The sequence below is a fragment of the Polynucleobacter sinensis genome, from assembly GCF_001595985.1.
GTDB lineage: Bacteria > Pseudomonadota > Gammaproteobacteria > Burkholderiales > Burkholderiaceae > Polynucleobacter > Polynucleobacter sinensis.
In genome coordinates, this window is the sequence record NZ_LOJJ01000003.1 from 515,695 (window position 1) to 571,156 (window position 55,462).

Consider the following 55,462-nt stretch of genomic DNA (forward strand, 5'->3'; position numbering starts at 1 on the left):
ATTTACAGACCTTGGTTTATCGGAATCCATTCTTCGCGCTATTAATGAAGAGGGGTACACCAGCCCCACCCCCATTCAAGCAAAATCCATTCCCGCAATACTCAAAGGCGGCGACCTACTCGCCGCAGCCCAAACCGGCACCGGCAAAACTGCTGGATTTACTTTACCCATTCTTCAAAGACTCTCCAGTTCGGCCAAGAGCGACAACAAGAAACGTCAACTACGCGTTTTGATTTTGACTCCTACCCGTGAATTAGCCGCTCAAGTTCAAGAGTCTGTCACCACTTATGGAAAATATACTGGCTTAAAGTCTGCCGTGATTTTTGGAGGAGTTGGCGCAAACCCTCAGATCAAAGCCATTGCCGCAGGACTTGACATCTTGGTAGCAACACCGGGTCGCTTACTTGATTTGATGTCACAAAATTGCGTTTCGCTTAACAATATTGAAGTACTCGTACTAGATGAGGCGGATCGCATGCTCGATATGGGCTTCTTACGGGATATCAAAAAGATTCTCGCTGCGCTTCCCAAGCAACGCCAAAATTTACTTTTTTCCGCCACCTTTTCTTCCGAAATTAAGGCTCTTGCTGACAGCTTATTGAACTCTCCTGCACTGATTGAGGTTGCACGTAGCAACAGTGCTAATGAAGCGATTGCTCAGCTCATTCACCCAGTAGACAGAACCAAAAAGCACCCTTTGCTGTCGCACCTCATTAAAACCAATGACTGGAAGCAAGTTCTTGTTTTTACTAGAACCAAGCATGGCGCGAATAAATTGGTCACTCAACTTGAAAAAGATGGCATCAGCAGCATGGCCATCCATGGCAATAAGAGTCAAAGCGCACGCACCAAGGCGTTGGCTGAATTTAAGGATGGAAAAATTACCGTCTTAGTGGCAACGGATATTGCTGCACGAGGCATTGATATTGATCAACTCCCTCATGTAGTGAACTATGATCTACCAAACGTATCTGAAGACTACGTCCATCGCATTGGTCGAACCGGCAGGGCTGGATCAAATGGCGTCGCAGTATCCCTTGTCTGTGTTGATGAACACCAAATGCTCCGAGATATTGAAAAACTGATTAAGCAAAAGCTTCCTCAAGAAGTCATTGCTGGATTTGAGCCCGATCCAAATGCCGTTGCGCAACCTATTCAATTACGTAGTCAGCAACACCAGCAATCTAGGAAGCCTCGGCCCGCCGGTGGCGGCGGATCAGGCAAGCCGGCAGCAAAGCGCACAAGCCCTCCAAAGAGAAGTTTTAATCGTTAATTTTCGACTAAGATTGCATTGACCACTCACACTAAACAGCAACCGTTCAGATGAATACAAGCGCCAACTCAGAACCCCGTCTCACTTCCCTATCACACGGCGGAGGCTGTGGTTGCAAAATCGCTCCTAGCGTTCTCTCCGAGATTTTGAAGAATGTTCCACAACTTCCTTTCCCAAAAGAGTTGCTCGTGGGCATTGAGACATCAGACGATGCTGCTGTTTATCAGATTAATGAATCTCAAGCGATTGTGGCGACAACTGACTTCTTTATGCCTATCGTTGACGATCCTTTTGACTTTGGAAAAATTGCCGCTACAAATGCGATCAGCGACATTTATGCCATGGGCGGTACGCCATTATTTGCATTGGCTTTAGTAGGCATGCCAGTCAAGGTGCTGTCCAATCAGACGATTGCCCGCATTCTAGAAGGCGGCTCTGAGGCCTGCCGTGCCGCTGGCATTCCGATTGCGGGAGGTCATACGATTGATTCGGTCGAACCCATTTATGGTTTAGTGGCTATTGGGATAGTCGATCCCAAGCGCGTAAAGAGCAATGCCGCAGCTCAAGTGGGTGACATCCTCATTCTTGGAAAACCTCTTGGAGTGGGAATTATGTCAGCTGCACTCAAGAAAGATTTACTAGAGCCCGCTAGCTATCAAGAGATGATTGCTAACACCACCAAGTTGAACTCGGCAGGGCCAGATTTAGCCAAATTGGCTGGTGTGCATGCGCTGACTGATGTCACTGGATTTGGGTTGGCTGGACATACCCTAGAGTTAGCCCGCGGCTCAAATCTCACTGCACAGATCAACTGGAGCAATGTCCCCCTGCTTTCCAAAGTTGCAGATTTAGCACAGCAAGGTGTTATCACGGGGGCATCGGGTCGCAATTGGGAAAGCTACGGTAAGAATGTTTTACTTCCAAAGCAATATAGCGCCGCACAGCAAGCATTGCTTACAGACCCTCAGACCAGTGGCGGCCTTCTAGTTTCTTGTAGTGCCGACGCCGCAAATGATGTCTTGGAAATATTTAAACAACATCAATTTTTAGATGCAGCGGTGATTGGGGAGATGCTGCCCAAGCAGGATCAGCCCCTAGTAATCTCGCCTTAATCCATCTTTAAATGAAATACGCTCGAGAAATCGAGCTGTCCGTTACCCGCCTGGCTATGCATTTCGTATAACTGACGAGATAATTCTCCTAGTGGAACCTTCGCATTAAGGTCATCAGCGTTTTCGATTGCTAACCCCATATCTTTGAGCATCAGATCTACTCCAAAGCCGCCTGCATAAGCCTTTGAAGACGGAACATTCTCCATCACTCCCGGGCAAGGGTTATACAGCTCCAGCACCCAGTTGCGACCAGAGCTCTTGGACATAATGTCAGAAAGAATTTTTGGATCCATGCCGTTGGCAATACCCAACCTCAGGGCCTCACTGGTTCCCAGCATCTGGATACCCAACAGCATATTGTTGCAGACCTTAACAGTTTGACCGCTGCCACTGGGCCCCGCATGAAAAATATTTTTCCCCATTCTCTCTAGCAGCGGTTTTGCTTTTTCAAGGTGGGACGCCTCTCCCCCCACCATAAAAGTCAGCGTTCCTGCTTGAGCGCCCGCAGTTCCTCCGGATACAGGGGCATCAATCATGGCAAACCCTTTTTCTTTTGCAATCGCTGCAACCTGTTGAGCAACCTTCGGTGAAATCGTCGAACAATCGACTAATAATGCACTTGGCTTGGCAAGCGCAAGTAATCCAGAATCGCCAAGATATAGACCCTCAACATGACGCGATGCCGGTAGCATGGTAATGATGACTTCCGCATCCGCTATAGCATTTCCAACACTCTTAGCAGCGGTACCGCCTGCTGCATGAAAAGCATCTAACTGACTCTGCACCAAATCAAATCCAGCAACCTGATGTCCCGCTTTTAATAAATTCACGGCCATTGGCAGACCCATATTTCCTAGACCTAAAAACGCGACTTTCATATACGCCTCATATGTAGTAATGGTGAAATGTATTAAAAATTAGAATATCTGACTATAGCTTGCTTATAAACTAGGAGCTCAAAAAATGAGGGGAAGTGATGACTTATAAAGTAATCGGCCTAATCCAATTACAGGATGAATCTGCATTTGAAGATTACCGCAGTCAAGTGGGTCGCACAGTCGAGCTCTATGGCGGCACTATTGCAACGCGCGGATCCCTTCATCAAATACTCTGGAATGAATTGGGGTGTGGCGTATTTGAGGCCTTTGTCGAACTGAATTTTCCCAATCCAGAATCCGTCATGGCCTGGGCGAATAGCGCGGAATACGAAAAGCTATTACCGATACGCAACAAGGCCATGAAGTTAACTCTGTTCTCCGTATCTAGCTAAGATTATTGCAGTTATAAAAAAGCCCAACCCCTTTCGGGAGCTGGGCTTAATATCTTTGAAACTATGAAGCGTTTACTTTTTTGCTTCCATTGCCTCTTTAGCGGCGGTAATCTCTTTGCGACGCTCTTTGCATGCGCCAGCGATTTCCTGTAAAGCCTTGCGAGCACGAGCAGCAGAAGCCTTAATTCCCTTTTCAATGAACTTTTCGTTTTCCGCCTTGTATGTTTCAAAAGCAGCTAACAATGTATCGTGTTGTGACATCTTGTCTCCTATGTTTCAGATCAATGTTTGAGTTATCAGCTCCGAGTCAGTATATCCCTATAAAAACCGAAGGATTTGATCCTAGACATCAGGGATAACTCTTAGCCAAGACACCCTTAAAGCACCATTATTTTGTACAAGTAAATGCCTTATTTTGCATAATTCATCGATAAATGGGTATTTTTAATGGTTTTTTTGCATTTTTTGCATTTATTCTTAGAGCAGTGATGATATTGAGATATACCCCCGCAATCCTGACGGCGCTAGCCATTCCCATTGGCCTGTGCGCCTGCGAACGGGATAACTACACAAGCTGGTCATGCGCTAGTAATTCAGACCAAAAACATTCCATGGTTCTTAAAAAAGCACAGATGGAATTTCTAGACCAACGCTTTGAATATTGCGGCAGCCTGGGGATTCATAGTTACTTTGATGCAAAGTGTCCCGCCGACATCCAGAAGTCCAGCAAAGTGTTTACACCCAGCACAGGCTCCCTAACTGACGATAAAACCATATTCCAGTGCAATGTCCTCTAAAAAAAGTATTCACCTCAATCCCAAAAAGTTGCTCTTGAGCAAATGGACGGCAGTTCATCCCGCCAATAAAGAGAAGCACTTTTTGGTTACCAAAGTTATTGTTCCTGAGTTGCCAACTCAAGCCATACAAGATGTTGAGATTGAAGCGGTGATTAATCATCGAAGCAGAATCATCCCCTGGCGAGAATTAACAAACCCAGAACAATGGCAGCAAGGGTGGATATAAAAAAACCGCTCAGGTTCTCTGAGCGGCTTCAGTAGCAATTGAATTTTTACTTCAGAATTTTGACTGCGCGGCTTACTTTGGTTTTTTCTTTGAGGCTGCAGGTTTTTTAAGATGCTCCTCAACATTTCTCTCGGCAGCATCAGCAACCTGATTAACAATTCGTCTACCCTCTTTGAACATCTTCTGACCTGCCGTGGACATTTCGTGAACTACTTTCGACAGCTTATCAGCATGACCAGGCATCTTGCTTTCAGCATCTTCAAGCCAGCCCACTAGAGAGCTACGCACTTTTTCTAAATGCTTTTCGGTTTCATCGGCAGCATCTTCACCCAGTTGCTTTAGGACTGACTTTACCTTTTTCTGATAAACGGCAGCCCGCTTTGTTGCTTCTTTTGCGGCAGCCTCTTGCAAATCCCTCAACTTGGCAAGATCATTTTTAGCTGCCGACTTAGCGCTTTCAGTAGCATTTTTAATGCTCCATTGAATTTCAGCCAAATGTGATTCGCTAAGCTCTTTAGCGGCATCCAAAAGCTTATGCGAGTAGGTAAACAACTCTTTGGCTTTTTCTTGTTGCCAAACCTGAAAATCGTTCTTATCCATAACGCCCTTTCTGTATTTAATGTTACGACTGATATATCAATAAAGCTCTTCTTAACTCTATACCCAAATAGCTTGCTTGCCAATTCCCCGGGGTGCAAGTATTAAAATTAGGCAATGAGTGAGCATAAAACCCCCTACGAAATGATTGGCGGCCTACCCAAGGTAGAGGAATTGGTCGACCGTTTTTACGACTTAATGGCGCTGGAGACGGCCTTTTCCGACTTACGCGCTATGCATGCGGACGATCTCACGAGCTCAAGAGACAAATTAAAACTCTTTCTATCAGGCTGGCTTGGCGGCCCTGACATCTACTCACCCAAACACGGACATCCAATGTTACGGGCTCGGCATCTACCCTTTAAAATTGGCCTGAAAGAGCGAAACCAGTGGCTTGCCTGCATGTATAGGGCAATGGAAGATTGCGGGATCGATGGAGAGTTGGGAGCTCGACTGGAAGAGTCGTTCTTTAATACTGCTGACTGGATGAAAAATCAGCCCAATTAATCAATCGCAGCACTCAAAGCGAATGGGCGCACGCAAATCCACTCGCCCAAGCCCACTGGAAATTATGCCCGCCAAGATGACCAGTAACATCCACACACTCACCAATAAAATATAAGCCAGGGTAAGAACGAGCCATCATAGTTTGACCATCCAACTCCTTGGTATCCACACCGCCTAACATGACCTCAGCCTTTTTCCAGCCAAGTGTTCCGGCAGGCTTTACCGACCAATGAGTAATTAATTCTTGAAGCGCTTGACGATCTTTCTTGGATACTTCTGCCCATTTTCGGCCCAGGAGATTTTTTTGTTCGGCAAAAGCCTTTGCCAGACGTAAGGGCATAAAGGAAGCTAGAAGATTTTCCGTCAATTTAAGGCGACTATCTTCACTAGCAAAGAGCTCGCCACAATCGATACTGCTACCGCTAGCTGCCGAACCAATCCAATTGATATGGATAGGTTCACCCTCTATCCAATAGCTACTTGCCTGCAATACTGCCGGACCAGACAAACCCTTATGAGTTAGGAGCAAATCTTCATTAAAGGTACAAGCTCCATAACGACTGCCTTTAGAGCCTGAGGCAATTTTGACGGGAAGACTCAAGCCCGCTAATGCATTCAAGTTCTCGAATTCACCCGAAGTAAATGAAAGCGGCACTAATGCTGGCCGCGGATCAATCACCTTTAAACCAAACTGTTTCGCTATATCCAAGGAATAAGCCGTTGCACCAATTGCAGGGACAGGCAATCCACCAGTGGCCATCACCACAGACTTCGCTCGTTCTTGCCCGCCATCCGTGCCGATAAGCCACTCCCCCGCTTTTCCTGAGATTGACTGTATCTTCACAGGATATCGTATGGTCACACCACCATTGGCACACTCCGCAAACAATAAATCAATAATTTGCTTGGCAGAATCATCACAAAATAATTGGCCCTGATGTTTCTCGTGATAGCCAATCCGATAAGACTGGATCAGCTTAATAAACTCTTTGGACGGATACCTGGCTAATGCGCTTTTAACAAAATGTGGATTTAAGGATAAAAAATTAGAGGGGTTGCTATGAAGATTGGTGAAATTACAGCGACCACCACCGCTAATGCGAATTTTTTCACCCAACACTTCTGAGTGATCTAGCACCAGAACTTTTTTTCCGAGCTGACCAGCCACACCTGCGCAAAAGAGGCCCGCTGCTCCACCACCAATAATGATGGCATCCCAAATCTTACTCATGACCTACTTAAAGCGCTCTATGACTTCGGCGGGCAATTTTAATTTTTTCATATGCTGGCGAGTATATGCCTGACGATAATGCTTTGTCATAGAAATCATGACTGATGCAGTCCATGCAAAAGCAAACATCCCGGAAAAAGCAATGATGATAGCGAGCATTTTCCAACCATTTGGCAAAAGATCATCCATAAAGCCCATGGCGGTATAAGTACTTCCACTAAATAAAATGCTATCGCCTATATTAGGCAGTAGCTTAAATAGCCAAAGTGCAACACCCCAAAGAACAATTTCAAAGAGGTGCATTAAGAGCAGGCAAAGGATGCCAATATAAAAGGCAATGGCGACCGAAGAGTATTGATTGTCCGCCAAATAAAGGAATGTTTTCACCTCATAGCGCTTAGCGATTTGCAGTAATGCGACCCCATGAACCAGCATCACTACCAGCAGCATGCTAATGCCAAGTAAATAGGCAGGAAAATCCAATTGTGTGCCGAGATGAAGGGTGCTAGGAATAGTCATAATGGATCTTTAGATGTTTTGGGGCGCTTAAGTCAGCTGATACCAATCTTGTATCACCGACCAAGCCGCCTCTGCAGTTTCAACAAAATGAATTAACTCCATGTCGGCCTGCTCAATCACGCCATGCTCCAGCAACTTCTTAAAGTTTATTACTTCAGACCAAAAATCATGACCCACCAAAATAATTGGAAAGCGCTCTACCTTCTTGGTCTGCATTAAGGTTAAGACCTCAAAGAGCTCATCAAAAGAGCCAAAGCCGCCAGGGTAGGCAACGATTGCCCTCGCCCTGAGCATAAAGTGCATTTTACGAATAGCAAAATAATGAAATCGAAAACTTAACCCAGGTGTTATGTATGAATTGGGATGCTGCTCTCGGGGAAGACTAATGTTAAAACCGATCGTTTTATCACCAGCTTCACTTGCTCCGCGGTTTGCCGCCTCCATGATTCCTGGACCACCGCCAGTAGCGATATATAGCTTATTACGACTCTCAGTTTGCGTAGCGTTGTATCTCGCCACAATCTCACCAAACTCTCTAGCGGAGTCATAGTACTTACAGTGCAATAAAGCCCGTTTTGCTTCCGCCAATGCTTCAGGAGTCTTTGCATTCCCCTCCATAGCTTTTGCAGTTTGACAACTCACAAATCGGGTTGAACCAAAAACTGTAATAGTGTGATCAATGCCACGCTCATGAAGCAGAATTTCAGGCTTTAATAGCTCCAACTGAAAACGCAAACCTAAAGTTTCACGTCGAGATAAAAAGGCCTCGTCATCAAAAGCAAACTTATAGGAGTCATCCGAACTATCCTCCATCAGCTGGCTCTTCTGGAGATTCAAAAAATCAGTAATGGTCTGGGAATTATTCTGGGGTAGCTTGGAGTTCATATTACAACCTATAAAGAGTGACTCATGTTAACTCTTGAGCCTAGCGTTTCGATTTTCGAGACCCCCTGCACTCAAGAAAAAATCAGTGTTACTACCTAGAATTTTGCATTAATTTGCCATCTAGGGCTTATTCGGATTTACCGCAAGGAGCACAAGCGTTAATATTGCCCCATATCAACCAAAACGAAGGAAAAGCAATGAGCAACCGTTCAATCATCATCATGGTACTAGTGTTAGTTGGTGCCACAGCCTATTTACTCCTCAAAGGCGACGGCGACATTGATATGGGCGGCGAAAAGCATGGTGCTGAAGCAGCGCATATGGAAGAAGCTAAAAAGGATGCCCCTGCAGCTCCAGTTGCTCCAGCAGCGACTCCAGCGGCAGATGCCAAGAAATAATCTCTTTTTGAGAAAATCAACCGCGGTACGCCGCGGTTTTTTTATGCCCAGGTTTTGTTAAGATGAGCCAATGAAAAATCTCCTCTGGTCTGGACTACTCCTAATCTCCGTATTTGCCCATGGTCAAACAGCACCCTCCACTCCCCGCAATGTGAGAGATGTAGCCATGATCAAATCATTTGCTCCCACTGGAATTCTTCGGGTGGGGATTAATTTGGGCAATCCTGTTTTAGCTGGGTCGATCGATAAGACCGAACCCCAGCCCAAGGGAGTGACGATTGACATTGCCAAAGAAATTGGTAAGCGCACCAATCTGCCTACAGAGCTCATCTCATATCAATCCGCAGGTCAAACCGTAGAGGCCCTCAAGGCTGGTGCGATAGATCTTATTTTTGTTGCCATTGATCCTATTCGTGGAGCTGATATTAGTTATACCCCTGCATATATTCAGATAGAAGGTGCTTATATGGTCAAAGCCTCATCCCCTTTGCGTCAGAATGAAGAGGTTGATGCGGCCGGTAATGAGATTGTTGTTGGCAAAGGCAGTGCATATGACCTCTACCTCAGTCGCGAGATCAAAAACGCGACCTTAGTACGCTCTGCCAGTTCCCAAGCAGTAGTTGATGATTTCATGAACGGCAAAGGCAATGTTGCCGCTGGTGTCAAACAGCAACTTGAGAGCGATGCAAAACGCTACCAAGGGCTACGTATGCTTCCTGGAAGATTCATGGTGATTAACCAGGCTATCGGCATCCCCAAAGCTCGCCCTGAATTTGCAAAAACCAATGCGTATTTAAGCGACATGATTGCGGAGCTCAAGTCATCTGGATTCATCGAAGCCGCTATGAAACGTCATGGCATTGAAGGGGCTAAGGTAGCCGAATAAATACCTAGCAAGAGTAGGTTTGAAGGCGCTCGGGTATAAGGACATTTTTCCATTTAAGCTCCGTCCGAATGGCTTCTGCAAAAACTGCCGAAGCCTCAGGCTCGCCATGCACTACAAAGACAGATTTGGGCGCCGATTTAAAACCCCGTAACCAATCGAGTAACCCAGCCTGATCAGCATGCGCAGACAAGCCACCAATGGTATGAATAGATGCCCTCACTGGCACCTCCTCGCCAAATAAACGCACTTTTGCTGCCTTATCAACCAAGCGTCGACCCAGACTTCCGTATGCCTGAAAACCAGTAATCACAATTGCATTTTGTGAGCGCGGTAAATTATTTTGAAGATGATGCAAAATGCGGCCTGCATCACACATACCACTCGCCGAAATAATAATGGCACCACCCTTAATCTTATTGAGTGCTTTCGACTCCTCGACATCTGCAATAAATCGCAAATCCAGGGCGCCAGGATTTTTCTTAAACCACTCAAAGGTTACTTGGGACTCTTTATCCAACTGCGAAAAAAAATGCTGAGTTAAATGCGTCGCGGAGGTTGCCATTGGAGAGTCAACCCAAATACTCAGATGGGGTAATAAATTTCTTCTAACCAAATCAATCAATAAAAAAAGGATCTCTTGAGTGCGCCCTACTGCAAATGCGGGAATCACAATATTTCCTCGAGCATTCATCGTATTAGTTACTACTTCAATCAATTCTGCCTCGGTGTCACTCAAGCTCTTGTGTAAACGATCGCCATAAGTCGACTCTACAAGTACCACATCAGCCTGAGAGATCAAGGCGGGATCAGGCATCAACAACTTCCCTTTCATACCGATATCCCCAGAAAACACACAACGTTTTTTGCGTGACTGATCTTCAGTAATGTCGATGATCGCTATCGCCGATCCGAGAATATGACCTGCATTACGAAATTCCAACTCAATTCCTGATGCTAGCTCCAGAACATTCCCATACTCTAGAACCTCACATTGCCCAAGGGCTAGCTCAGCCTCCTCCATGGAATAAAGTGCGACAGGCAATTCACCACGCCACTTACCCGCCTTTTGCCTACGTTCAGCCCGCTCGACATCGGCGCGCTGCAGATGCGCACTGTCAAGTAGCAAAATTTTCAACAGTTCGTATGTAGCACCAGTGCAATAAATAGGGCCGGAAAATCCTTGAGCGCAAAGTCTTGGTAATAGACCACTATGGTCGATATGCGCATGGGTGAGCACAACGAATTGAATCTCGTGCGGGGCAAATGGCAGAGGCTCTAGATTTTTTACTGAGGCTTCTCGACCACCCTGAAACATACCGAAGTCAACCATGAACCTCACGATATGACCACCTATAGAAGCCTCAACCGAATGCCTTGATCCAGTCACCTCGCCAGCCGCACCGAGAAATTGAATTTTCATAATAAGAGGATACTCCCGATAAAATTGCTTATTGAGATAAATAATAGAGCGATACTAAGCAAATGCATGCCAAGGTAACCGAACTTCAATCATTTGCCCTTATTGAACGCCTTCAGCGAAAACCAATGGAGCACAAAGGCAACGCCGGCAAAGTCTTGCTGGTTGGCGGCGCGCCCGGAATGGCTGGGGCTCTCATGCTGGCCGGCAAAGCCTCCCTCCATCTCGGAGCGGGCTGGACTATTCTAGAGATGCTAGACCCAAGCTCTGCGCACGCAACCCCGGAGCAGGCTGAATTAATGCTACGCCTCGCTAGCTTCGATGCACAAGAACAGCTGCAGACTACCGCCCCCGATTTGATCGCTATTGGCCCCGGACTGGGCTACTCGGATCTAGCCAAAGAATGGTTACGGGCAGTTTTGGAGTTTCCTAAGGTGCCACTAGTTATTGATGCAGATGCGCTCAATTTAATTGCCGATACCCCAGAGTTTTTGGAGTTACTTCGAAAGCGTAACCAAAGTTTTCCTGGCTTAAGCGCCCTCACCCCCCATCCAGGAGAAGCCGCACACCTTCTGGATATCAGCTCAGCCCTGGTGCAGGCCGATCGAATCGCCGCCCTCAGATCTCTCGTCACGCTCACCGACTCAATCGTGATTCTTAAAGGGCAGCATACTTTACTTGCATCTCCTTCACACGAGATCTTGCAATGCATACAAGGAAACCCAGGCATGGCTACAGGCGGCATGGGTGATGCGCTCACTGGAAGCATCGCTGCTATTGCTGCGCAAGGTATTCAACATCACCTAGACCTTTGGGATGCCTGCTGTATTGGCGTTCAACTACATGCCACCGCAGCAGACAACTTGGTCGCAAAACAGGTTGGTCCCATCGGCCTCACTGCAACCGAGGTTATCTTGGAGATGAGAAACCTACTCAACAAGCTGTTATAAATAGGGATGCAATCAGTCAGCAAAGCCCATCAAAATCGCCAGTATCTATACGGCATTCTGATGGCCAGCATAGGCTCCGTTCTCTTTTCTGGCAAAGCCATTCTCATCAAGCTGGCATTTGCACAAAACGCTAGCGCCGAAACATTAATGGCTTTGCGCTTATTAATGGCGCTCCCTCTCTTTTGGGGAATCTATTGGTGGGAATCTCGCCGAAAACAGATGGCTCGTCTCACATTACTAGACCTGGTCAAGGTATTTTCCTTGGGATTTTTAGGTTACTTTCTATCGAGCTATCTCGATTTTTTGGGCTTGCAATATATTTCTGTTGGTCTAGAGCGCATCGTGCTTTATCTCACACCAACGATCGTCTTATTAATTTCCTATTTTGTTTTAAACAAGGCTATTAGTCGCCTGCAGTGGTACGCCCTCATTATTGGTTACCTAGGCGTCATTGTGGTGTTCATTCAAGATGCCAGCTCAACTGGCTCTACCGCCCTACTGGGGATGGTGCTGGTATTCTCAAGCGCCTGCTCTTACGCTATCTACATGATTGGATCTGGCGAAATGGTTAGGAGGGTAGGCAGTGTTCGCCTGGTGGTGTATGCCAGCTCAGCCTCGGCGCTTCTCAGCGTGATACAAATTCTGATTTATGACCCCAGCGCCCTATTTACACAACTGCCGCAAGTGTATTGGCTTAGCCTACTCAATGCGAGCTTATGCACAGTGATACCCATGCTCCTGGTTATGATTGCCATTAATCGCATTGGCTCCCCTCTCGTTGCTCAAGCAGGTATTCTAGGGCCCGTCTCCACTATTTTTATGGGCTCGATAGTACTTTCAGAACCAATCACCTGGATTCAAATCAGTGGAATGGCTTTGGTCATGGGGGCAATGTGGTTGCTAGTGCGCAATGATCCCCCGGCGACTCAAAAAGAAACAGGCCCCTCAAAAGCTCCAGACTTTAAGAGGCCCGACATCAGCAATTGATGCGAACTCAGTTCAATTACTGTACTGCAACAGGCTCTGCTGCTGCCTTAGCTTTCTTCTTAGATTTTTTCTTAGCCTTCTTTTCGGCCTTCTTATCTTTCTTTGGCTTTTTCTGGGCTTTTTTCTCAGCTGCTTTTTCAGGCTGAGCCGGAATTGCCGGAGTTGCTGGCGTTGCCGCAGGTGCAGGAGCTGGATCAGCAGCTAAAGCAACTAAGGGTGACAGACCAATAGAAGCGGAGATGAGTGTAGCCAGACTGAGTTTTACAAATTGAGAATTCATTGAAGGCTCCAGAAGAGGTTTGTGGATAATTTGATAATACTCAAATATTAACTTTCATTAGTCTAATTTTAAAAAGGTGGAGCATGAACACATCATTCCCAACGGATATTTACACGGAACCACAAGGCTACTCAGTCAATACCCTTGAGAATTTAGGACCCCTCACCCGACTTGCTGGGATCTGGGAAGGACAGCGGGGATTAGATATCAAGCCTAAGGCCGAAGGCCCTAAGAAGCAGGTCTATACCGAACGCATTGAAATGCAACCCATAGACCCCCAAACAAATGGTCCACAGCTGTTCTATGGCCTGCGATATCACCTGCACATCACCAAGCCTGATCAAGCAAAGACGTATCACGATCAAGTGGGCTACTGGTTATGGGAACCCAGCACAGGCGCGATCATTCACACCCTCACCATTCCACGTGGCATGATCACAATGGCGACAGGTATAGCTTCAGCAAACGCAACTCAATTTGAGTGTGTTGCAAAAATTGACAATCCAACAGCGGGGATCTCTTCAAGCCCTTTTCTTGACTATGCCTTTAAAACTATTGAATACCGCATCATGGTGACCCTGCTAGAGGATGGCACTTGGTCTTATGAGCAGGATACCGTGATGATGATCAAGGGACAGGCTGAACCCTTTCATCATCTTGACACCAATGTCCTCACCAAAGTTGGAGAACCTACCCCAAATCCATTAGCCTTGGATGCAATAAAAAAGCCGTCCTAAGACGGCTTTAAGAGGAGTCAAAAATACTTAGGCCGGCTGAGGCTCAGTCTCGGTAATTTTTTCCAGAGCTGCAGCAAGATGACCAACGGTACGGTCAACATTTGCCAACTTCTCCAGGCCAAATAAACCGATACGGAAGGTGCGGAAATCTGGACGCTCATCACATTGCAAAGGAACGCCAGCAGCAGTCTGCAAACCAAGGGCAATAAACTTTTTACCTGACTGAATATCGAGATCCTTGGTGTAGCTCACCACAACGCCTGGCGACTGAAAGCCTTTTGCCGAAACTGAGTGATAACCTTTTGACACCAATAAAGCGCGAACCTTATCACCCAATTCTTGTTGCTTTTGCTTAAGTGCAGCGAAACCTAATGACTGCGTCTCGCGCATAACATTACGCAAAATTTTGAGGGCATCAGTAGGCATTGTTGTGTGATACACATGCCCACCCTTTTCATAAGCCTCCATAATTTGCAGCCATTTTTTTAAATCCATTGAAAAACTACTACTTTGCGTAGACTCAATACGCTCTCGCGCTCTATCTCCCAAAGCAATTAAGGCGCAACAAGGTGAACTACTCCAACCTTTTTGTGGCGCGGTAATTAATACGTCGACATTACAAGCCTTCATATCGACCCACATAGCGCCAGAGGCGATGCAATCGAGTACGAATAAACCGTTAACGGAACGCACGGCATCACCAACCGCCTTGAGATAGGCATCTGGCAAGATGATTCCGGCAGAAGTTTCAACGTGTGGAGCAAAAACCACTGCTGGCTTTTCTTTTTGAATATAGGCGACGACTTCTTCAATTGGCGCTGGCGCAAAAACACCTTGAGCCGAATTCTCCAACTGTCTACCCTTGAGTACCGTAATGTCTTGAGTGATATTGGCAAGATCAAAAATCTGAGTCCAGCGATAACTAAACCAACCATTGCGCAATACGAGGCATTTTTGATTATTGGCAAACTGACGAGCCACAGCTTCCATGCCGAAAGTTCCGCTACCAGGAACAATCACTGCGGAGCTAGCGTTATAAGCATCTTTCAAGACACTGGAAATGTCCACCATCACTTTTTTGAACTCTTCAGACATGTGGTTCAAAGAGCGATCGGTGTAAACAACTGAAAACTCTAACAAACCGTCTGGATCGACGTTGGGAAGTAAGCCTGGCATAGTAATTTCCTAGTAAAACATTGAGTAGACCTAAATGATACCGATTTGAGGCTTATTGCACCGCAATACGATTTTCTTTGATTAATTTCGACCATTTAGCCTGATCTACACGCAAAAATCCTGCGAAATCATCTGCACTGCCACTAGCAGGGTCGCTACCACGCTCCATCATAGCCTTACGAATCCTACTCTGCGACATAGTAGCCATCACCGCTTGATTAATCTTCTGGACCACTGGCTTTGGGGTGGCAGCCGGAGCAAATAAACCAAACCAGCCTACCGCACTATAGCCAGGCAAACCAGATTCGGCGACGGTCGGAATATTAGGCAAAGACTCAGAACGCTTAGGACCAGTCTCTGCTAAAGCCAACAGCTTTCCAGACTCTACTTGAGGCATCACCGTTTGCGCTGGCGCAAACATGAGATCAATATGCCCGGCCAACAAATCTGTTAGAGCTTGGCCCGTTCCCTTGTATGGAACATGCATTAAATTAATCCCGGCCATCGATGCGAATAACTCAGCAGATAAATGCGATGCAGAGCCAGGTCCTGAAGATCCGTAGCGCAACTTCCCAGGATTTGTCTTTGCGTAAGCAATCAAGCTACGAATCGATGTGATGTTCAGAGCGGGGTTGATGGTAACGACATAGGGGGATGCTGAGACCAATGCGACAGGAGCAAACTGAGCAATGTTTTTATCGGTCACTGCGGCCGTAGAGCCCATGAGTAAGGTATAGCCATCCGGAGCCGATTGGGCTACCAACTCGGCACCAATAGAACCACTTGCACCTGGACGATTTTCAACAACTAAGGATTGTTTCCAGGCCTCGGTGAGCGAAGGTGTCAACAAACGAATCAGCGTATCTGCACCACCGCCTGGCGGGAACGGCACAATCACCTTAATCGTTTTCGCTGGAAAGGTATCAACCCCCTGGGAGAATGTGGGAGTGGCAAGCAGTAAATTCGCAATCACAACACATAAGGGAAATGCAAACTTCACTAAGCTCATCTTAGACCTCGTCAACAATAGTTGTGCTCAATGTGGAGATACCATCGATTGAACACTCCACCACATCGCCTGGCTTTAAGTAAAAATCTTCGGCATTTTCCTTACCTACGGCAACGCCACCTGGGGCACCTGTAGAGAACATATCTCCAGCCTCAATCGGAATAAATCTAGAAAAATGCTCCAGAATGTCTGAGATTTTCCAGATTTGATCAGAAGTATTGACTCTCATCCGCTCTTCTCCGTTTACAGAGCAAGTCATCCATAGGTCGTATACATTTGGTATCTCATCGATCGTAACAATTTCAGGGCCGAGAGGTCCAAATCCAGGAATATTTTTTGCAGTCCAAAAGCGCGAGCCCGAAGCAACTTCACGCAACTGCAAATCACGGCAAGTCAGGTCATTCAGAATAGTAACGCCCGCCACATAATTCATGGCCTCTTCTTTTTTTGCACCAAGCGCTCGTTTACCTATTACAAAAACGAGTTCAGGCTCGTAGTCCAGGCGACTTACCCCTTTTGGACGAATCACTTTCGCCTGATGCCCTGACAAACAGGAATTCAATTTAATAAAAGATGTTGGCTCCTGTGGAATCTCTTTAATTAAATTAGTACGCTTCAATTCTTCTAGGTGAGTGCGATAGTTTTTTCCAACACACAAGAACTTTTCAGCATCGATAATGGGCGGCAAATATGTGATTGCCTTTGGATCTAGAAGAATACTGGCAGCTTCTTCATGTGCGGTTTTCACCCAAGATTTAGCCTGCTCCATCGTCGCTGAACCAGCGCGCAAGAACTCCTTCATACCGATTGGGAAATTCTCAACCTTCTTTAATTTCGCACAATCAGCAAAAGGCAGAATTTTGTCGCCACCTGGATTAGGCAAACGAGCACCGATCTCAGGGGTAGTTGAACCATTGCGCTTAAAAGTAATTAATCTCATTATCTCTTCTCCGTAGATTTAATCTGAACCAAACAACATGCTATTTTTTTGACGCTTCTCAATTGAATTTTTGAGCAATGCCAACAAACGATAAAAACCATGTCCAAACTTACCGTATGGCATAGTTAAAAAGAATCCCATCACAAAGCCCAAATGAATTGAGAGCAAGACCGGCATACTAGCAGTCTCACGGTATGCGAGCAAAATCAAGCCGGATAGACTAATGAGAAATAAAAGTATGATGAAAGCCCTATCCATAGGCCTCTGACTTCGATCTCCGTGCTCAGCACTGCGCATGATATTTAAATACAGCAAACCCGCCGGGCCAACCAGTAATCCGATTCCACCGAGAGTGCCTAAGATGACAGGCAAACTCGTCAACGCATAGGGCGCTTGCAATCCGAGTAGGTAGTGATACAAGGTGGCTACACTCGTTGCAGCAAAGCAAAGCAAGAATCCATAGAAAGTAAAGTGATGAAAGCGCTTCCTCCATAGAGAGAAACGATCATCTTCATTATTGCAACCTTCCCCATGACCACCGCCCAGATACTTGAGTGTAAGAGCGTCATGCACGGCTTCGGTTGTCGCTGCAGAGGAATAATTTCCGGTAGCAATACTAGTCCAGAACCTTGTAAGACCAACGGCTAAGGCGAATATCGCAAACAGGAAAACTGCGCCAAAGAGTAACGCCAGAGTATTGTGAGAATACACCGCGTAAAAATTTCCGTTATTTAATGTTGTTGATAGCGACCCATTGAGAAATTGAGTGATTAATAAAAACCCAATCAAACTCAAAGATGTCGCCAACGCTACGGTGATGCCGTTATTGCGATAAGCGCTTGCCATCAACTTAGGCCACGCATAAGAAGTGTAAGTCTCGCCCCGGACCTGAGCCATCACCTTAGGTATATTGACTCCAAACTCATGTGGCGGCGCATATTGACAGGCATGTAAACAGGCGCCGCAGTTATGGCACAGATTAGCTAGATAGCGCATCTCCGCAGGATTGAAATCAATGCGACGAGTCATTGCCGGAAACACAGCGCAAAATCCTTCGCAATAACGACAGGCATTACAAATTTGCAACATGCGGCTCGCCTCTACCTCCGGAGCACCAGATGCCAAGACCGCAGCCTCATCAATTAAACTTTTAAGCTGCTGCATACGTCTCTTCCTTTTTGCTCATTACCACTTGCGCTGCGCTTGCACCAGCCAATCGGCCAAAAACAGTGCCAATAGCCATGCCAACACCTGCCGCATAACCCTTACCCAATACGTTTCCAGCCATCATCTCACCAGCGACAAAAAGATTCTTACTTGGCTGACCATTAAATCTCACTGCCGCTGTCTCATCTGTCTTGAGTCCAAGATAGGTAAATGTGATGCCTGGCTTGAGGGTGTAACCAAAGAATGGGCCAGTATCAATTGGCAGAGCCCAATGTGTTTTTGCCGGCTCAATCCCTTCAGTATGGCAATCATCTAGGACGGTATGATCAAAAGTGCCAACCTTACAAGCAGCGTTGTACTTCGCTACCGTCTCCAATAATGCATCTGGATTTAGGCCTAACTTTTTCGCCAGCTCTTCTAAAGTATCAGCCTTCTCTCCGGGGAATACGGGTGGCATAAAGCGCCCTAATACTTTCGAGTCAATGATGCAGTATCCAATTTGAGTGGGCTGATGGGCTACTAAGCGACCCCAAAACGCGTACCGTTTAGGCCAAAAATCCTCGCCCTCATCTGAAAAGCGCTGAGCATCTTTGTTGACAACAATTCCAAAAGAAACGCAATCGACTCGAGTACAAATGCCGCCATCATACAAAGGTGCGCGCGCATCTACGGCAACCATGTGTGCCTGAGTAGCATCGCTTACAGAATCCGCACCCATTGACAACAATTGCTTGAGCAAGACCCCATTGTTATAACGTGTACCTCGAATAAGGAAATTTTTTGCTGGGTGCTCACCATATTCATTGACGCCCCAGGCCTCATCCAACCAATCACGATTCGACTCAAATCCTCCGGCGGCCAGAACACAAGTCTTCGCTTCGATTCTCTCGCCACCAACGTAAGCAGCCTTAAATTCCCCATTCTGAATATCCAAGGAATCCACCGCAGAGTTATATCGAATGGCAATACCTAATTTTTCAGCGCTACGAAAATACGCATTGACTAAAGCCTTGCCGCCACCCATAAAGAATGCGTTGGTTCTGGATAAATTTAATGTGCCTGAAAGTGATGGCTGGAATCGTACGCCATGCTTTTGCATCCACCCACGACAATTCGAGGTGGACCGAATTACCAGTCGAGCCAATTTTTCATCAGTCAACCCACCAGTTACCTTGAGCATATCCTGCCAATATTCCTCCTCAGGGTAGGCATCAAGCAAAACATCTTGCGGTTCATCGTGCATCGAGCGGATGTTGCGAGTGTGAACCGAGTTTCCACCACGCCACTCTTTAGGAGCGGCCTCAAGTAGTATCACACTAGCGCCCGCCTCCCTGGCAACCAAAGCAGCGCAAAGTGCTGCATTACCACCGCCAACAACTAAAACATCAACCATAAGAAAGACTCAGTAAATTTGAAATGGGTAAAGGCATAAATGTACCGTTTTTTTGCGATTCATTCCTAGACCAGGGTCAAGGATACCGACTTATTGAGGATCCCGTCTAAGCGCAGAAATCAATATGCCACCCACAATCATGAGGAATGCAAGCCCATGAAATAGCCTAGGCGGGTCACCCAAAATTGCGGCAGATAAAAGAGCCGTGAATAGCGGGATAAGGTTTGCAAAAAAAGCGGCAACCGTTGGTCCTGCGCCATTCACGCCCAAACCCCAACAGCGGTAAGCGATCAATGATGGCCCAATTGCCACGAACATAATCAATGCCCCAGTCCAGAAATTGAGATCAATAAAGGCGAAACCAGTGGCAATCTCTACGCCATCAGCCAACATTGTCCAAAAAAGACCAATCATTACCTGCGCCATTAAGAATTGCGCCCAAGGCCACTGTCTCTCGGTACTCTCGCCCGGCCTACTAATCATCCAGCTATAAAAAGCCCATAAGATTGTTGCCAACATGATGAATAAATCGCCCATTACCACCTGCATAGAGAGCAGGCTGTCGAGCACACCCCTGGTTAAGACCACAATCACACCAGCTAAGGAGACTGCCGCTCCGATTACCTGCAAAAACGTCGGCCTTACCTGATAAAAAATAGCGCCGATCAGCAACATCCAAATCGGCATGCTTGCCCCAATTAAGGTCACATTAATTGCTGTAGAGGTCTGTAGCGCCAAATACAGCAATACGTTGTAGCTGCCCACCCCAAGCAAACCCAAAAGCAAAAAACGGGGTCTATAGCGCCATAAAGGGCTATCGGGTAGAAAAACACGCCAACCCAGAGGTAAAAGTATTAAGGCTGCCAACCCCCAGCGGACACTACTGAGGGTCACCGGCGAAATACTTGCCACCAATAATTGCCCAGCAATTGCATTTGCCGCCCATAGAATGGTAGCGAGCAGTAGGTATAAGACCGTTGAAAGGGCTAACTGGGGCATAAAAGACAAATAAACAGGAAAATGATGGTCGAAGATCCAAAAGAGGCTTGGACTTGGCATTGTAGAAACAAGTCTACGGTATTGCTAAGATAGAGCTTAAATTACCAGTAGCCATCGTTTGATGGCGGCAAATATAAGGATTTATGTGAGCATCATCACCAATATTGAAGACTTAAGAGTGCTACATCAAAAACGCACTCCTAAGATGTTCTATGACTACGCGGACTCTGGATCTTGGACTGAATCCACCTACCGCGCCAATGAATCGGATTTCCAGAAAATCAAACTACGGCAACGCGTTGCAGTAGACATGACCAACCGTACCACCAAAACTACGATGGTTGGCCAAGAGGTTGCCATGCCCGTTGCATTGGCACCGACCGGACTAACCGGCATGCAACATGCCGATGGTGAAATCCTAGCAGCACGTGCTGCTGAAAAATTTGGCGTGCCATTTTGTCTTTCGACCATGAGCATCTGCTCCATCGAAGATGTTGCTGAGCGGACTACGAAGCCTTTTTGGTTTCAGCTGTATGTTATGAAAGACCGTGGCTTTATTGAGCGCCTTATTGAGCGCGCTAAAGCAGCAAAATGCTCAGCACTTGTTCTTACATTAGATCTACAAATTTTGGGGCAACGCCATAAAGATCTCAAGAATGGACTATCCGCGCCGCCAAAACTCACTATCGCCAACATCATCAATATGATGACCAAGCCACGTTGGTGCATGGGCATGGCCATGACCCCGCGCAGAACCTTCCGCAATATTGTGGGTCACGCCACTGGCGTCGGTAATATGTCCTCACTCTCCTCTTGGACTGCGGAACAATTTGATCCGGGCTTGAGCTGGGATGATGTTGAGTGGATCAAAAAACTCTGGGGCGGAAAGCTCATTATTAAAGGCATTTTGGATGAAGAAGATGCGCGCTTAGCGGCAAACACTGGGGCGGATGCGCTCATTGTTTCGAATCATGGTGGACGTCAATTGGATGGCGCAATCTCGAGTATTCAAGCGCTACCTGGAATCGTCAATGCCGTAGGCAAAGATATTGAAGTCTGGATGGATGGCGGCATTCGCTCTGGTCAAGATGTACTCAAGGCATGGGCACTGGGTGCGCGCGGCACCCTGATTGGCCGCCCTTTTCTCTACGGATTAGGGGCAATGGGTGAGGCTGGTGTCACTAAGTGCCTAGAAATTATTCGGAATGAATTAGATATCACCATGGCCTTTACGGGTCACCGAGATATCCAGAATGTCACTAAAGATATTCTGTATCCAGGGACTTTTTAATATTCCACATCTCGCCAATTCCCCTCTAGCTGTATTTGCTATCTCAGTTATAGCGTTATCTGCCTCAGTTTGGTTTGGCAACACAGTGCTGAGCAAATACCGCACCAAGGATACGGAGACGTCGACTGATCTTGGCATCATTCAATCGGCAACCCTTACCCTGCTCGGCCTGATTATTGGCTTTACCTTCTCGATGGCCATTGCTCGCTATGACTTAAGACAAAATTACGAGGAAGCTGAAGCAAATGCCATTGGAACCGAATTCTTAAGGGCCGACCTACTTCCCAGCAAGACTGCGGATGCAGTCAAAGAGCTCTTAATTGCTTACCTTGATCAGCGGATCTTGTTTTATTCCAAACAAGATCGAGAGACTGCCAAACAAATTATCCAGCGCACAACTGAACTAGAGAATGCCTTGTGGAATGAAGTTCTCCCCATAGCCCGCTCTCAATCCACTCCGACCATCGCTCTCACCATCTCTGGAATGAATGATGTCATTAACGCGCGGGGCTATACCCAAGCAGCCTGGTGGAACCGAATCCCGACCGCAGCGTGGTGGCTGATGGCAGCAATCGCCATTGGGGCAAATATTCTCGTTGGATTTGGCGCGAGAAACTTTAAAAGCAATATCGGCCTCTTCATGATTTTCCCAATGATGGTTTCGATAGCCTTCTTTTTAATTGCTGATATTGACAGTCCAAGAGGCGGAGTGATTCGCATAGACCCACGAAATCTTATTGACCTCAAGCAAAGCATTAGCCCACCAAATGGACCACTTAACCCTATAGGCGGCACAAAATGAAACGCGTTGTCGATGTCTATAAAAATCGTGGTCGTGAGCTAGTCTGGACTTATGTTATTCATTTGGGCAATACTGAATTCCATCCAGCTCAAATTGACTTTGAAGTTGAGGCCCTTCGACTATCCCAATTAGATAAACGTGGAAGCACGGCCGAACTCAGCGCAAAAGCGCGCCTATCCATTAAATAACTCTTAAACTGACTCACTTACATATTTATGAAACCGCTAAGCAAAAAAGCCAAAATGGCTGTGGGCTGGACAATTCTGATGACCGTGATAGGCACAGCAATGCTTCATCAATGGGAATTTTTTGCCATGGGTTGCGCATCAATCGCATTCCTATTGGTGGCAAATCACTACGGCCTTCTCAAAGACCCGGAAGATAAAAAATAAGATCTCTTTTTTACTAAGAGATCTTATTTGCGCAAGCACGATGCAAGCTACAGCGTTGGGTAGTCGGTATATCCAACTTCTCCGCCACCATAAAAAGTAGCGCGATTATAGGGATTAAGTGGTGCATTCTTCTGGAAGCGCTCCGCCAAATCTGGATTGGAAATATACCAACGCCCATAAGCTACAGCATCAGCTAGGCCGGCCTCCAATACAGCTTCGCCCATTGCCTGGTCATAACCCCCTGCGCTGATAAATTTTCCTTGATAAGCGGCGCGGAACATCTCCGATGTAACTGGCGCCTCTTCATTGACCTGATCATTTCCGCCCGCGCTTGTTGAGCGCGGCTCAATCATATGCACATAGGCCAAAGAGTATCCATTGAGCTTTTGAATCGCCGCATTAAATAAAGCGACTGGATCACTATCGGCAATGTCATTAAAACTGCCATAGGGCGATAGGCGCACACCAATACGATCATTTGAGAAAACCTTTGCAACCGCCTCAATCACCTCACCCAATAAACGTAAACGATTTTCTATTGAGCCACCATACTGATCATTGCGTTGATTGGTCTTGTCTTGCAAAAACTGATCTAATAAATAACCGTTCGCCGCATGAATTTCTACACCATCAAATCCCGCGGCCTTGGCATTGTTCGCCGCCTGCGTGAACTCATTGAGCAATCTAGCAATATCATCAAGAGTCATTGCCTTTGGGGTTTCGTAATCATGCAACTGCCAGTCGGCACCGTAAGTTTGCCCTGCCGGCGCTATGGCCGAAGGGGCCTCTGGCATACCCTGCTCTGAATGCAAGGAAGAATGTGAAATGCGACCCACATGCCATAACTGCGCAACAATCTTGCCATCCTTTGCGTGCACTGCCTCGACAATCTTCTTCCATGCAGCAGTCTGCTCGGGAGAATAGATCCCTGGTGTTGCTGGGTAGCCCTTACCCAGGGGAGAGATTTGAGTCGCCTCAGTAATAATCAAGCCCGCCCCCGCTCTTTGACTGTAATAGGTCTGAGCCAAGGGGTTGGGCACGTCACCATCAATGGCTCGCATTCTAGTTAAAGGCGCCATCACAAGGCGATTTTTTAACTCAATAGCCCCAAGCTTGACTGGGGTGAACATAATTTCTTTTCCGGACATGAAGACTCTTTCTTTGCAGATGATTGACGTTACTAGATCACTTACTTTAGCAAGAAAGCGATGAATTTGCTGAATACAACTTATTTTTTGGCAGCGCTTTTAACGGTACTACGAGATATTTTTTCACGCTTCTGAAAGCGCTCCTGAATACAGTTGGAAAAAGCCTCGAACTCATCTAAATGTGCGGTAGAGGCGCGAGCGACTAAGGCAATGACTCTCTTAGGCGCAGGTGGAGCTAGAGGCTTGGCAACCAGGTGCGTGCCATTTAATAAGCCGCCATTGACAGCTATCTCAGGCAACAAGGCGATACCCATGCCAGACTCCACCATTTGTAGGAGGGTAAGTAAACTTGTCGCCTCCATTCCATCCGCCTTGCGAACATCTGGACGCTTGCACGCTTGTAAGGTGTGCTCTCGGAGGCAGTGACCCTCTTCCAAAAGTAATAAGCGCTCAGCCATTTTGGCTGGCAGATAAATCTCCTTGCCTTTGAGCGCTGGATCATCCTCTCCTGCTACCAACCAAAATTCATCATCAAACAACTCCTTGACCAATAGCCCTGACGTTTCATACGGCAAGGCAATCAAAATGAAATCAAGCTGATGTTCCACAAGTCGAGTTAATAGATTTGCAGTGAGATCTTCGCGTAAAGCGATTTTCAAATCTGGAAAACGCGCCCGAATATCTGGCATCACATTGGGGAGTAGAAATGGAGCAATTGTCGGAATGACGCCAAGTCGCACCGTACCAGCCATTGGCCTGCCAGCGGCCCCCGCATACTCGACCAAGTCCTCTGATGAAGCCAAGATCGCCTTTGCTCTAGTTAAGATCTCCAGACCTACCGGCGTAATGGCAACATTTTGTCGGTCGCGCTCTACCAAACGCACACCCAAACTATCCTCAAGCTCCTTCAAGCCTGCACTTAGAGTGGATTGACCCACGAAACAAGCCTCCGCGGCGCGTGTAAAGTTCAACTCTTGGGCAATCGCCACAAAATAACGCAGTTGTCGCAATGAAGGAAGTGCAGTCATAACTTGAAAAACTCCATTAATCAATTTATTTGATAAATAATATCATTATTATTCATTGGACTGATAATAATTTTAGGCGCAGAATCCATTCCATGGTGATTAACACCGTTAATTAACTAACTTTAGAGGAATAAACAATGGCACGCCCTGAAATTAAAACTATCCAAAACTTGGAATCTGCATTTGCAGGAGAATCCATGGCTCACATCAAATATCGCTATTTTGCTAAGTTGGCACGAGCTGCTGGCGACATTGAAACCGCCGAAATCTTTGAAGCAACCGCCGATCAGGAAGTCATGCATGCATTTGGCCACTTAGATTTACTCTATCCCGCTAGCAGCATTACCCCAGCCCGTGCCTTAGAAATTGCCATTGAAGGTGAAACCTATGAATACACGGAAATGTATCCAACATTCCGCAAAACAGCAGTAGAGGAAGGAAATGCTGCAGCAGTAGCGGAAATTGATGAGCAGATCGCAGAATCTAAAGAGCATGCCGAGCAATTCCAAGCCATGCTCAATAAGGCAGCGAAACGCTTTGCAGCCTTGGCAAATGTTGAGGAGCGTCATGCAAATCACTACAAAAAAGCATTAGAAAAGGCAAAAGAGTTTGCTAACCAATAAGCCTCATCAGAAATAAAACCTAATTAAATTTAAACTTACCCCATTCACTTAAGGAAATATCATGAAATCTTGGCAATGTATCGTATGCGGCTTTATCTATGACGAAGCAAAAGGCTTACCGGAAGATGGGATAGCGCCAGGCACTGCTTGGGCCGACATTCCAGACGACTGGGAGTGTCCAGACTGCGGAGTTTCAAAAGCAGACTTTGAGATGGTTCAGATCTAATCATTAATCTCATTCGCCATCAAAAAGTACTCGCAGCAATCATCATTTAAACGCCTCATCAGGGAGCCCAGCTTTGGATCAACATCATCAACAATCCTCGTCCGCAATCGTTATTATTGGTAGCGGATTAGCTGGGTACACCGTTATCCGTGAAATTCGTAAGCTGGATAAAGATATCTCCATCACTTTAGTAACGCGAGAGCCTGGATACTCCTACTCAAAGCCAATGCTATCGACAGCGCTAGCCAGTAATAAGGGTGCAGAGCAATTAATCTCAATGAATGCGGAAGGCATGGCAACCCAACTCGGGATTACGGTTTTAGGCGAGACAGATGTTCTGGCAATCAACAGCAATTCTCAAACGATCGAAACCTCAAAAGGATTGCTACCTTATGGAAAACTGGTGCTATGTTTAGGCGCAGACCAAATTCGACTCCCCTTACAAGGGAATGCCACTGACAAAGTCATTACTGTCAATGACCTCGAGGAGTACGCGAAGTTTCGTAATGCCATTGCGGGTAAAAAACGGGTTGCTATTTTAGGCGCGGGACTGATTGGCTGCGAGTTTGCAAACGATCTGGCTATTGGATCCTATGAAGTTGATGTAATTGATTTAGCACCCCAGGCTTTGGGAAGACTGCTCCCACAAGCCGCAGCACAGGCCTTACAGGACAAGCTAAGTGAATGCGGAATCCGCTGGCACTTTGGCACTACGGTTCAATCAATTGACGAGGTAGGCAATGGAGTGCAAGTGACATTAGCCAACGGCACAGTTATTACCAGCGATGTATTTCTCTCCGCCGTGGGACTTAAACCACGCCTTGAATTAGCTAAGGCTGCTGGAATTGCAACTGATGTTGGTATTTCTGTGAATCGCCAGCTGCAAACTAGCATTCAAAACATTTTCTCTATTGGGGACTGCGCTCAAGTTGATGGCCTGGTATTACCCTATGTGATGCCAATCATGCAGGCTGCTCGAGTATTGGCCCCCAATCTCCTTGGACAGGAAGCAACACTCTCCTATCCGGCTATGCCTGTAATGGTGAAAACACCATCCCTACCTACCATCGTCTCTCCTCCAGCAAAGGGTGCTGCCGGTGAATGGAAGATCACCCCCGTTGAAAATGGGATGGAAGCGCGATTTGAATCTGCCGAAGGAAAACTGCTTGGCTTTGCACTACTTGGTGCTGCAACAGCTCAAAGAGCTGCTCTTACTAAAGAATTGCCGCCAATATTGGCATAGTGTGTTTGAGTGATTTCACAATAAAAAAGGCCCGCATAGCGGGCCTTTTGATTAACGCGATTGATTCAATTAAGACACAATCACAAACCAAGTAGTGTTATGTGACTGAACCACCATCAAGAACAACATTGGAATAGATAGCATTGTGTTGAAACGTGAAGTCAACATGGCTACGCGTGCCGATTTCGCCTTTACCTCTGGCTCAACAGCAACAATACCTAGGGCGCGCTTTTGATTTGGCCAAATAATGAACCAAACATTGAAAGCCATTACCAAAGCAATCCACATCCCCAAGCCGATTGCGCGGAATGGCGCTTGCAAGGCGAATGCTTGGTGAGCGTAACCATTCAATACCGAGAGAATCAAACCACTAACTACTGTAAATAAAGCGGCCCAACGGAACCAAAACAAGGCTGTTGGAGCAATGACTTTACCAATAGCTGGCTTTTGCTCATCAGGGATTTTTGCCATAGAAGGAATCTGCACAAAATTGAAGTACCAGAGCAAACCAATCCACATAACGCCAACCATTACATGAATCCAACGGAAGATGAAAGGCAGCTCAACAGAACTTAAATTAGCGCCTAAAGCCAGAACAATTAAAACGAGAAGCACAAAACCCGCTAAAACGGTACGGCCCAATGAAGTAAAAATAGATGACATGAAATATTTCCTATATCAGATTATTAAAAGTGTTTGAATACATTTAAGAAAAGTTTTGGTTTGCAAAATCCCAATTTACTACATTCCAAAAATTCTCTAAATACTTAGGTCGCGCATTACGAGCGTCGATGTAATACGCATGCTCCCATACATCACAGGTCATCAATGGTTTTGCATCGGTAGTGAGTGGTGTTGCGGCATTACTTGTAGAAACCAAATCCAAGCTTCCATCAGCCTTCTTAACCAACCAAGCCCATCCAGAGCCAAAAGTACCTACAGCGCATTTTGTGAACTCCTCTTTGAACTTATCAAATGAGCCCCACTTAGCATTAATCGCATCAGCTAGAGCGCCAACGGGAGATCCGCCGCCATTTGGCTTCATGCTGTTCCAATAAAAAGTATGGTTCCACACCTGGGCCGCATTATTAAAAACACCACCGGCAGATTTTTTAACAATGTCTTCCAATGAGGAATTTTCGAACTCAGTACCCTTAATTAAATTATTCAAATTCGTGACATAGGTTTGGTGATGCTTGCCATAGTGAAACTCAAGAGTTTCCTTTGAGATAAATGGCGCAAGCGCATCCAAAGCATAGGGCAGTTGGGGTAATGTATGTTCCATTGTGGCTTCCTTAAAGGGTTTGTTAACGTTTCCGTATATAGGCTTTATTGGGGATAACTATAGTCGATTCTGATATTTTTGTTTTAGCGAGGTAAAAATGGAAATTTTGGCCTGAAATCCCCATTTAGACTGCTTCTATGCAGTATTTTTAGGTTTTAGAATCTCAATTTGACGTCAAACAAGGACATCATCACGACTGGTAAGATAGCCTAGGCGCAAGAACTGCTGCCCGTCTTAATCATCTGCTTTTGAGGTTAACAATGAAACTGCCAAACATTTTTAGAGCAATACTAGCCATGGGCCTGCTTGGTCAACTCTCAATTGGTGTGGGTCAAGAATTCCCCCCAAATAAAACCATCACCATGGTGGTCGGTTTTGCCGCAGGAGGCTCAGCAGATAACGCCGCCCGAGTTATCGCCAAAAAACTCAGCGAGGACTTGGGTCAAAATGTCATTGTGGACAATAAACCTGGCGCTGGCGGTAACATTGCCCACGCATTTACTGCAAACGCCCCAACCGATGGCTCAGTGATCCTTTTTGGCTCTATCGGCCCACTTTCGATTGCCCCTCACCTCATGAAATTGCCCTATGACCCACAAAAGGATTTGGCACCATTGACGATGGGCGTCACCTTCCCGAACGTGCTGGTAGTAACACCCGCACTGGGAGTAAAAAACTTTAAAGATTTTGTGGCTCTTGCCAAGAAAAATCCAGGCAAAATTACCTTTGCCTCAACTGGCAGCGGATCCGCCTCCCATCTTCAGGGCGAGCTACTCAATGCTCGGGCGGATATCGACACCGTTCACGTACCCTACAAAGGTGGCAGTCCGGCAATGGTTGATCTCTTGGGCAATCGCATATTAGCCTACTACTCTGCGCTAGCGACGGCCGATCCGTATATCAAAAACGGTAAATTAATCCCCCTGGCAACCACAGGATTGAAGCGTGCCCCCACCCTGCCTAATGTGCCAACTATTGCAGAGTCAGGCTATCCTGGATTTGATGCATCTAACTGGTACGCCTTCGTTGCGCCCGGTAAAACGCCTGAAGTTATTCTAGAAAAATGGAATAAAGCTTTGGTTGCCGCACTCAATGACAAGGCAACTAACAAGCAATTGGCTGAGCATGGCCTTGCTCCAAACCCAGGCAGTCGCGAAGAGTTGGCCAAGTACATTGCCAGTCAATCCGCAACCTGGGCAAAAATTATTGCTGACCGAAAAATTAGCGCAGAATAAGTTTTTCAGGGCACGGCTCAGTAAATTACTGGGCCGTCCAACCACCATCCATATTCCAGGCGGCGCCACGAACCTCGGAAGCATCGGGACCACAAAGAAATACCGCCAACGCCGCTAGCTGCTCTGGGGACACAAAGCTACCTGATGGCTGCTTCTCTGAAACCAATGCATCCTTAGCCGCCTCATTAGAGATGCCCTCGCGTTCTGCCCTTGCATCAACTTGCTTTTGAACTAACGGTGTAAGCACCCAACCCGGACAAATCGCATTACAGGTAATGCCAGTTTTTGCATTCTCGAGCGCAGTAACTTTTGTCAGGCCAACGATGCCATGCTTTGCCGCAACATAAGCGGACTTTTGTATTGAGCCCACCAAGCCATGAACCGAGGCGATATTAATAATACGCCCCCAATTACGCCGCTTCATACCCGGCAAAGCATGGTGCGATGTGTAAAAAGCAGAACTCAAATTGATGGCAATAATCGATTCCCACTTATCGGCAGGAAAATCCTCAACACTAGCGGTATGCTGAATACCAGCGTTATTGATTAATATGTCCAGTGAGCCAAAACGCTTCTCAGTTTGCGCAATCAAATCTTCAATTTCAACTGGCTTACTCATATCGGCGCCGTGATAATCAACCTCAACACCACAGGCCTTAATTGCAGCAATCGCGGCATCTTTCTCACCAAAGCCGTTCACCATAATATTGGCACCCTGCTTTGCCAACCCAATAGCGATTGCCAAGCCAATGCCACTGGTTGAACCTGTAACCAGAGCTGTTTTACCTTTTAACTGAGACATACTGATCCCCTAAAATTAGTTACAACAAAAATATAGAATACAACGGAAGACTTAGGTTAAATGGAGCCATTGCCCCAATTGCTGCCAAAAACTAGTTGGGATGAGCGTTAGTAGCCATGTCATCGTCAAATAGCGAAATAGCTTACCAGCAGCCATGTAGGCCAAGCAAGGTCTCCAAGGCAATCTAAGCCACCCAGCCGCAAGACATAAAGGATCACCAAACCCAGGTAGCCAGGACAGTAAGAGCATTTTGGGGCCACGCGCCTCTAACCAACGCTGCATGCGTCCGTGAGTCGGCCCTTTTAAAGATTCAAAACTGTTTCTACTGAGCAGGCCTAGCCACCAGTCAAACATCCCACCCAAAGTATTGCCGATTGTCGCAACCCCAATGGCTATCCAGTAATAATGAGGATTGATTGTGATATATCCAAAAAGTATTGGCTCGGAGCCAACTGGTAAAAGTGTAGCGGAAATAAAAGCGCTGAAAAATACAGCTGGTAAGCCAACAGATGGCATCCCAAAGAAATCAAAAAATTGGTGGAGCAAATGATCCATTAATCAGATGCCTTAGATTCAAAAATGATTTTCATGATTTCCACAGTATGCTACAGCCAGAACCAAGCTGATCTTCTTTGGTATGGCCTTCACATATTCAGTTTTAGGTCAAATTACAGCAAGGGAGAGGCAAGATGCGCCGCGTTTTCAAGCATCACGCGCCAACGAGGTCTTTTGCTCCAGACCTTTAAATCAACCATATCAGATTGCGCCAAATAGGACTCAATCAAAGTTTCCAGCTTTTCACAAAACTCTTGGTTATAAACAATTAAGCTAATTTCAAAATTTAAACGCAAGCTACGTTGATCAAAGTTCACTGAGCCAAAGATTGCAATCCGCTTGTCAATCAACAAGCTCTTGGTATGGAGAAGTCCGCCATGAAATTCAGCAATATTGACGCCAGCACTCATTAAATCAGCGTAAAAACTTTTACTACTCCAAGCAACCAGTGTTGAATCATTCAGCTTGGGAACAATTAGGGTCACCTTGACACCACGACCAGCAGCCGCCATCAGGGCCTGAATCAAGCCGTCATCGGGGCCAAAATACGGCGTAGTGATTGTCAACTCTTCACGCGCATCCATGATGGCCGATAGCAATACTTGATACAAAATATCATCCCGATACACAGGGCCAGAGGAAAACTCTTGAGCTAAAGCCTTGCCCTCAGCAGGATTAGGCACTGGCATCACGTCATTAAAGTGGTTAATTTTGGGATTATCAACACTCCAATCAAAGGAAAATGTCAGCTCAAACTGAGAAGCTACAGGCCCCTCGATTCTCACCATTGCATCAACCCACTCACCCACGCCAGAATCCTGCTTAAAGGTACGAGGATCAACCATATTCATGCTTCCGGTCCAGACTATCTGGTTATCAATCACGAATATTTTTCGATGCAATCTGAGATCGGCACGGCGAAATTGAAATCGACCAATCTGAATAGGTAACGCTTCTGTTACTTGAATGCCAGCATTTCTGAAGCGCTTTGGCCAGTTCGATTTAAACCATTCTTTACTCCCAAGAGAATCCAGTAGGACCCTACATGCGACGCCACGCTTAGCCGCAGTAATTAAAGCTTCGCCAACCCGATCGGCATCTCCACCCAAAGCCCAAATGTAAAACTCTAGGTGTAAGGTTTTCTGGGCTCGATTAATTTCATCAATAAAATCCTGCAAAATATCTAAAGAGTTTGTAAAGAGTTCAATTTTGTTGCCAGCGATCACTGGCGAACCATTTTTTGATTGAGCCAACAAACTCAATGCTCTGCCCTCAACCGGTAGCAAATCTCTATCACTTGAGTAACGTTTTCGCATCTCTTCGGTAATGGCCGCGTACTCACGATCCATACGGACAATTTTCCGAGTCAGCTTACGACCCACGGGGCGCTCGCCAATCAATATATAAAGACTGATACCAACTAATGGGAAGAGAACCACGATCAAAAACCAAGCAATCGCAACACCAACAGGTCTTCGTACCGAAATCATGCGAAAACCAAATAGAATCACAATCACCACATGAGCAACGGGAACCCAAAATAAGGAGAATCCAAAAATAGAGCCTAGAAGAAAATTTAAAATACTCATAGAATTTCAAGCTCCGCGGTAATGCCAAGGTGATCAGATAGTTTTAACCATTCATGCAAAATTTCTGCCGAATGAATTTTTAAGCCACGCACATAGATGCGATCCATCGGCAACATCGGCTTAATGCTAGGGAAAGTTTTAGCCGGTGCGCCAGTTAACATTTCAAAAACTTCATTAAAACCAGCAGCTTGCATGGGCTGACTGACGCGATTGCGCCAATCATTAAAGTCACCCGCCACAATAGCTGGCCCACCCTCTGCCAAAGTATCAATATAGCGAATGATTTCATTTAATTGACGCTCTCGGCCCCGCTCAAACAAGGCGAGATGAACACAAAAGCAATGTACAAAAATACCCGCTACCTGTGTCACGCTATGCAAAAGACCGCGCCTTTCAAATCGGTAGGCCGATATGTCGTAATTTTGCCCCTTGTGCAAAGGATTCTTTGAAAGGATTGCATTTCCATGATGTCCATCTGGATACTCAACATTTTTTCCATAATGAGAGTCATGCCAAAAATCTTCGGATAAGAAATGGGTTAACTCCGTCATCGGCCACTGCCCAAATCGCCGAATGCGGCCACGATGCTCTTGCTGTAGCTCTTGCAAGAAAAGCAAATCAGGGTGATGTTGGCGCATTTTCTGGCGCAATTCATAAATCGTTGACCGCCGATGCAAGGGGGAAAGCCCCTTATGCACATTCATCGTCATAACACTCAATCTACCTGCTTTATTGCGAGTCATTAAAACTGTCCTGCCGCTCGTTGACGCCGTACTCGAGCCAAATAAATTTCACCCTCTACCAAATCTTGGCATTGCATACATTTGTTGCAAATAGAAGCCTGCTCGCGCAACTCATCAATCGAATCAACTGGATGACTGTCGAGGTACTCACGAAGATCGAGATCGAGGACCTCGTTACAGAGGCAAATGATTTGAGCCATTGGTCGAAAATAAACAAATTATGTGCATTTACGCCATTTTGCCATTGCCTTGCTAGAATCGTGCCCATGTTAAAGACCTTTCAGGATGCCTTTCAACTTCTTCTGCATTTAGATGCAGGGGTCATAGGCATTGTTTTGGTATCCCTTCAAGTTAGCTTAAGCGCCCTATTCCTTGGCACCCTGATTGGACTACCCATTGGCGCACTCCTGGCTACCGAAGAGTTCCAGGGCAAGCAAAGCATCACCGTTGCACTAAATACCCTTATGGGTGTGCCAACAGTGATTGTTGGCGTGGTCGTCTACCTCCTGCTCTCGCGTTCTGGCCCCCTAGGGATGTGGGGATGGCTTTTTACTGCCAAGGGCATGATCCTGGCTCAAACACTGCTGACAACCCCCTTAATAGCGGCCCTGAGCCGCCAAATTCTGGAGGATTCCTGGAAAATTCATCGCGATGCCTTTTTAGCCCTGCGCCTTCCCAGGATAGCCTCGCTAAAGTGGTTACTCTGGGATTGTCGGTTTTCTCTCACTATCGCTGTTTTAGCGGGCTTGGCAAGGGCGATCTCTGAAGTGGGCGCAGTCATGATTGTGGGCGGCAATATCGACCACTCAACACGGACTATGACCACGGCTATTGCCCTGGAAACAAGCAAGGGGGATTTACCATTGGCTTTGGCGCTAGGTGTGGTTTTACTCACCATTGTGCTGCTGGCAAATCTATTCACCTTTACTGTTAGGCAGATTGCGGAACGTCGATATGGCTAATATGACCGATCAGTTTGAACAATATATTGAGTTCAAAGATGTCATTGTTAAAAGCAATGGTCGAATCATTCTCAATATTCCACATGCCATTATTCCAACAGATCGAATATGTGCCTGCATAGGCCCTAATGGCGCTGGTAAAACCACCTTATTAAAGCTGATTGATGGACTCATCTCACCAGAGGTTGGTACTGTTACGCACTTCCCTCTGGCCATACGCTCAAGCTTGGTGCTCCATCACACGCCAATGATCAAAGCATCAACACTTACCAATATCAGCATGGTTCAAGATGCTGACTCAACAATCTCTGCTGCAGATATTCAGATGGTGATGGAGAAAATTGGACTAGAACACTTGGCTCGAACACCTGCGCATAAACTATCTGCAGGTGAAAGACAAAAGCTATGCCTTGGTCGAGCCATGCTCCAAAAACCTAAGCTAGTCCTACTCGATGAGCCTACTGCGAATTTGGATCCGAATACCACAGAACAAGTGGAAGAAATTATTCGTCAATTTAATCGCCAATCCTCCAATGTCATCTTCACTTCTCATCAGCTTGCGCAAGTGCAAAGATTGGCAGAATATATTCTATTTATTGATCAAGGAGAGATTAAAGAAAAAGGACCCGTAGGCCCTTTCTTCTCGAATCCTCAAACATCAGCAGCTAAACGCTACCTGCATCAGGAGTTGTTAGCAGATTAATTACTTCGCTGCTGGTGCTGCGGCTGCAGCTACTGGTGCGACAAATGGAGGTGGAGCAACGCATGCTGCGGGCGCTGGAGTACCAGAAACTTTAAATCGATCCGCCACCCGATTTTGCGCTTGGCATAGTTGATAAGCGCCTACCCTATCACCATAAGCGGCTTTTGCCTTTGCTAATGCTGCAGCTTCCTGCGCCTCAGGAGACAAGGGCGGGAGCGCAGCAAATACTGAAGCAGTTGCAAACGCGCAGAATGTAAAAGCAATGATTTTTTTCATGGCTATATCCTTATTTATTGATTTTGTCGTACCAGAGCTCATGGTGCTCTTTAGCCCAAGTAGCATCAACGTAACCAGTCTTCATGCCGTCAATTGAACCTTGCATACCAATAGTACCGATATAAATATGGCCCATTGCCATGGCGGTCATCAAGATTGCGGCTGAGCTATGAATAATATTAGCCAACTGCATAGTGCCGCGGGTGTACTGAATATCCATAAAAGGAACAATCATATCGAGCACAAATCCTGAAGCTGAAATCGTCAAGCCGAGGAAGACCATACCAAACCAGAACCAAAACTTTTCTCCAAAGTTAAAGAATCCAGCCGGAACATGCTTGCCAGAAAAAATTCCGCCGAATGACAATAACCAAGCCATGTCCCCTTCTCCAAAAATATTCTTACGAACAAAGAGGAAGAAGAAAATCACAATGCTCAATGTAAACAGTGGACCTGTGAAGTTATGGATGTTTTTACAAACCATCAGGAAAGAGCCGTAAGCAACGCCACCCATCAATGGCATAGCAAAATATTTGCCATACAAAATCAAGAGGCCAGTAAATGCCAAGGCAATAAAGCTAAAAGCCATTGTCCAATGGGTTAATCGATCAAAAGCATTAAAGCGTTTGATTTTTGTGCCCGACAAAGGCGCATGCAACTTAATTGGGCCCTTAATGGTGTACATGGCAATCACGCCGAAGAAAGCAAGAGCTAAGAGCCAACCACCATAAACGGTAATCACACCATTGCGAATCACGCGCCATTGCTGGCCAGCACGCTGAATCAGAACGCTTGCCTCTTTATCAGGAATACTGACATAGTTATAAGGGTCGCCATTCGCAGATTGCCAAATAGATTGACTTGCTGGAGGCGCAGTATTTGCAGGTCTAGCCTGAGCTTCACTGCCCTTAGCCAGATCACTTGGATTCGCGGGTACATACAAGGGATGATCCACCCCGCTAGGCGAAGGAAGTGGAGTCATTTGAGTGCGCTCCGCAAAGCTCACGCCGCTCGCAAGACTCATTGACAATCCAGCAGCCACCACCAAAGTGCGTAGAACTTTAGAGAATGATCGATTCATACAAATTTCCTTAAACGGTTTTCGTTCTATTTATTGTTGTTTAGATGATCACTTTGCGCGTGAATACTCGGTCTGCTTCTGATTGCGCTTGTTAATCGCCTCCGTCCAACTTGCTTGATCACCAGGAGTCCATCCCTTAGTCATAAAGCCGTTATCGGCCCCCATATAAGGCGCCACATCCGGCCGCTTGGCTGCTTTAGCAGCAATTTCAGGCGGCTCGGAGCAGGCCATCAATAATGCACCCGCTGCCAAACAAACGCCTAGAGTTTTGAAATTGGGTTTCATGATTTAGCTCCTGGAATTTTATCGGCAGGCGTTGGTGCTGGGGCTGGCGAACCAGATGGGCCGTAAGCAGTCGACCAACCAAAAATTTCATTACCTGGATATCTTCCATTGGCCTCACGCACAGCTACACGTTTGGCGTAAATGCTAGAAATTACCTCGCTATCGCCACCAATGAGGGCCTTTGTAGAACACATCTCGGCGCAAAGAGGCAACTTACCCTCAGCCAAACGATTACGGCCATATTTCTCAAACTCGGCAACGCTACCATTCACCTCTGGACCACCGCTACAGAATGTGCACTTATCCATTTTGCTACGAACACCAAAGGCGCCTTTACTCAAGAACTGAGGCGCGCCAAACGGGCAAGCAAAAGAGCAGTAACCACAGCCGATGCAAATATCTTTGTCATGCAACACCACACCTTCATCGGTACGATAGAAGCAATCTACTGGGCAAACAGCCATACATGGTGCATCGGTACAGTGCATACAAGCAACAGAAACCGATTTCTCTTGGCCGATGATGCCGTCATTCACAGTAACTACACGACGACGATTGACACCCCAAGGTACTTCGTTATCGTTCTTACAAGCAGTAACACAGCCGTTGCACTCAATGCAACGCTCTGTGTCACAAATAAATTTCATTCTTGCCATTGTGTTCTCCTGACTTTATTTTTTGACTTAGGCAAATTTTTCGATTTGACACATAGTGGTTTTTGTTTCTTGCATCATCGTCACCTGGTCATAGCCATAGGTTGTTGCGGTATTTACCGCCTCACCTTGAATTAGTGGGGCAGCACCCTCTGGGTAATATTTGCGCAAGTCATTACCTTGCCACCAACCTGCAAAGTGGAATGGCACAAACGCAGTACCTTGATCGACCCTCTCAGTGACGAGCGCGCGCACTTTAATCTTGGCACCAGTTGGGGATTTAACCCACACATAATCCCAATTCTTAATGCCACGAGCTTCAGCTGCCTTCGGATTAATCTCGACAAAGTTCTCTTGTTGCAATTCTGCCAACCAAGGATTTGAACGAGTCTCATCACCGCCGCCCTCGTACTCAACCAAACGACCAGAGGTCAAAATGATTGGGAACTTCTCATACAACTTCTCATTCAAGTTCTTATCTTGGAGAGTCTTGTAGAGAGTTGGCAAGCGCCAGAAATTCTTCTTATCAGCGGAAGTTGGGTACTTACGCATCATTGGCTCATTAGTACTGTAGAGCGCCTCGCGGTGGACTGGAATTGGATCTGGGAAGTTCCATACAACCGCACGGGCTTTTGCATTACCGAATGGATGGCAGCCGTTTTTCATAACGACACGCTGGATACCGCCGGACAAGTCCGTCTTCCAGTTCTTACCTTCAGCCAATTTTTGCTCTTCTTCAGTCAGTTGATTCCACCAACCCAGTTTTTTCACAAATACGTGATCGAACTCTGGGTAACCAGTGGTAATGGCAGAACCTTTTGAGTAAGAACCATCTTCTGCAAGCAAATTCTTGCCATCTTTTTCAACACCGAAGTTTGCACGGAAGTTACCGCCACCTTCCATAACGCTCTTGCTAGTGTCATAGAGATTGGGTGATCCTGGATGCTTGATTGCCGCAGTACCGTAGCAAGGCCAAGGTAAACCGTAGTAGTCACCAGCAGTATCGTAACCAGTGACAGGATCAACACCACCGCGCGACTTCAAAGTCTTAGGATCAAATACACCAGCCATTCTCATGTGCGCCTTCAAGCGCTCAGGAGTTTGTCCTGTGTAACCAATCGTCCATACGGAACGATTGATCTCACGCAAGATAGATTCAATCTCAGGTTCTCTCCATTGCTTTCCAGCAAATTTAGAATTGAGCATCTTATAGTTCTTGGAGAGCTCTTCACCAAAACCTAAGCGATCTGCAAAGGCCTGCATGATCGCATGGTCTGGTACAGACTCAAATAAAGGATCAATCACCTTCTCACGCCATTGCAATGAACGGTTTGAAGCAGTAGCAGAACCCGTTGTTTCAAACTGAGTCGTTGCAGGCAATAAGTAAACGTTTCGATTCTTATTTACCTCTTGACCTTCAGCAGGCGGCATTGCCGCCATCGCTGCAGTTGCACTTGGATAAGGGTCGACAACAACCAATAAATCCAACTTATCCATCGCGCGCTTCATATCCAAGCCGCGTGTTTGTGAGTTTGGAGCATGACCCCAGAAGAACAAACCCTTGACGTTAGTCTGTTGGTCAATCATGTCGCTCTTCTCTAGCACCGCATCAACCCAACGGGATACGGTAGTGCCAGACTTCTCCATCATATCGGGAGCGTAGCGACCTTTGATCCACTCATAGTCAACACCCCACACCGAGGCGAAGTGTTTCCAAGATCCCGCCGCGAGACCATAGTAGCCAGGCAATGAGTCTGGGTTAGGGCCAACGTCGGTAGCACCTTGAACGTTATCGTGACCGCGGAAAATATTCGCGCCACCACCTGACTTACCAATATTGCCTAAAGCTAACTGCAGGATGCAGGATGCACGCACCATGGCATTACCAATGGTGTGTTGCGTTTGACCCATACACCAAACCAATGTGCTTGGACGATTCTTCGCCATAGTTTCAGCAACTTTATACATCTGCGCTTCAGGCACTCCGCATGCTTCTTCAACATTTTTTGGAGTCCACTTTTCCATGACTTCTTTGCGAATCTCATCCATGCCGTAGACGCGGTCATTGATGTACTTCTTATCTTCCCAGCCATTATTGAAGATGTGATACAGAACACCAAACAAGAATGGAATATCTGTACCAGAGCGAATACGAACATATTGGTCAGACTTCGCCGCTGTACGGGTGTAACGAGGATCAACCACGATCACCTTACAACCATTTTCTTTTGCATGGAGCAAGCTCAACATGGACACTGGATGCGCTTCTGCAGCGTTAGAGCCAATGTACAAAGCCGCCTTGGCATTCATCATGTCGTTATAGCTATTGGTCATCGCACCATAGCCCCAGGTGTTTGCTACACCGGCAACTGTTGTGGAGTGACAGATACGAGCCTGATGGTCTGTATTGTTGGTTCCAAAGAAAGAAACCCACTTGCGCAATAAATACGCTTGCTCATTGTTGTGCTTCGAAGACCCAATGAAGAACAGGGAATCTGGACTGTACTTACTACGAAGGTCCTTCATCTGCGCAGTAATCTCTGTAAGCGCTTGATCCCAAGAAATTCGCTGATACTTACCGTCCACCAATTTCATTGGATAGCGTAGACGGAAATCACCATGGCCGTGCTCACGCAGGGATGCACCTTTTGCACAGTAAGAACCTAAATTGATTGGGGAATCAAATGCTGAATCTTGACGAACCCAAACACCATTCTCCACTGTTGCATCGGTCGCGCAACCTACAGAGCAGTGAGTACAGATCGTTCTTTTAACTTCAATCTTTCCCTTGCCATCGAGCATTGCTTTGCTTGGTTCGGCAACCGCCTTTTGCACTAAGGTGAGTTGACTAGCTGCAATTCCAGCACCAACACCTACGCCAGAGCGCTTTAAAAAAGTTCGACGGTCCATGGTAGGAACCGCAGACTGAAGTCCACGTGACAAACTACCGATGAGACGTGATGCAGGCGTGGAACGACTGCTTTGTGGGGTATTGGATTTACGAGTCAGACTCATATTTTGTCCCTGAGAAAGATTTTTTATTAATTATTGAATGTAACTAAATCGACAGCCTACTTACAGCATGGTGGTTTCGTAGTACTTACGAATGTGTGCCGTGAGTTGATAACCGTCATCTTTACCCTTGACGGTACTACCAATCTCTTGAATAACAGCCTTACCAATAGAGGTTTGAGAGGCTACTGCAACAGCACCAACAGTGGCGCCCGCTCCGATGAAAAACTTTCTGCGTGAAGGCTGATTTTCTTCCGCTACAGCAGTTGTGGATTTATTACTCATCGCATGCTCCCATTTAGTGCAAATTGATATAGAACAAGTGTAATTGGTAAATGCATTTTTTGCATATTTGTAATATTTTTTCTTCTAAGGGTTTTCATCTTGTGCATTGCACCATTAAATCATGTCAAAACTCTGCCCTTCGATCGCCAAAAATTCTCGCGTTAAGGCTGCAACAGATTGATACAGATGCATATCAGGGATCAAATCTATTGCATCGCACAACTCGTCATACCAAGGGCGAATATGGTCATTAAAAAATATGCGCTGATTCGTTAAATTGGATATCTCTACATCATCACCAGCAATCAGGTAGCGCATCACCTCACACAACGCTGCAATATGGTCTTCCGTCTCGGTAACCTCATCAGCTGATTCAAGCCCAAAAGCATCCAAAGCACGGCGTACCTCAACCAAGGGCTTCTCATTTAAATGCCCAGCCATATAGAAGGAACCGTTAAGAATAATATTGGGGCGGCCTACGCTGATGAAGTTGCGATCAAATTCCTCGTGCCAAGCATGGGCTGGATTGCTTTTGGCGAGCTCTACAACGTCAGCCCACACTTTAGCCAAAGGTGCATCATCCGCTTGCCCCTCTTGTCCATCTGGTATGGATGCGGCAATTTGATCCAACAATTCCTGATCGGGCGGCTGATGAAAAAATCTGGCAATCAACCCGTACAAGTCCGCACGAGCCAAATCCTCTGGCAAACCCTCATCACCCACTGTTGTTACTGCACTCTGCTTTGTTTGCTCACTCATAATTCTTTATTCACCATATCGACAACACGGCAGTCGCCGCACATCTTTAGTCTGTCCAGCGCAGCGCCAGCAAACGCCCCGTGCGTGCCTAACTTAGCCAACATTAAATCCACCATTTTGGAAGTGCCAAAAACCTTGCCGCAACTAATGCAGTGAAAAGGCTTGGTCTCATTCAGCTCCACCTTCTGCTTGCGTTGCTCAACCGTGAGCAATCGTGGGGACAAGGTTAAGGCTTGCTCGGGACAAGTTTGAACGCAGATGCCGCATTGAACACACTGCTTCTCAATAAATGACAACTTTGGCTCATCCAAATTATCGAGCAAAGCCCCCTCAGGACAACTACCCACGCAGGACATGCAAAGCGTGCAGGCATCCTTATTGATGGCGAGGCCACCTAAGAATGATGATTTTGGTAATGCCACGCCTTCTACAGGTAGAGTTGCCTTAGCCTGCTTTTGCAAGTGCTCTAAAACAGCTTCAATCGTTTCGCGTTTTTGATTACCTAAACCAAAGCTTGCGGGAGTGCAGATTGCAGACAACGCACCCCTTTGACGCAATTTACCCATGGCTGAGGACGCCACAGCAATATCATCCGCAGAATCAAGTTGAATCAAGGAAATTCTCGCATCAAATCCGTAGGCTGCCAAAATAGCATTTCCCAAGGCGCTTTGTGTTGCAAGCGCTTCGCGATAAGCAGGATCCTCATCGCCAGTCAGCAACAAAATCACCTCCCCAAAACCATATGCCAAAGCGCCAAGCCAGAGATCTAAACCAGTAGAGGCAATGTGCTCAATACCGTATGGCAGAACGAAGGAAGGAAGGCCTTCAACGCGCTTTGAGTTAAGGTGAGCAGCACGACCAAGCGCATCAATGAGTTGAGTGCCAGCTTTCAGGTTATGCAATAACAAAGTAGGAGCCACAGATTGCTTGAGTTTCGCACTCTCAACACCAAAAACCGAAGCAAGCATTTTGATTTCTTTGCCTTGGTGCGACACGCTAGGGTAGTTGTAACGCATAGCACCAGATGGACAAACACTTGAACACGCACCGCAACCCATGCACAAATTGGGATTTACTTCGACTGTGCCTTGCCCATTTTTAAATACAGAGTGAATAGCACCTGTTGAACAAACATCGATACAAGCATTACATCCAACTTTGCCATTGCGTCCATGGGCGCATACTTTTTCGTTGTAGGCAAAGTACTTCGGCTTTTCAAATTCGCCGACCAGCCCAAGTAGTTGATTGACTACTAAAGCCTGATCAAAGGGATCCCTTCCTGGCGCGAAGTACCCTTGCGGGGTTTGGCTCATACGCATCTGCGGATTGGCTCGCAAATCCATAATCAAATCAAATTCTGCATTACGTTTTCGCTCAGCGCGATCAAAGTTAATGGCGCCAATACTAGCGCAAGCCGTCACACACTCACGATGGGATTTACACTGCTCCAGATTAATCTGGAAGGAGTCATCAATTGCGCCTGACGGACAAACCTCGACACAAGCGCCGCAACGGGTGCACATTTCAGGATCAATTGGATTTTGCAAATCCCAATCAACCGTAAAGTGTCCGAGATAACCTTCCAACTTTGTAACGTTACCCGTATAGATAGGAAAATTTCTCGCGATAGGTAAAGTGCTGGGCTCAGTGCAAAGCACTGAGACATCCAAAGAGTCGCTAAGCTTTTCAGCCCAAGGCAAGGCTTGGTTGCCTGGACCCACAATTAATAAACGGCCCTGACTCTCATAATTCACTACTGAAACAGGTTCTGCTTCTGGCATATCGGCCAGGGCGAGCAAAGCAGCAATTTTAGGACCCGATGATTTTGCCTCTTGAGTCCACCCCGCCACTTCGCGAATATTGACAAAACGTAATGGTGCAATCAGAGGCTTTTCTGATTGCGCAGCTAACTCACCAAATAGCGCACTCTCCTGGGTGCAAGCAATCACGATAGAGTCGCTACCTTCAAACACCTTGAGTACGGAGCCAACTTCCTGCCTGCACAAAGAGGTGTGCATTGAAACACCCAATCCTTTTGCATCCAAGGGCATAGTTCCATTGCAATTACAGATTAATTTTTGGCTCATGAAAATCTTCTTAACTGGTCTTCTTATCAATAGGGGCTGGATCCATGTCCCCAACCTCCCCTTTAGAAGTTGGATGTGTGGATGTTAAATCAGCTTGTTCTAATGTAGGCGAAGTTGGTTGATTTGACTCAGAGGATGGAGTTAAGGCAGTCTCTGACGCTTGGACATCCTCGCTAACGTCCTTGCGGAAGATATTGAGCATATCTGATTGCACCATACGCTTGAGCATATCCATAGGAATAGGATCAGGCTTTGAATAATCATCAATATAGATATCTAGGCCATCCATCACATTGAAATGGGGATCTGAAAACATCTTTTTCATTGCTGCCTGCTGAACCGCAGGATCAACACCTGGCTTCATAAAGGCAGAGAAGTCTGGAGCCAATCGATCAATCTTTTCAACATCTTCTAAAGTCAGCAGTGGAAGATCTGAGCTCTCGGGAGGCACCCCCTGAGGCTCTAACTGACCCAGAGACTCGGGGTGAGTAATGTTGACCGATTTTGCTTCGGGCTCAATTTGCTCACCAGCCTTGCGGCGTGACCAGCGACTTAAGAAACCCCCAGCCATTAATTCTCCGCTGGGCGATTGGCGCCCTTAAAGGATTCGGGACGATGACGTTTTTTGGGTTCTGGGCGGTAATGCTCGTTCACAAATTCCTGCAGCCAAGATGCATGCTCCGCCGTTAAAGGAATGCTATCTACCGATTCACCACCATCTAAGAGACGCCCAGCCTCGTTATAACTCACACTAATGCGATGCGGCACAGCCATAGTGGATTCCGATTTGGCCAGCTCGATCGATTGCGCATCAATATATCGCCCCACATCCTCCTCCAAGCGCCACATCACAAACCAACAAGGCTGTGTGGCTGAGAGATTCAGATAATAACCTTCGGCCTCATCCGGAAAGAGACTGAGTTCATAACCAGTAAATAACCAAGACTCCCCTTGATCATCACGGCCTAAAAACTGTCCCAAGATTTTATTTTGAGCGCTCGATTCCGAAGAAAATTGTCCAAAATCAGGTAATACTTCTTGGGGCACCCATCGAAACGAGACCCATGGGTTATCAATATTTTGCTTACGCATCAGGACTGCAAAGCGCATACGATCTCAGGTGTTTTGAACAACAATGTTGGGAAACTTACTGCTCATGTCTTTTGAAAGCGTGGCAACTTTAATGGCCACCTGCCTAGCAATCGTTTTGTAGATCGCACTAATAGCGCCATCTGGATCAGCAACCACAGTGGGGCGACCCGCATCGGCCTGTTCACGAATCGATAAATTCAAAGGTAAGGAACCCAAGAAGTCGGCGCCATACTCCTGGCACATTTTCTGCCCCCCGCCCATACCAAACACATGCTCTTCATGACCACAGTTTGGACAGACGTAGGTGCTCATATTTTCAATAATGCCAACGATAGGAACGCCGACCTTTTCAAACATCTTGAGACCCTTGCGCGCATCAAGCAAAGCAATGTCTTGAGGGGTAGTCACAATAACTGCACCTGTCACTGGTACTTTTTGGGCTAACGTTAACTGAATATCTCCTGTACCTGGCGGCATATCGACAATTAAATAATCCAGATCTCGCCATCGGGTTTGCCGTAATAACTGCTCTAGAGCAGAGGTAACCATCGGGCCACGCCAAACCATCGGCGCATCGTCATCAATTAAAAAACCAATTGAGCTTGCCTGAAGGCCATAACCTTCCATCGGCTCAATCGTATTTTCTTCAATTGACTCTGGTCTTCCGGTGATACCGAGCATCATTGGCTGACTTGGGCCATAAATATCAGCATCCAACATCCCCACTTGCGCACCCTCTGCAGCTAAGGCTAAGGCAAGATTTACTGCTGTGGTGGACTTACCAACACCCCCCTTACCACTGGCGACCGCAATAATATTTTTAACGCCCGGCAACAACTTCACACCGCGTTGAACCGCGTGAGCAACAATCTGACTGCTGACATTAACACTGACATTTTTTACATCAGGCAACTCTCGCAGAATAGCAATCACTGATTTTCGAATGGAATCAAACTGGCTCTTTGCTGGATATCCCAAAACAATATCAAGACTAATATCTCCGCCATCGACCTTTAAATTTTTGACAGCTTTAGAGCTGACAAAATCCATCTTCGAATTAGGATCAATAAGGCCTTTCAGGGCTGCTTGAACGACTTCTACAGTAACCGCCACTACACTCTCCTAAAAATGATGCTCCTTTGTGGGAAGCGTCAATAAGCTGCATTAGTACTCATTGAATAGTGGGTAGATTAACCGCACATGCAAAAAATTGCTTAAAGCTAGATTGACTGATCCAGTCAGGCCACTTAAAAAAGGAGAAGGCTGAGGTAGTAAACAGCCATAGACATCAAAGCAGTTGCTGGAATCGTGAAGATCCAAGCCCAAACAATGTTTCCAGCGACACCCCAACGAACGGCACTAGCGCGCTGTGTAGAGCCAACCCCAACAATAGCCCCAGTGATGGTGTGGGTAGTAGATACAGGAACACCCAGCGCTGTTGCCGCAAATAAAGTAATTGCCCCACCAGTCTCGGCACAAAATCCACCCACTGGCTTTAGCTTAGTCAGCTTCTGTCCCATAGTTTTTACAATGCGCCAACCACCAAACATGGTGCCCATCGCAATAGCGATATAACAGCTGATAATGGTCCAAGTGGGAGGCATGCTTGCGCCCGCTTCTGCATAGCCAGTGATGATCAACAAAAGCCAAATAATGCCGATTGTCTTTTGCGCATCATTACCACCGTGACCCAAACTGTAGGCGCTCGCAGAAACCAATTGAAGACGTCTAAACCAACGATCTGTTTTAGCTAAATTGGCATTACGACAAACCCAAGCCACAAGCAGCATCATTAGCGATCCGAGCAAGAAGCCAACAAAGGGCGAGATAAAAATAAAGGAAACGGTTTTAATAATCCCAGACCAGACCAAGCCATCAACACCTGCTTTAGGAAGAGCGGCGCCAACCAAGCCACCAATCAACGCATGGGAAGAGCTGGAGGGGATTCCGTAATACCAAGTAATCACATTCCAAACGATCGCGCCAATGAGGGCACCAAAGATGACATGCAAGTCAACGGCTGCGGGATGAACGATTCCCTTGCCTACGGTTGCGGCTACACTCAAATGAAAGATAAAGATCGCGAGAAAATTAAAGAAAGCGGCAAAGATAACAGCCTGTTGGGGCTTGAGAACCCCAGTAGAAACTACGGTAGCAATAGAGTTAGCAGCATCATGAAATCCATTCATGAAATCAAATGCCAAAGCTAACGCTACTAAAAGCGCCACCACCCAAAATGCGACTTCTATAGAGGCCAACTTATTTAACCTTAAGAATTTTCAAGAACGATGCCTTCAACCAAATTGGCAACGTCTTCACATTTATCGGTAACTTCCTCGAGCAACTCGTAAATACGTTGCAATTTAATCAGCTCGCGCACTTCAATTTCCTCGCGGAATAATTTGGTGATTGCTGTTGACAGAAGACGATCCGCGCCAGACTCCAAATGGTCAATCTCATCACATGTCTTCAGAGCTGCTTTTGCAACCTCAGGATCGGAAATATCTTTGAGCATGCCTACTGCGTTTCTCATACCAATGCAGCATTGATTGCACAACTCGGCCATATGCAACATCTCATCCGTCATTTGCTTGACGTTATACAAATGCATAGCTTCTGTACCGTTTTGAATCAAATCCGCAACATCATCCATGGTGTTAATCAAGGAGAAAATCTGATCGCGATCAATTGGAGTGATGAATGTCTTATGTAGCCTGCGGTGAACTTCCTTCACTACATCGTCGCAAGTGTGTTCAGCGCGATCAATATCCTGGGTATATTTCGCACGCAATGCGTCATCGTTGTAATGCTCAATGAATTTGAGGAATGATTCTGAGGCTGCAACGATATTCTCGGCATGCTCATTGAACAAGGCGAAAAAATTACCATCGTGAGGCATTAACTTACTGAAGAACATAAATCACGATCCTTTGTGGACAGAAACTGCAGAATTTACTAAGTTAGGCGACATTCTAAACAATGCTTTAAGCGGAAACAGGAAAGCCAGCGTCTGTAATGAGTTGGGCGGCCTGCTCCTTTGACAGGGAGGTTTCAAGTTGTACTACCTGGGTGGCCAGATCTGCCTGCACTTTAGCCTGAGGATCCTCGGCCTGAATGGCTCGAGTCACCGCATTGATACATCCCCCACAGGTCATTCCAGAGACTTTAAGATCAAACATAACACCCCCTTTAAACTCTAATGTACTAGCCCTAAAGCTAATAAAACCCCATCGTTGAGGCCCTTGCTGTAGATTATCTTCCATATGAACCCCAAAGAACCGACAAATTCTCAGTTTTTCACCCTCGATATTGGCGGCATGACCTGTGCCTCTTGTGTGGGGCGGGTAGAAAAGGCTTTAGACAACATTCCCGGGGTGGAAGCGGCTACCGTCAATCTGGCAACAGAGCAAGCTCGCATCAGAGTCAAGCAAGACTCCCCAACGACACTTGAAGACATCATCAAACAAGTCAACAAAACAGGTTATGAGGCCAAGGAAAGCTCTCCCCATGGCCATTCCAAGGTAGCAAGCACCAAATCATTTTGGGCGCCAGATGGGTTGGGCCGAGTCCTGCTTAGCTTTGCCCTATCCGCCCCGCTTGTCATCCCTATGTTTTTCATGCCCTTTGGTGTTCATTGGTCCTTATCTGGTTGGTGGCAATTGGCGCTGGCCACGCCAGTGCAATTGATTCTGGGTTGGCGCTTTTACAGGGCCGGCTTCAAAGCTCTCATGGCTGGAGCTGGCAATATGGACCTTCTTGTTGCGCTAGGCACTAGCGCCGCCTATGGACTGAGCCTTTATTTACTACTCAGCTCAAGCCATGCTCATGAACTGTATTTTGAAGGCTCTTCGGTCATTATTTGCATGGTCTTGCTGGGCAAGTGGCTCGAGGCTCGAGCCAAACGGCAAACCAGTGAAGCTATTCGCGCCCTCCAAAAGCTCTGGCCAGAGCGCGCCAAGGTTTTAGATGCTGATGTGTCTATTGACAACGGCGCTACACCAAACCAATATCGAGATCTCCCCTTGGATCAAGTCCTTCCAGGCGACAGAGTGTTAGTACTACCAGGGGAGCGCATTCCAGTTGATGGTCTCATTCTGATGGGTGCTAGTCATGTGGATGAATCTCTACTCACCGGTGAAAGCGATCCAGTCAAAAAGGGCTTGGACTCTAAAGTCATTGGCGGAGCCTTGAACGGTGAAGGAGTCATTGTGGTGGCCGCTAAGGCAGTTGGCGTGGAAAGCGTGCTTTCACAAATCATTAATTTAGTGGAAGAGGCGCAAACCCAAAAAGCACCGATTCAAAAACTTGTAGACCAAGTAAGTGCGATTTTTGTACCCACGGTAATTTTGCTAGCCATTGCCACTGGTATCGGCAATTGGCTTTACTTCGATTCAACTGCCATTGCGATATTGCGTGCCGTCTCCGTTCTTGTCATTGCCTGCCCGTGCGCGCTAGGACTAGCAACCCCAGCAGCGATCATGGCAGGAACCGGAGTAGCTGCTCGTTTCGGCATCCTGATTAAAGATCCACAAGTATTAGAACTTGCGCATCGCTTAGATATTGTTGCCTTTGATAAAACAGGCACCCTAACCATTGGCAAACCTCGCTTACTTGCGCTAATCCCTTTCGATGCATCGCCAGCATCACTGGATGATGTATTAGCAACTGTAGCAGGCCTGCAGTTAGGAAGTGAACATCCTTTGGCAAAAGCCCTAATTGATTCAGCCAAACAAAAAAATATCAACCCTATTGCAACTAGCGCAAACAAAGCTTTACCCGGAATAGGGATTGAAGGCATTCCCAACAGTGGTCCTTTTGCAGGACAAGCAATCCGACTGCAAAGTGTGGCATCTCTAGAGCAGCATGCCCAATACTCCCTTATTCTAGAAAAAGCCCAGCGCTGTTTTGAGCAAGGTCAGACTGTTTCGATACTCGTAGATGCACACTCCACTCCTATTGCGGTGATTGCTTTTGGTGATGAACTCAAAACCAATGCCAAAGCAGCAATAGATTCATTGCATGCGCTTGCTATTCGGACCGTGATGTTGTCGGGAGATAATTTGGCAGCAGCAACCCGCGTAGGAAAATCCATTGGTATTGACGATGTCTTCGCACAAATCATGCCAAGCAATAAAGCCGAGATCATCCAAAAGCTGCAAGGCGCAGATCGGGGAATGAAACACTACGTAGCCATGGTCGGAGATGGTGTTAATGACGCTCCTGCACTAGCGATCGCTGATGTAGGCATGGCGATGTCTACCGGAACCGATGTTGCAATGCAGGCTGCAGGCATTACCTTAATGCGTGGCGATCCTACATTGGTTGCAGATGCAATTGATATCTCCAAGAAAACGTGGAATAAGATTCGTCAGAATTTATTTTGGGCCTTTGCATTTAATACGATCGGCATTCCAATGGCGGCACTTGGATATTTATCCCCAATGCTGGCGGGAAGCGCAATGGCACTTTCTAGCTTCTGCGTTTTAAGTAATGCGCTTTTATTAAAAAGTTGGCGCCCAAGACATTAAATGCCTTACTTCTGACTCTTGCGAATCAACTCAATATCGCCATAAATGGCGCGCGTTTCAGATTTAGTGTTGTCAGTATCAGTCAACAAAGCAATTCCAATGACATTACCTGGAGTCTCACCATAAGCCAACTTATAGTCTGCTGCTAAATCACGCTCATGCTTGCGCCACTCACCCAGATTATCCCAACCTGAATCCACCACAATCATCTTAACGCGTGATGTGTGCGCATTATTCAGCAAGGTATTAACGGGGTTCTTGCCCGACCAGATATACATCACGGTAGCGTAAGGCATCTCTTGACCGCTAATGAGGTTTGCCATTTCAAAAGTTAACTTTTCCTTTAAGGGTAGCTTTGTTTTATTTCCATCAAATGCCACCAAGACTCGCAATGGCGCATCGTCATGCTGGCTCTCTGAGTTATCTGCTTGCGGTATTGCGCCAACAGCTTTCCACTCCCACTGTAGCCAAAGATTTTGTGCCGAACGCGGACGAAGTTTTACAGCAAGTCCCGAGGCGGAAGTTTTAGAGTTGGCAGCCAGAACGGTACGCCCTTGATAATTTTCTAGGCGATAAACCGTATTTTTCTTGTAGGGTGCAATGCGATAAAAGTGCCATCCTTGTGGCATGCCATCACGCGGCTTTTCAGCGGAAAATTTTGGTAACTCCTCTTGGGCGGGTAATTGATCCGCATTGAATGCTTGTCCAGCCTCATTTTCAATCGAGTTACCAGTAAATCCTGCGCACCCGAGCAAAATCAATGCCGTTGCCGCAACACCCAAATGCAGGAAAATTCTTTTAGCCATAAGCACATTGTCCCAAACAATGGAGGGACTGAGTCTAAAATCTCTTCATGCGCCATCTATCACCCTCAAGCTGGGCCGTCATCACTGTTAGCATCGCTGCCGTGGTGCATTTAGCTCTTGGCTTCTCAATCGAATTTTCGGTAGATGAAGCGCATTACGCACTATACGCAAAGCATCTGGCTTTAAGCTATTTTGATCACCCACCTCTGGTTGGTTGGGTTCAGTGGCCCCTAGTTAGCCTGACTAGCTCCGAAGGCATGATTCGCCTGATTCCAGAGCTACTGTGGATTATTTCCGCATATTTGGTTTACCTAGTGACCCTTGAGATTCATCACCTCATGCAGGGGCGTAACGCAGGATATTTAACAACCACTCTCCCCTCAGCAAATTTATGCGGTCTCATGGCAATACTAGCCATTACGGTAGCGCCACTGCCGCATGTACTGGCAATCGGGCTTTTGCCAGACACTCTGCTAACCCCCCTGAGTCTTGGCTTAATGCTCATGGCCTTGAAATGGCTTTGTCGAGATACCTTCTCCCTTGGCGACTGGATTGCTACCGGCTTACTCCTTGGCCTCGCAGGTCTTAGCAAATACACCGCCGCCTTCACCGCCTTTGCGCTCATGCTAGTGCTTCTGAGCACCCCCAAAAAATCCTGGATTCGTCAATTAGGATTTTGGTTGGCAATGCTGATTGCATTGCTAGTCATTAGCCCCGTGCTCTATTGGAATTGGGTTAATGAGTGGATCTCATTTAAATATCAGTTAGCGCATGGCAGTGGTGGCACTTGGGCATGGCGCAGAGTAGCCGCCTTTCTTGGTATTCAAATTGCGTGCTTTGGACCCCTCTTAATTATCGGCGGGTTCATCTATCTCAAGAATTGCCTCCACACCAATAAATTGAGCCTGTTGGCCTTACTTAGTTTCTTTGTTATTCCATTTGTCATCTTCGCAAGCCTCTCCGGAGGAGGCAGCCTTCCTCACTGGACAACGCCCGCCTGGTTCTGCATGGCTCCATTTGCAGGCATCGGCCTAGCTAAGGCCTGGAATATGCAACATCGCCTGGCCATTCGTATTCTTATCATTGCACAATTGATCATTTGTATTTTGGGTTTTGGCTTTGTACTCTCCGGAGGGATTAACACTGCCGCAGTGAAATCCAACCCTATCGCCGACCTCTATGGCTGGAAAGCAGCCGGCCAAAAAGCAGCCCAGCTTGCTATCGCTACCAAGGCAGATGGAATTGCCGTGCAAAACTGGACCTTAGGCAGCAGAGCAGCCTGGTATGCAAGTCCGCTACCCGTATTTGTAATGGATCAACGTCAGGATCAATTTGACCTCTGGTTTGGCCAGCTTCCACAAGGATCGAGCGTCATTTTGATGAATTGGTCCGGCATGCCATTTCAGGCCCCGGTTGGCGGAAAGCATGCCTTTGAGCGTTGCGAACCCCTCGATAGCCTTGAAATAGTCCGATTTGGGCAAGTTTTATCCAAATTCGACTTTAATCTGTGTCGCAACTGGCAAGATTCTGGCGCAGCCCACTAATTCCCTAAATTCAAGACCTTAGACGCTCAAGGCATTATCCTTACGCCTATGAGTTCACACGCTAAATCCACCTCAAAACCCATACCCAGGTGGAAGGTAGTTCTAAAACGCGCCTGGCCAACAATTCGCATTCTGCTATCTATCGGCTTACTTTGGAAAGCAACTAGCGGAATTGATTGGCATGCGCTACTAGACTCCCAAATCCAAATGCAACCTTGGTGGTTCTTAGCTGCACTCCTGTCTATGCTGAGCGCTTTTATCTGTGGGGGCATACGCTGGGGATTCTTGATGCGTAAGGTGGGATTCCAAGCAAGTCTCAAAAACTTTATCGCGCTTTATCTTGCGGGTGGCCTCATTAACCAAGGTCTCCCGAGCACCCTCGGTGGCGACAGTTATCGCGCCATCACTGCGACGCACTTAAATAGTAGCGGCAATCTTGTCGAAGAAAAACAATTGGATGAAGAGCTGCACCAATCGGTTGATCTAGAGCATGCCACCCCTAAACTGCGCCTGAGTTTCTCTATGGTTCTGGTCGATCGCCTATTAGGCTTGGCAGGCAATAATTTATTAGGCGGCATTGGCCTGGTTCTTGGTGGCGCAACCTTAGCAGTTTGGGGCAAAGATTTAGGTTACGCAGTAACTGGTGTGATGGTTTTTGCAGGTCTACTAATTGCCTTCATTCTTGCTTGGGGGCCTACCTGCAATCTTTTGCAAAAACTCCTCAATAGATTACAAATGAATGATGCTTTACCAGGCATCAAACTGGCTTTTTCTTGGCCAATGAATATCGCGCAAGCTGTTTTTGCAATCGGCATTCATCTACTAACCATCCTAACGCTACTGTTCTGCCTAAAAGCATACGGCGTAGATGCCCCAATCGAGGGGTTAATGATTGGGTTGCCTGCGCTGAGCTTATTGCTCATGCTGCCCATCAGCATATCTGGCTGGGGCTTGCGTGAAGCCACCCTATCTTCAGTGCTCGCTTTATGGGGTGTGAATCCATCCATCACTGTTCTAGCATCAATTAGTTACGGCGCCATTACTGTCATCTCAGTATTACCAGGCGCTTACCTTTTATTAAAACGGAAATAATTTTTTTAAAGTTCTCCTATGAGTATTAGCGTCAATACCATGCGTGCCATAGACCATTGGGTCGGCGTACCACTATGTGCAGTAGCGAGCCCTTTTGTCGCCCTCATTGATGGTGTAAAAAATATCTTTGGTCGAGGTGCTGGCACCCCAGAAAAACTCCTCTTCATTGAGTTATCGGAAATGGGTAGCGCTATTTTGGTCGACCCAGCAATGCGCAATGCGCAAGCTCGCGGTGCAGAGTTATTTTTTCTGATTTTTAAAAGCAATCGCGCCAGCTTAACTTTGCTTAACACCGTTAAACCTGAAAATATTTTCACGATTGACTCTTCAAGTCTTGGCGGCTTAATTAAAGACACTCTCAAGTTTTTAGTTCTTGCGCGCAAGCATCGCATTGATACAGTCATCGACTTGGAATTGTTCTCTCGCTTTACCGCTCTCCTTACCGGTCTTTGTGGGGCAAGGCGTCGCGTTGGATATCACATCTTCCATGGTGAAGGCTTATGGCGTGGATTTATGTTGACGCGCAAGGTTCACTACAACCCGCATATCCATATCACCAAAAACTTTTTATCCTTAATTCATGCTGCTTTTGCGAAAGACATTGAGGTGCCTTTTAGCAAAATTCATATCGCCGATTCAGAGGTGCGCTTAGAGCAGGCAAAGATTGATCCTGTGGCAGTTAGCAAAGTCCGCGAGCGCATTGAAAAGCTCGCAACTGGGGCGGGAATTACTTTTAACCAAGGTAAACAACGGCTGATTTTGGTAAATCCGAATGCTAGCGATCTGCTGCCCCAGCGTCGGTGGGCACAGCAACGCTTCTCAGAATTAATCCAAGCTTTAAATCAACGCTATCCAAATGATTTGATTCTGATTACGGGTTCACCAGCAGAATTTGACTATGTTGAAAAAGTTCGTGTTGTAGCTAATGTTAAAAATGCGTTGAACTTTGCAGGGCAAGTCAGCTTTGCAGAATTACCACCGCTTTACACCCTATCCGATGTCATGGTGACAAATGACTCTGGGCCAGGCCACTTCTCGGCAGTGACCCCTTTGAGAACGGTGGTGTTGTTTGGACCAGAAACACCCGCCCTGTATGGCTCTATCGGAAGATCTATCGCCATTACAGCTAATCTGGCCTGCTCGCCTTGCGTGAGTGCAGCCAATCATCGCAAAACGCCATGCCATGACAATGTTTGCATGCAAGCAATTACTGTGGCCCAGGTGTTGGAAAAGATGGCGCATCAACTTAACGAAGCCGATCAAGAGAAGGCACGTTAAGCCTGATGGTTCAAGGGCGTAACTCTTTCGCTGAAAGAATCTCTCTCGGGGTTTGGTTGATCCCCCTCATTCCACTGGGTCTGGCTGTCGCTATTTATTTCGGAGGATGGCAAACTCCTACGTTTTTATGGATTAATCGCTATACCCAAAATTTGCCAGATACTTTGTGGGCATGGCTAACTTTTTTGGGAAATGGTTGGGGGATTTTTGCCCTATGCTTTCCCTTATTGCTTCTCGCCCCAAGATTGTTTTGCTCAGGGTTGATCGCAGCCTCTATTGGCGGAATTCTGAGTCAAATCGT

63 protein-coding genes and 1 pseudogene (2 of these 64 running past the window's edge) are annotated in these 55,462 nt (G+C 46.6%); 26 read left to right on the plus strand and 38 right to left on the minus strand.

Annotated elements, in window-relative coordinates:
• Nucleotides 1-1,273, plus strand: the 3' portion of a protein-coding gene (locus AOB49_RS06310) for a DEAD/DEAH box helicase (protein ID WP_062309051.1). 5 nt of this gene lie to the left of the window's left edge; the window shows 1,273 of its 1,278 coding nt (coding positions 6-1,278); its start codon lies beyond the left edge, outside the window; it ends in the stop codon at nt 1,271-1,273.
• A 50-nt stretch (nt 1,274-1,323) separates the two neighbouring features.
• Nucleotides 1,324-2,385: a selenide, water dikinase SelD gene (selD, locus tag AOB49_RS06315; RefSeq protein ID WP_062309053.1), complete on the plus strand. Its 1,062-nt coding sequence runs from the start codon at nt 1,324-1,326 to the stop codon at nt 2,383-2,385.
• Here the strand turns inward: selD and mmsB are convergent.
• Nucleotides 2,382-3,263 (minus strand): 3-hydroxyisobutyrate dehydrogenase, encoded by an 882-nt coding sequence (gene mmsB, locus AOB49_RS06320; RefSeq protein WP_062309055.1) that lies wholly within the window; start codon nt 3,261-3,263, stop codon nt 2,382-2,384. The genes selD and mmsB overlap by 4 nt on opposite strands.
• A gap of 98 nt (nt 3,264-3,361) precedes the next feature.
• Between mmsB and AOB49_RS06325 the strand changes: the two genes are divergently transcribed.
• Nucleotides 3,362-3,655, plus strand: coding sequence for a DUF1330 domain-containing protein (locus AOB49_RS06325; protein WP_062309056.1), 294 nt, complete (start codon nt 3,362-3,364; stop codon nt 3,653-3,655).
• A 72-nt stretch (nt 3,656-3,727) separates the two neighbouring features.
• Here the strand turns inward: AOB49_RS06325 and AOB49_RS06330 are convergent, their stop codons facing one another.
• Complete coding sequence (locus tag AOB49_RS06330; RefSeq protein ID WP_028819023.1) at nt 3,728-3,916, minus strand: hypothetical protein; 189 nt, start codon at nt 3,914-3,916, stop codon at nt 3,728-3,730.
• 173 nt (nt 3,917-4,089) lie between these two features.
• Between AOB49_RS06330 and AOB49_RS06335 the strand changes: the two genes are divergently transcribed.
• Both AOB49_RS06335 and AOB49_RS06340 read left to right on the plus strand, forming a co-directional pair.
• Entirely contained in the window at nt 4,090-4,452 is a 363-nt protein-coding gene (locus AOB49_RS06335) for a hypothetical protein (RefSeq protein ID WP_062309058.1), read from the plus strand.
• Nucleotides 4,442-4,678, plus strand: a complete 237-nt coding sequence (locus AOB49_RS06340; protein ID WP_062309060.1) for a TIGR02450 family Trp-rich protein — start codon at nt 4,442-4,444, stop codon at nt 4,676-4,678. Before AOB49_RS06335 ends, AOB49_RS06340 begins: the two co-directional genes overlap by 11 nt.
• A 72-nt stretch (nt 4,679-4,750) precedes the next feature.
• Here AOB49_RS06340 and AOB49_RS06345 read toward each other — a convergent pair whose 3' ends face one another.
• Nucleotides 4,751-5,278, minus strand: coding sequence for a hypothetical protein (locus AOB49_RS06345; protein WP_062309061.1), 528 nt, complete (start codon nt 5,276-5,278; stop codon nt 4,751-4,753).
• Between the two features lie 114 nt (nt 5,279-5,392).
• Between AOB49_RS06345 and AOB49_RS06350 the strand changes: the two genes are divergently transcribed.
• Nucleotides 5,393-5,782 (plus strand): group II truncated hemoglobin, encoded by a 390-nt coding sequence (locus AOB49_RS06350; protein ID WP_062309063.1) that lies wholly within the window; start codon nt 5,393-5,395, stop codon nt 5,780-5,782.
• Nucleotides 5,783-5,795: 13 nt separating this feature from the next.
• Here the strand turns inward: AOB49_RS06350 and AOB49_RS06355 are convergent, their stop codons facing one another.
• The 3 genes from AOB49_RS06355 to AOB49_RS06365 are packed head-to-tail and all read right to left on the minus strand — an operon-like array spanning nt 5,796 to nt 8,417.
• Entirely contained in the window at nt 5,796-7,013 is a 1,218-nt protein-coding gene (locus AOB49_RS06355) for a BaiN/RdsA family NAD(P)/FAD-dependent oxidoreductase (protein WP_062309065.1), read from the minus strand.
• 3 nt (nt 7,014-7,016) lie between these two features.
• Complete coding sequence (locus AOB49_RS06360) at nt 7,017-7,532, minus strand: hypothetical protein (protein ID WP_062309067.1); 516 nt, start codon at nt 7,530-7,532, stop codon at nt 7,017-7,019.
• Nucleotides 7,533-7,559: 27 nt separating this feature from the next.
• Nucleotides 7,560-8,417: an LOG family protein gene (locus AOB49_RS06365; protein ID WP_062309068.1), complete on the minus strand. Its 858-nt coding sequence runs from the start codon at nt 8,415-8,417 to the stop codon at nt 7,560-7,562.
• Nucleotides 8,418-8,614: 197 nt separating this feature from the next.
• Between AOB49_RS06365 and AOB49_RS06370 the strand changes: the two genes are divergently transcribed.
• The gene (locus AOB49_RS06370) at nt 8,615-8,815 is read left to right on the plus strand and encodes a hypothetical protein (protein WP_062309070.1); all 201 of its coding nucleotides are present in this window, start codon (nt 8,615-8,617) and stop codon (nt 8,813-8,815) included.
• 70 nt (nt 8,816-8,885) lie between these two features.
• Nucleotides 8,886-9,701: an ABC transporter substrate-binding protein gene (locus AOB49_RS06375; RefSeq protein WP_082784075.1), complete on the plus strand. Its 816-nt coding sequence runs from the start codon at nt 8,886-8,888 to the stop codon at nt 9,699-9,701.
• A gap of 4 nt (nt 9,702-9,705) precedes the next feature.
• On the opposite strand, the gene AOB49_RS06380 is transcribed toward AOB49_RS06375, so the two are convergent.
• Entirely contained in the window at nt 9,706-11,121 is a 1,416-nt protein-coding gene (locus AOB49_RS06380; RefSeq protein ID WP_062309071.1) for an MBL fold metallo-hydrolase RNA specificity domain-containing protein, read from the minus strand.
• Nucleotides 11,122-11,183: 62 nt separating this feature from the next.
• Between AOB49_RS06380 and AOB49_RS06385 the strand changes: the two genes are divergently transcribed.
• Both AOB49_RS06385 and AOB49_RS06390 read left to right on the plus strand, forming a co-directional pair.
• A complete protein-coding gene (locus AOB49_RS06385) occupies nt 11,184-12,068 on the plus strand; it encodes an NAD(P)H-hydrate dehydratase (protein WP_062309073.1) in 885 nt (294 codons plus the stop codon).
• 6 nt (nt 12,069-12,074) lie between these two features.
• Nucleotides 12,075-13,055 carry a DMT family transporter gene (locus AOB49_RS06390; protein WP_062309075.1) on the plus strand — a complete coding sequence of 327 codons (981 nt, stop codon included), beginning with the start codon at nt 12,075-12,077 and terminating at the stop codon, nt 13,053-13,055.
• 16 nt (nt 13,056-13,071) lie between these two features.
• On the opposite strand, the gene AOB49_RS06395 is transcribed toward AOB49_RS06390, so the two are convergent.
• Nucleotides 13,072-13,335, minus strand: coding sequence for a hypothetical protein (locus AOB49_RS06395; protein ID WP_062309077.1), 264 nt, complete (start codon nt 13,333-13,335; stop codon nt 13,072-13,074).
• 83 nt (nt 13,336-13,418) lie between these two features.
• Between AOB49_RS06395 and AOB49_RS06400 the strand changes: the two genes are divergently transcribed.
• A complete protein-coding gene (locus tag AOB49_RS06400; protein WP_062309079.1) occupies nt 13,419-14,072 on the plus strand; it encodes an FABP family protein in 654 nt (217 codons plus the stop codon).
• Between the two features lie 27 nt (nt 14,073-14,099).
• Here the strand turns inward: AOB49_RS06400 and AOB49_RS06405 are convergent, their stop codons facing one another.
• The 6 genes from AOB49_RS06405 to AOB49_RS06430 all read right to left on the minus strand — a co-directional run bounded on the left by AOB49_RS06405 (nt 14,100) and on the right by AOB49_RS06430 (nt 20,756).
• Complete coding sequence (locus tag AOB49_RS06405; protein ID WP_062309081.1) at nt 14,100-15,248, minus strand: aminotransferase class V-fold PLP-dependent enzyme; 1,149 nt, start codon at nt 15,246-15,248, stop codon at nt 14,100-14,102.
• A gap of 52 nt (nt 15,249-15,300) precedes the next feature.
• Nucleotides 15,301-16,257, minus strand: coding sequence for a tripartite tricarboxylate transporter substrate binding protein (locus AOB49_RS06410; RefSeq protein ID WP_062309083.1), 957 nt, complete (start codon nt 16,255-16,257; stop codon nt 15,301-15,303).
• 1 nt (nt 16,258) lies between these two features.
• Entirely contained in the window at nt 16,259-17,197 is a 939-nt protein-coding gene (locus AOB49_RS06415) for a fumarylacetoacetate hydrolase family protein (protein WP_062309085.1), read from the minus strand.
• 18 nt (nt 17,198-17,215) lie between these two features.
• Complete coding sequence (gene tcuB, locus AOB49_RS06420; RefSeq protein ID WP_062309087.1) at nt 17,216-18,361, minus strand: tricarballylate utilization 4Fe-4S protein TcuB; 1,146 nt, start codon at nt 18,359-18,361, stop codon at nt 17,216-17,218.
• The gene (gene tcuA, locus AOB49_RS06425) at nt 18,348-19,757 is read right to left on the minus strand and encodes an FAD-dependent tricarballylate dehydrogenase TcuA (protein ID WP_062309089.1); all 1,410 of its coding nucleotides are present in this window, start codon (nt 19,755-19,757) and stop codon (nt 18,348-18,350) included. The genes tcuB and tcuA overlap by 14 nt, the downstream gene beginning before the upstream one ends.
• Nucleotides 19,758-19,847: 90 nt before the next feature.
• Complete coding sequence (locus AOB49_RS06430) at nt 19,848-20,756, minus strand: DMT family transporter (protein WP_062309384.1); 909 nt, start codon at nt 20,754-20,756, stop codon at nt 19,848-19,850.
• A 145-nt stretch (nt 20,757-20,901) separates the two neighbouring features.
• Between AOB49_RS06430 and AOB49_RS06435 the strand changes: the two genes are divergently transcribed.
• Genes AOB49_RS06435 through AOB49_RS12025 form a run of 4 tightly spaced genes read left to right on the plus strand, consistent with a single transcriptional unit; the run spans nt 20,902 to nt 23,241 of the window.
• The gene (locus AOB49_RS06435) at nt 20,902-22,047 is read left to right on the plus strand and encodes an alpha-hydroxy acid oxidase (RefSeq protein WP_062309386.1); all 1,146 of its coding nucleotides are present in this window, start codon (nt 20,902-20,904) and stop codon (nt 22,045-22,047) included.
• Complete coding sequence (locus AOB49_RS06440; protein ID WP_245640629.1) at nt 22,010-22,849, plus strand: bestrophin-like domain; 840 nt, start codon at nt 22,010-22,012, stop codon at nt 22,847-22,849. Before AOB49_RS06435 ends, AOB49_RS06440 begins: the two co-directional genes overlap by 38 nt.
• Complete coding sequence (locus AOB49_RS06445) at nt 22,846-23,037, plus strand: hypothetical protein (protein WP_062309090.1); 192 nt, start codon at nt 22,846-22,848, stop codon at nt 23,035-23,037. The genes AOB49_RS06440 and AOB49_RS06445 overlap by 4 nt, the downstream gene beginning before the upstream one ends.
• Before the next feature lie 27 nt (nt 23,038-23,064).
• Nucleotides 23,065-23,241: a hypothetical protein gene (locus AOB49_RS12025; RefSeq protein WP_156471347.1), complete on the plus strand. Its 177-nt coding sequence runs from the start codon at nt 23,065-23,067 to the stop codon at nt 23,239-23,241.
• A gap of 47 nt (nt 23,242-23,288) precedes the next feature.
• On the opposite strand, the gene AOB49_RS06450 is transcribed toward AOB49_RS12025, so the two are convergent.
• A complete protein-coding gene (locus AOB49_RS06450) occupies nt 23,289-24,389 on the minus strand; it encodes an alkene reductase (RefSeq protein WP_062309092.1) in 1,101 nt (366 codons plus the stop codon).
• Between the two features lie 80 nt (nt 24,390-24,469).
• A complete protein-coding gene (locus tag AOB49_RS06455; RefSeq protein ID WP_062309094.1) occupies nt 24,470-25,417 on the minus strand; it encodes a hydrogen peroxide-inducible genes activator in 948 nt (315 codons plus the stop codon).
• Between the two features lie 137 nt (nt 25,418-25,554).
• On the opposite strand from AOB49_RS06455, the gene AOB49_RS06460 reads away from it, so the two are divergent.
• From AOB49_RS06460 to AOB49_RS06470, 3 genes are all read left to right on the plus strand, one after another.
• Nucleotides 25,555-26,040, plus strand: a complete 486-nt coding sequence (locus AOB49_RS06460) for a rubrerythrin family protein (protein WP_062309095.1) — start codon at nt 25,555-25,557, stop codon at nt 26,038-26,040.
• Between the two features lie 61 nt (nt 26,041-26,101).
• Nucleotides 26,102-26,266 (plus strand): rubredoxin, encoded by a 165-nt coding sequence (locus AOB49_RS06465; protein ID WP_062309097.1) that lies wholly within the window; start codon nt 26,102-26,104, stop codon nt 26,264-26,266.
• A gap of 73 nt (nt 26,267-26,339) precedes the next feature.
• The gene (locus AOB49_RS06470) at nt 26,340-27,509 is read left to right on the plus strand and encodes an NAD(P)/FAD-dependent oxidoreductase (protein WP_062309099.1); all 1,170 of its coding nucleotides are present in this window, start codon (nt 26,340-26,342) and stop codon (nt 27,507-27,509) included.
• A gap of 69 nt (nt 27,510-27,578) precedes the next feature.
• Here AOB49_RS06470 and AOB49_RS06475 read toward each other — a convergent pair whose 3' ends face one another.
• Nucleotides 27,579-28,172, minus strand: coding sequence for a urate hydroxylase PuuD (locus AOB49_RS06475; protein ID WP_062309101.1), 594 nt, complete (start codon nt 28,170-28,172; stop codon nt 27,579-27,581).
• Nucleotides 28,173-28,215: 43 nt separating this feature from the next.
• Nucleotides 28,216-28,794, minus strand: coding sequence for a superoxide dismutase [Fe] (gene sodB, locus AOB49_RS06480; RefSeq protein ID WP_062309102.1), 579 nt, complete (start codon nt 28,792-28,794; stop codon nt 28,216-28,218).
• Nucleotides 28,795-29,054: 260 nt separating this feature from the next.
• Here sodB and AOB49_RS06485 point away from each other — a divergent pair, with 260 nt between their 5' ends.
• The gene (locus AOB49_RS06485; protein WP_082784076.1) at nt 29,055-30,029 is read left to right on the plus strand and encodes a Bug family tripartite tricarboxylate transporter substrate binding protein; all 975 of its coding nucleotides are present in this window, start codon (nt 29,055-29,057) and stop codon (nt 30,027-30,029) included.
• 25 nt (nt 30,030-30,054) lie between these two features.
• Here the strand turns inward: AOB49_RS06485 and AOB49_RS06490 are convergent, their stop codons facing one another.
• From AOB49_RS06490 to AOB49_RS06510, 5 genes are all read right to left on the minus strand, one after another.
• A complete protein-coding gene (locus tag AOB49_RS06490; protein ID WP_062309104.1) occupies nt 30,055-30,831 on the minus strand; it encodes a 3-hydroxybutyrate dehydrogenase in 777 nt (258 codons plus the stop codon).
• A gap of 51 nt (nt 30,832-30,882) precedes the next feature.
• Nucleotides 30,883-31,386: a YqaA family protein gene (locus tag AOB49_RS06495; protein ID WP_062309105.1), complete on the minus strand. Its 504-nt coding sequence runs from the start codon at nt 31,384-31,386 to the stop codon at nt 30,883-30,885.
• Nucleotides 31,387-31,499: 113 nt separating this feature from the next.
• Entirely contained in the window at nt 31,500-32,975 is a 1,476-nt protein-coding gene (gene cls, locus AOB49_RS06500; RefSeq protein WP_062309107.1) for a cardiolipin synthase, read from the minus strand.
• Nucleotides 32,972-33,718 carry an endonuclease/exonuclease/phosphatase family protein gene (locus AOB49_RS06505; RefSeq protein WP_062309109.1) on the minus strand — a complete coding sequence of 249 codons (747 nt, stop codon included), beginning with the start codon at nt 33,716-33,718 and terminating at the stop codon, nt 32,972-32,974. The genes cls and AOB49_RS06505 overlap by 4 nt, the downstream gene beginning before the upstream one ends.
• Entirely contained in the window at nt 33,718-33,918 is a 201-nt protein-coding gene (locus tag AOB49_RS06510; protein ID WP_062309110.1) for a hypothetical protein, read from the minus strand. The genes AOB49_RS06505 and AOB49_RS06510 overlap by 1 nt, the downstream gene beginning before the upstream one ends.
• A 66-nt stretch (nt 33,919-33,984) precedes the next feature.
• Between AOB49_RS06510 and AOB49_RS06515 the strand changes: the two genes are divergently transcribed.
• Together AOB49_RS06515 and AOB49_RS06520 are read left to right on the plus strand one after the other, a co-directional pair.
• Entirely contained in the window at nt 33,985-34,680 is a 696-nt protein-coding gene (locus tag AOB49_RS06515) for an ABC transporter permease (RefSeq protein WP_062309112.1), read from the plus strand.
• Between the two features lie 100 nt (nt 34,681-34,780).
• Nucleotides 34,781-35,383: pseudogene (locus AOB49_RS06520) on the plus strand (ATP-binding cassette domain-containing protein); the annotation flags it as partial.
• On the opposite strand, the gene AOB49_RS06525 reads toward AOB49_RS06520, so the two are convergent.
• The 14 genes from AOB49_RS06525 to AOB49_RS06590 all read right to left on the minus strand — a co-directional run bounded on the left by AOB49_RS06525 (nt 35,384) and on the right by AOB49_RS06590 (nt 48,092).
• Nucleotides 35,384-35,659: a hypothetical protein gene (locus tag AOB49_RS06525; RefSeq protein ID WP_062309116.1), complete on the minus strand. Its 276-nt coding sequence runs from the start codon at nt 35,657-35,659 to the stop codon at nt 35,384-35,386.
• 10 nt (nt 35,660-35,669) lie between these two features.
• Nucleotides 35,670-36,740, minus strand: coding sequence for a formate dehydrogenase subunit gamma (locus tag AOB49_RS06530; RefSeq protein WP_062309118.1), 1,071 nt, complete (start codon nt 36,738-36,740; stop codon nt 35,670-35,672).
• Nucleotides 36,741-36,788: 48 nt separating this feature from the next.
• Complete coding sequence (locus AOB49_RS06535; RefSeq protein ID WP_062309119.1) at nt 36,789-37,025, minus strand: hypothetical protein; 237 nt, start codon at nt 37,023-37,025, stop codon at nt 36,789-36,791.
• Entirely contained in the window at nt 37,022-37,681 is a 660-nt protein-coding gene (gene fdh3B / locus AOB49_RS06540; RefSeq protein WP_062309121.1) for a formate dehydrogenase FDH3 subunit beta, read from the minus strand. Before fdh3B ends, AOB49_RS06535 begins: the two co-directional genes overlap by 4 nt.
• 27 nt (nt 37,682-37,708) lie before the next feature.
• A complete protein-coding gene (locus AOB49_RS06545; protein ID WP_062309122.1) occupies nt 37,709-40,693 on the minus strand; it encodes a formate dehydrogenase subunit alpha in 2,985 nt (994 codons plus the stop codon).
• A gap of 60 nt (nt 40,694-40,753) precedes the next feature.
• Nucleotides 40,754-40,975: a hypothetical protein gene (locus tag AOB49_RS06550; RefSeq protein ID WP_062309124.1), complete on the minus strand. Its 222-nt coding sequence runs from the start codon at nt 40,973-40,975 to the stop codon at nt 40,754-40,756.
• A 114-nt stretch (nt 40,976-41,089) separates the two neighbouring features.
• The gene (locus AOB49_RS06555; protein ID WP_062309126.1) at nt 41,090-41,734 is read right to left on the minus strand and encodes a TorD/DmsD family molecular chaperone; all 645 of its coding nucleotides are present in this window, start codon (nt 41,732-41,734) and stop codon (nt 41,090-41,092) included.
• Complete coding sequence (locus AOB49_RS06560; protein WP_062309128.1) at nt 41,731-43,821, minus strand: 4Fe-4S binding protein; 2,091 nt, start codon at nt 43,819-43,821, stop codon at nt 41,731-41,733. The genes AOB49_RS06555 and AOB49_RS06560 overlap by 4 nt, the downstream gene beginning before the upstream one ends.
• Nucleotides 43,822-43,831: 10 nt before the next feature.
• Nucleotides 43,832-44,392 (minus strand): DUF3306 domain-containing protein, encoded by a 561-nt coding sequence (locus tag AOB49_RS06565; RefSeq protein WP_062309130.1) that lies wholly within the window; start codon nt 44,390-44,392, stop codon nt 43,832-43,834.
• Nucleotides 44,392-44,913, minus strand: a complete 522-nt coding sequence (locus tag AOB49_RS06570) for a DUF3305 domain-containing protein (protein ID WP_245640630.1) — start codon at nt 44,911-44,913, stop codon at nt 44,392-44,394. The genes AOB49_RS06565 and AOB49_RS06570 overlap by 1 nt, the downstream gene beginning before the upstream one ends.
• 24 nt (nt 44,914-44,937) lie before the next feature.
• A complete protein-coding gene (apbC, locus tag AOB49_RS06575) occupies nt 44,938-46,026 on the minus strand; it encodes an iron-sulfur cluster carrier protein ApbC (protein ID WP_062309133.1) in 1,089 nt (362 codons plus the stop codon).
• 134 nt (nt 46,027-46,160) lie between these two features.
• Complete coding sequence (locus AOB49_RS06580; RefSeq protein WP_062309135.1) at nt 46,161-47,171, minus strand: inorganic phosphate transporter; 1,011 nt, start codon at nt 47,169-47,171, stop codon at nt 46,161-46,163.
• Between the two features lie 11 nt (nt 47,172-47,182).
• Nucleotides 47,183-47,830 carry a DUF47 domain-containing protein gene (locus AOB49_RS06585; protein ID WP_062309137.1) on the minus strand — a complete coding sequence of 216 codons (648 nt, stop codon included), beginning with the start codon at nt 47,828-47,830 and terminating at the stop codon, nt 47,183-47,185.
• Nucleotides 47,831-47,897: 67 nt separating this feature from the next.
• The gene (locus AOB49_RS06590) at nt 47,898-48,092 is read right to left on the minus strand and encodes a heavy-metal-associated domain-containing protein (protein WP_062309392.1); all 195 of its coding nucleotides are present in this window, start codon (nt 48,090-48,092) and stop codon (nt 47,898-47,900) included.
• Nucleotides 48,093-48,176: 84 nt separating this feature from the next.
• Here AOB49_RS06590 and AOB49_RS06595 point away from each other — a divergent pair, with 84 nt between their 5' ends.
• Nucleotides 48,177-50,441, plus strand: a complete 2,265-nt coding sequence (locus AOB49_RS06595) for a heavy metal translocating P-type ATPase (RefSeq protein WP_062309139.1) — start codon at nt 48,177-48,179, stop codon at nt 50,439-50,441.
• A gap of 5 nt (nt 50,442-50,446) precedes the next feature.
• Here AOB49_RS06595 and AOB49_RS06600 read toward each other — a convergent pair whose 3' ends face one another.
• Nucleotides 50,447-51,247: a DUF3047 domain-containing protein gene (locus tag AOB49_RS06600; RefSeq protein WP_062309141.1), complete on the minus strand. Its 801-nt coding sequence runs from the start codon at nt 51,245-51,247 to the stop codon at nt 50,447-50,449.
• Nucleotides 51,248-51,294: 47 nt separating this feature from the next.
• Between AOB49_RS06600 and AOB49_RS06605 the strand changes: the two genes are divergently transcribed.
• The 4 genes in view from AOB49_RS06605 to AOB49_RS06620 are tightly spaced (at most 48 nt apart) and all read left to right on the plus strand, a layout consistent with a single transcriptional unit that may run on beyond the window.
• On the plus strand, nt 51,295-52,791 hold the full coding sequence (locus tag AOB49_RS06605) for a glycosyltransferase family 39 protein (RefSeq protein WP_062309143.1): 1,497 nt from the start codon (nt 51,295-51,297) through the stop codon (nt 52,789-52,791).
• 48 nt (nt 52,792-52,839) lie between these two features.
• Nucleotides 52,840-53,883 carry a lysylphosphatidylglycerol synthase transmembrane domain-containing protein gene (locus AOB49_RS06610; RefSeq protein WP_062309145.1) on the plus strand — a complete coding sequence of 348 codons (1,044 nt, stop codon included), beginning with the start codon at nt 52,840-52,842 and terminating at the stop codon, nt 53,881-53,883.
• Between the two features lie 18 nt (nt 53,884-53,901).
• On the plus strand, nt 53,902-55,161 hold the full coding sequence (locus tag AOB49_RS06615; protein ID WP_062309146.1) for a glycosyltransferase family 9 protein: 1,260 nt from the start codon (nt 53,902-53,904) through the stop codon (nt 55,159-55,161).
• Nucleotides 55,162-55,166: 5 nt separating this feature from the next.
• On the plus strand, nt 55,167-55,462 hold the 5' end (the start) of the coding sequence (locus tag AOB49_RS06620; protein ID WP_062309148.1) for a phosphatase PAP2 family protein. Its footprint extends 502 nt past the window's final position; only the first 296 of its 798 coding nucleotides appear in the window; the start codon lies at nt 55,167-55,169; its stop codon lies beyond the right edge, outside the window.

Coding starts and splice junctions, on each gene's coding strand:
- AOB49_RS06380 (WP_062309071.1), bottom strand. CDS start 11,121: ATGAAAATTCAATTTCTCGGTGCGGCTGGCGAGGTGACTGGATCAAGG.
- AOB49_RS06570 (WP_245640630.1), bottom strand. CDS start 44,913: ATGCGTAAGCAAAATATTGATAACCCATGGGTCTCGTTTCGATGGGTG.
- AOB49_RS06450 (WP_062309092.1), bottom strand. CDS start 24,389: ATGTCCGGAAAAGAAATTATGTTCACCCCAGTCAAGCTTGGGGCTATT.
- AOB49_RS06595 (WP_062309139.1), top strand. CDS start 48,177: ATGAACCCCAAAGAACCGACAAATTCTCAGTTTTTCACCCTCGATATT.
- AOB49_RS06485 (WP_082784076.1), top strand. CDS start 29,055: ATGAAACTGCCAAACATTTTTAGAGCAATACTAGCCATGGGCCTGCTT.
- selD (WP_062309053.1), top strand. CDS start 1,324: ATGAATACAAGCGCCAACTCAGAACCCCGTCTCACTTCCCTATCACAC.
- AOB49_RS06535 (WP_062309119.1), bottom strand. CDS start 37,025: ATGAAACCCAATTTCAAAACTCTAGGCGTTTGTTTGGCAGCGGGTGCA.
- AOB49_RS06365 (WP_062309068.1), bottom strand. CDS start 8,417: ATGAACTCCAAGCTACCCCAGAATAATTCCCAGACCATTACTGATTTT.
- AOB49_RS06355 (WP_062309065.1), bottom strand. CDS start 7,013: ATGAGTAAGATTTGGGATGCCATCATTATTGGTGGTGGAGCAGCGGGC.
- AOB49_RS06610 (WP_062309145.1), top strand. CDS start 52,840: ATGAGTTCACACGCTAAATCCACCTCAAAACCCATACCCAGGTGGAAG.
- fdh3B (WP_062309121.1), bottom strand. CDS start 37,681: ATGGCAAGAATGAAATTTATTTGTGACACAGAGCGTTGCATTGAGTGC.
- cls (WP_062309107.1), bottom strand. CDS start 32,975: ATGAGTATTTTAAATTTTCTTCTAGGCTCTATTTTTGGATTCTCCTTA.
- AOB49_RS06490 (WP_062309104.1), bottom strand. CDS start 30,831: ATGTCTCAGTTAAAAGGTAAAACAGCTCTGGTTACAGGTTCAACCAGT.
- sodB (WP_062309102.1), bottom strand. CDS start 28,794: ATGGAACATACATTACCCCAACTGCCCTATGCTTTGGATGCGCTTGCG.
- AOB49_RS06530 (WP_062309118.1), bottom strand. CDS start 36,740: ATGAATCGATCATTCTCTAAAGTTCTACGCACTTTGGTGGTGGCTGCT.
- AOB49_RS06410 (WP_062309083.1), bottom strand. CDS start 16,257: ATGAGCTTAGTGAAGTTTGCATTTCCCTTATGTGTTGTGATTGCGAAT.
- AOB49_RS06475 (WP_062309101.1), bottom strand. CDS start 28,172: ATGTCATCTATTTTTACTTCATTGGGCCGTACCGTTTTAGCGGGTTTT.
- AOB49_RS06505 (WP_062309109.1), bottom strand. CDS start 33,718: ATGACTCGCAATAAAGCAGGTAGATTGAGTGTTATGACGATGAATGTG.
- AOB49_RS06560 (WP_062309128.1), bottom strand. CDS start 43,821: ATGAGCCAAAAATTAATCTGTAATTGCAATGGAACTATGCCCTTGGAT.
- AOB49_RS06430 (WP_062309384.1), bottom strand. CDS start 20,756: ATGCCCCAGTTAGCCCTTTCAACGGTCTTATACCTACTGCTCGCTACC.
- AOB49_RS06465 (WP_062309097.1), top strand. CDS start 26,102: ATGAAATCTTGGCAATGTATCGTATGCGGCTTTATCTATGACGAAGCA.
- tcuA (WP_062309089.1), bottom strand. CDS start 19,757: ATGGTTGATGTTTTAGTTGTTGGCGGTGGTAATGCAGCACTTTGCGCT.
- tcuB (WP_062309087.1), bottom strand. CDS start 18,361: ATGCAGCAGCTTAAAAGTTTAATTGATGAGGCTGCGGTCTTGGCATCT.
- AOB49_RS06455 (WP_062309094.1), bottom strand. CDS start 25,417: ATGACTGCACTTCCTTCATTGCGACAACTGCGTTATTTTGTGGCGATT.
- AOB49_RS06390 (WP_062309075.1), top strand. CDS start 12,075: ATGCAATCAGTCAGCAAAGCCCATCAAAATCGCCAGTATCTATACGGC.
- AOB49_RS06605 (WP_062309143.1), top strand. CDS start 51,295: ATGCGCCATCTATCACCCTCAAGCTGGGCCGTCATCACTGTTAGCATC.
- AOB49_RS06325 (WP_062309056.1), top strand. CDS start 3,362: ATGACTTATAAAGTAATCGGCCTAATCCAATTACAGGATGAATCTGCA.
- AOB49_RS06330 (WP_028819023.1), bottom strand. CDS start 3,916: ATGTCACAACACGATACATTGTTAGCTGCTTTTGAAACATACAAGGCG.
- AOB49_RS06555 (WP_062309126.1), bottom strand. CDS start 41,734: ATGAGTGAGCAAACAAAGCAGAGTGCAGTAACAACAGTGGGTGATGAG.
- AOB49_RS06550 (WP_062309124.1), bottom strand. CDS start 40,975: ATGAGTAATAAATCCACAACTGCTGTAGCGGAAGAAAATCAGCCTTCA.
- AOB49_RS06600 (WP_062309141.1), bottom strand. CDS start 51,247: ATGGCTAAAAGAATTTTCCTGCATTTGGGTGTTGCGGCAACGGCATTG.
- AOB49_RS06375 (WP_082784075.1), top strand. CDS start 8,886: ATGAAAAATCTCCTCTGGTCTGGACTACTCCTAATCTCCGTATTTGCC.
- AOB49_RS06510 (WP_062309110.1), bottom strand. CDS start 33,918: ATGGCTCAAATCATTTGCCTCTGTAACGAGGTCCTCGATCTCGATCTT.
- AOB49_RS06405 (WP_062309081.1), bottom strand. CDS start 15,248: ATGCCAGGCTTACTTCCCAACGTCGATCCAGACGGTTTGTTAGAGTTT.
- AOB49_RS06345 (WP_062309061.1), bottom strand. CDS start 5,278: ATGGATAAGAACGATTTTCAGGTTTGGCAACAAGAAAAAGCCAAAGAG.
- AOB49_RS06440 (WP_245640629.1), top strand. CDS start 22,010: ATGTCACTAAAGATATTCTGTATCCAGGGACTTTTTAATATTCCACAT.
- AOB49_RS06370 (WP_062309070.1), top strand. CDS start 8,615: ATGAGCAACCGTTCAATCATCATCATGGTACTAGTGTTAGTTGGTGCC.
- AOB49_RS06400 (WP_062309079.1), top strand. CDS start 13,419: ATGAACACATCATTCCCAACGGATATTTACACGGAACCACAAGGCTAC.
- AOB49_RS06565 (WP_062309130.1), bottom strand. CDS start 44,392: ATGGCTGGGGGTTTCTTAAGTCGCTGGTCACGCCGCAAGGCTGGTGAG.
- AOB49_RS06545 (WP_062309122.1), bottom strand. CDS start 40,693: ATGAGTCTGACTCGTAAATCCAATACCCCACAAAGCAGTCGTTCCACG.
- AOB49_RS06590 (WP_062309392.1), bottom strand. CDS start 48,092: ATGTTTGATCTTAAAGTCTCTGGAATGACCTGTGGGGGATGTATCAAT.
- AOB49_RS06385 (WP_062309073.1), top strand. CDS start 11,184: ATGCATGCCAAGGTAACCGAACTTCAATCATTTGCCCTTATTGAACGC.
- AOB49_RS06585 (WP_062309137.1), bottom strand. CDS start 47,830: ATGTTCTTCAGTAAGTTAATGCCTCACGATGGTAATTTTTTCGCCTTG.
- AOB49_RS06515 (WP_062309112.1), top strand. CDS start 33,985: ATGTTAAAGACCTTTCAGGATGCCTTTCAACTTCTTCTGCATTTAGAT.
- AOB49_RS06415 (WP_062309085.1), bottom strand. CDS start 17,197: ATGAGATTAATTACTTTTAAGCGCAATGGTTCAACTACCCCTGAGATC.
- AOB49_RS06445 (WP_062309090.1), top strand. CDS start 22,846: ATGAAACGCGTTGTCGATGTCTATAAAAATCGTGGTCGTGAGCTAGTC.
- AOB49_RS06495 (WP_062309105.1), bottom strand. CDS start 31,386: ATGGATCATTTGCTCCACCAATTTTTTGATTTCTTTGGGATGCCATCT.
- AOB49_RS06340 (WP_062309060.1), top strand. CDS start 4,442: ATGTCCTCTAAAAAAAGTATTCACCTCAATCCCAAAAAGTTGCTCTTG.
- AOB49_RS06350 (WP_062309063.1), top strand. CDS start 5,393: ATGAGTGAGCATAAAACCCCCTACGAAATGATTGGCGGCCTACCCAAG.
- AOB49_RS06335 (WP_062309058.1), top strand. CDS start 4,090: ATGGGTATTTTTAATGGTTTTTTTGCATTTTTTGCATTTATTCTTAGA.
- AOB49_RS06360 (WP_062309067.1), bottom strand. CDS start 7,532: ATGACTATTCCTAGCACCCTTCATCTCGGCACACAATTGGATTTTCCT.
- AOB49_RS12025 (WP_156471347.1), top strand. CDS start 23,065: ATGAAACCGCTAAGCAAAAAAGCCAAAATGGCTGTGGGCTGGACAATT.
- AOB49_RS06395 (WP_062309077.1), bottom strand. CDS start 13,335: ATGAATTCTCAATTTGTAAAACTCAGTCTGGCTACACTCATCTCCGCT.
- AOB49_RS06460 (WP_062309095.1), top strand. CDS start 25,555: ATGGCACGCCCTGAAATTAAAACTATCCAAAACTTGGAATCTGCATTT.
- AOB49_RS06615 (WP_062309146.1), top strand. CDS start 53,902: ATGAGTATTAGCGTCAATACCATGCGTGCCATAGACCATTGGGTCGGC.
- mmsB (WP_062309055.1), bottom strand. CDS start 3,263: ATGAAAGTCGCGTTTTTAGGTCTAGGAAATATGGGTCTGCCAATGGCC.
- AOB49_RS06525 (WP_062309116.1), bottom strand. CDS start 35,659: ATGAAAAAAATCATTGCTTTTACATTCTGCGCGTTTGCAACTGCTTCA.